The 56999-nt window shown below is 54.9% G+C and carries 53 protein-coding genes and 1 other RNA gene (3 of these 54 running past the window's edge); 44 read left to right on the top strand and 10 right to left on the bottom strand.

Features of this window, described 5'->3' with window-relative positions:
• The 18 genes from rsmI to lpxC all read left to right on the top strand — a co-directional run.
• A protein-coding gene (gene rsmI, locus AC2IBB_RS29050) for a 16S rRNA (cytidine(1402)-2'-O)-methyltransferase (protein WP_486330160.1) crosses the window boundary here: on the top strand, positions 1–742 show its 3' portion. 107 nt of this gene lie to the left of the window's left edge; 742 of the gene's 849 nt are visible here — the last part of the coding sequence; its start codon lies off the left edge, out of view; it ends in the stop codon at positions 740–742.
• Between the two features lie 72 nt (positions 743–814).
• Positions 815–1180: RNase P RNA component class A (gene rnpB, locus AC2IBB_RS29045), an RNA gene on the top strand.
• A 435-nt stretch (positions 1181–1615) separates the two neighbouring features.
• Positions 1616–2020: a division/cell wall cluster transcriptional repressor MraZ gene (mraZ, locus tag AC2IBB_RS29040; RefSeq protein ID WP_486330159.1), complete on the top strand. Its 405-nt coding sequence runs from the start codon at positions 1616–1618 to the stop codon at positions 2018–2020.
• A gap of 4 nt (positions 2021–2024) precedes the next feature.
• Positions 2025–2954 (top strand): 16S rRNA (cytosine(1402)-N(4))-methyltransferase RsmH, encoded by a 930-nt coding sequence (rsmH, locus tag AC2IBB_RS29035; protein ID WP_486330158.1) that lies wholly within the window; start codon positions 2025–2027, stop codon positions 2952–2954.
• Entirely contained in the window at positions 2954–3349 is a 396-nt protein-coding gene (ftsL, locus tag AC2IBB_RS29030; protein ID WP_216736735.1) for a cell division protein FtsL, read from the top strand. The genes rsmH and ftsL overlap by 1 nt, the downstream gene beginning before the upstream one ends.
• A complete protein-coding gene (locus AC2IBB_RS29025) occupies positions 3346–5118 on the top strand; it encodes a peptidoglycan D,D-transpeptidase FtsI family protein (RefSeq protein WP_486330157.1) in 1773 nt (590 codons plus the stop codon). The genes ftsL and AC2IBB_RS29025 overlap by 4 nt, the downstream gene beginning before the upstream one ends.
• A gap of 1 nt (position 5119) precedes the next feature.
• On the top strand, positions 5120–6646 hold the full coding sequence (locus AC2IBB_RS29020) for a UDP-N-acetylmuramoyl-L-alanyl-D-glutamate--2,6-diaminopimelate ligase (protein ID WP_486330156.1): 1527 nt from the start codon (positions 5120–5122) through the stop codon (positions 6644–6646).
• A gap of 16 nt (positions 6647–6662) precedes the next feature.
• Entirely contained in the window at positions 6663–8009 is a 1347-nt protein-coding gene (locus tag AC2IBB_RS29015; protein ID WP_486330155.1) for a UDP-N-acetylmuramoyl-tripeptide--D-alanyl-D-alanine ligase, read from the top strand.
• 47 nt (positions 8010–8056) lie between these two features.
• Positions 8057–9139, top strand: coding sequence for a phospho-N-acetylmuramoyl-pentapeptide-transferase (mraY, locus tag AC2IBB_RS29010; RefSeq protein ID WP_486330154.1), 1083 nt, complete (start codon positions 8057–8059; stop codon positions 9137–9139).
• Positions 9140–9146: 7 nt separating this feature from the next.
• Positions 9147–10487 (top strand): UDP-N-acetylmuramoyl-L-alanine--D-glutamate ligase, encoded by a 1341-nt coding sequence (gene murD, locus AC2IBB_RS29005; RefSeq protein ID WP_486330153.1) that lies wholly within the window; start codon positions 9147–9149, stop codon positions 10485–10487.
• A complete protein-coding gene (gene ftsW, locus AC2IBB_RS29000; protein ID WP_486330152.1) occupies positions 10484–11677 on the top strand; it encodes a putative lipid II flippase FtsW in 1194 nt (397 codons plus the stop codon). Before murD ends, ftsW begins: the two co-directional genes overlap by 4 nt.
• Positions 11674–12756 (top strand): undecaprenyldiphospho-muramoylpentapeptide beta-N-acetylglucosaminyltransferase, encoded by a 1083-nt coding sequence (murG, locus tag AC2IBB_RS28995; RefSeq protein ID WP_486330151.1) that lies wholly within the window; start codon positions 11674–11676, stop codon positions 12754–12756. Before ftsW ends, murG begins: the two co-directional genes overlap by 4 nt.
• A complete protein-coding gene (gene murC / locus AC2IBB_RS28990) occupies positions 12749–14182 on the top strand; it encodes a UDP-N-acetylmuramate--L-alanine ligase (RefSeq protein WP_486330150.1) in 1434 nt (477 codons plus the stop codon). The genes murG and murC overlap by 8 nt, the downstream gene beginning before the upstream one ends.
• 85 nt (positions 14183–14267) lie before the next feature.
• A complete protein-coding gene (locus AC2IBB_RS28985; protein ID WP_486330149.1) occupies positions 14268–15215 on the top strand; it encodes a D-alanine--D-alanine ligase in 948 nt (315 codons plus the stop codon).
• A 121-nt stretch (positions 15216–15336) separates the two neighbouring features.
• Positions 15337–16167, top strand: coding sequence for a cell division protein FtsQ/DivIB (locus tag AC2IBB_RS28980; protein ID WP_486330148.1), 831 nt, complete (start codon positions 15337–15339; stop codon positions 16165–16167).
• A 29-nt stretch (positions 16168–16196) separates the two neighbouring features.
• The gene (gene ftsA / locus AC2IBB_RS28975) at positions 16197–17429 is read left to right on the top strand and encodes a cell division protein FtsA (protein WP_486330147.1); all 1233 of its coding nucleotides are present in this window, start codon (positions 16197–16199) and stop codon (positions 17427–17429) included.
• Positions 17430–17520: 91 nt separating this feature from the next.
• Positions 17521–18684 carry a cell division protein FtsZ gene (gene ftsZ, locus AC2IBB_RS28970; RefSeq protein WP_127968639.1) on the top strand — a complete coding sequence of 388 codons (1164 nt, stop codon included), beginning with the start codon at positions 17521–17523 and terminating at the stop codon, positions 18682–18684.
• A gap of 92 nt (positions 18685–18776) precedes the next feature.
• The gene (gene lpxC, locus AC2IBB_RS28965) at positions 18777–19685 is read left to right on the top strand and encodes a UDP-3-O-acyl-N-acetylglucosamine deacetylase (RefSeq protein WP_127968640.1); all 909 of its coding nucleotides are present in this window, start codon (positions 18777–18779) and stop codon (positions 19683–19685) included.
• A 3-nt stretch (positions 19686–19688) separates the two neighbouring features.
• Here the strand turns inward: lpxC and AC2IBB_RS28960 are convergent, their stop codons facing one another.
• Entirely contained in the window at positions 19689–20132 is a 444-nt protein-coding gene (locus AC2IBB_RS28960) for a DciA family protein (protein WP_486330146.1), read from the bottom strand.
• 139 nt (positions 20133–20271) lie between these two features.
• On the opposite strand from AC2IBB_RS28960, the gene AC2IBB_RS28955 reads away from it, so the two are divergent.
• From AC2IBB_RS28955 to ribA, 8 genes are all read left to right on the top strand, one after another.
• Complete coding sequence (locus tag AC2IBB_RS28955; RefSeq protein ID WP_486330145.1) at positions 20272–21207, top strand: M23 family metallopeptidase; 936 nt, start codon at positions 20272–20274, stop codon at positions 21205–21207.
• A 319-nt stretch (positions 21208–21526) separates the two neighbouring features.
• Positions 21527–24256 carry a preprotein translocase subunit SecA gene (secA, locus tag AC2IBB_RS28950; protein ID WP_486330144.1) on the top strand — a complete coding sequence of 910 codons (2730 nt, stop codon included), beginning with the start codon at positions 21527–21529 and terminating at the stop codon, positions 24254–24256.
• Positions 24257–24261: 5 nt separating this feature from the next.
• Positions 24262–25482 carry a bifunctional glutamate N-acetyltransferase/amino-acid acetyltransferase ArgJ gene (argJ, locus tag AC2IBB_RS28945; protein ID WP_486330143.1) on the top strand — a complete coding sequence of 407 codons (1221 nt, stop codon included), beginning with the start codon at positions 24262–24264 and terminating at the stop codon, positions 25480–25482.
• A gap of 30 nt (positions 25483–25512) precedes the next feature.
• On the top strand, positions 25513–25917 hold the full coding sequence (mutT, locus tag AC2IBB_RS28940) for an 8-oxo-dGTP diphosphatase MutT (protein WP_486330142.1): 405 nt from the start codon (positions 25513–25515) through the stop codon (positions 25915–25917).
• Positions 25918–25941: 24 nt separating this feature from the next.
• Complete coding sequence (gene moaC / locus AC2IBB_RS28935) at positions 25942–26421, top strand: cyclic pyranopterin monophosphate synthase MoaC (RefSeq protein ID WP_486330141.1); 480 nt, start codon at positions 25942–25944, stop codon at positions 26419–26421.
• Positions 26422–26424: 3 nt separating this feature from the next.
• Complete coding sequence (gene moaD / locus AC2IBB_RS28930) at positions 26425–26676, top strand: molybdopterin converting factor subunit 1 (RefSeq protein WP_486330140.1); 252 nt, start codon at positions 26425–26427, stop codon at positions 26674–26676.
• A gap of 106 nt (positions 26677–26782) precedes the next feature.
• Positions 26783–27769 carry a GTP 3',8-cyclase MoaA gene (gene moaA / locus AC2IBB_RS28925; protein ID WP_486330139.1) on the top strand — a complete coding sequence of 329 codons (987 nt, stop codon included), beginning with the start codon at positions 26783–26785 and terminating at the stop codon, positions 27767–27769.
• A 132-nt stretch (positions 27770–27901) separates the two neighbouring features.
• Entirely contained in the window at positions 27902–28525 is a 624-nt protein-coding gene (gene ribA / locus AC2IBB_RS28920; RefSeq protein ID WP_486330138.1) for a GTP cyclohydrolase II, read from the top strand.
• An 84-nt stretch (positions 28526–28609) separates the two neighbouring features.
• Here ribA and dxs read toward each other — a convergent pair whose 3' ends face one another.
• The 3 genes from dxs to AC2IBB_RS28905 all read right to left on the bottom strand — a co-directional run bounded on the left by dxs (position 28610) and on the right by AC2IBB_RS28905 (position 31834).
• Complete coding sequence (dxs, locus tag AC2IBB_RS28915) at positions 28610–30541, bottom strand: 1-deoxy-D-xylulose-5-phosphate synthase (protein WP_486330137.1); 1932 nt, start codon at positions 30539–30541, stop codon at positions 28610–28612.
• A 131-nt stretch (positions 30542–30672) separates the two neighbouring features.
• Positions 30673–31572 carry a polyprenyl synthetase family protein gene (locus AC2IBB_RS28910; protein WP_486330136.1) on the bottom strand — a complete coding sequence of 300 codons (900 nt, stop codon included), beginning with the start codon at positions 31570–31572 and terminating at the stop codon, positions 30673–30675.
• Complete coding sequence (locus AC2IBB_RS28905) at positions 31556–31834, bottom strand: exodeoxyribonuclease VII small subunit (protein WP_486330135.1); 279 nt, start codon at positions 31832–31834, stop codon at positions 31556–31558. The genes AC2IBB_RS28910 and AC2IBB_RS28905 overlap by 17 nt, the downstream gene beginning before the upstream one ends.
• A 243-nt stretch (positions 31835–32077) precedes the next feature.
• On the opposite strand from AC2IBB_RS28905, the gene pomA reads away from it, so the two are divergent.
• The 3 genes from pomA (at position 32078) to AC2IBB_RS28890 (ending at position 34526) form a co-directional block, all read left to right on the top strand.
• The gene (gene pomA / locus AC2IBB_RS28900) at positions 32078–32836 is read left to right on the top strand and encodes a flagellar motor protein PomA (RefSeq protein WP_486330134.1); all 759 of its coding nucleotides are present in this window, start codon (positions 32078–32080) and stop codon (positions 32834–32836) included.
• A gap of 14 nt (positions 32837–32850) precedes the next feature.
• Positions 32851–33831, top strand: a complete 981-nt coding sequence (locus AC2IBB_RS28895; protein WP_486330133.1) for a flagellar motor protein MotB — start codon at positions 32851–32853, stop codon at positions 33829–33831.
• A 107-nt stretch (positions 33832–33938) separates the two neighbouring features.
• Positions 33939–34526 carry a PilZ domain-containing protein gene (locus AC2IBB_RS28890; protein ID WP_486330132.1) on the top strand — a complete coding sequence of 196 codons (588 nt, stop codon included), beginning with the start codon at positions 33939–33941 and terminating at the stop codon, positions 34524–34526.
• Here AC2IBB_RS28890 and AC2IBB_RS28885 read toward each other — a convergent pair.
• Positions 34468–35256, bottom strand: coding sequence for an NRDE family protein (locus tag AC2IBB_RS28885; protein WP_486330131.1), 789 nt, complete (start codon positions 35254–35256; stop codon positions 34468–34470). The genes AC2IBB_RS28890 and AC2IBB_RS28885 overlap by 59 nt on opposite strands.
• Positions 35257–35374: 118 nt before the next feature.
• On the opposite strand from AC2IBB_RS28885, the gene AC2IBB_RS28880 reads away from it, so the two are divergent.
• Genes AC2IBB_RS28880 through hrpB form a run of 5 tightly spaced genes read left to right on the top strand, consistent with a single transcriptional unit; the run spans position 35375 to position 40784 of the window.
• The gene (locus AC2IBB_RS28880) at positions 35375–36175 is read left to right on the top strand and encodes a sulfite exporter TauE/SafE family protein (RefSeq protein ID WP_486334006.1); all 801 of its coding nucleotides are present in this window, start codon (positions 35375–35377) and stop codon (positions 36173–36175) included.
• Positions 36172–36993 carry a prolipoprotein diacylglyceryl transferase gene (gene lgt / locus AC2IBB_RS28875; RefSeq protein ID WP_486330130.1) on the top strand — a complete coding sequence of 274 codons (822 nt, stop codon included), beginning with the start codon at positions 36172–36174 and terminating at the stop codon, positions 36991–36993. The genes AC2IBB_RS28880 and lgt overlap by 4 nt, the downstream gene beginning before the upstream one ends.
• A 10-nt stretch (positions 36994–37003) precedes the next feature.
• Entirely contained in the window at positions 37004–37798 is a 795-nt protein-coding gene (thyA, locus tag AC2IBB_RS28870) for a thymidylate synthase (protein WP_486330129.1), read from the top strand.
• A gap of 11 nt (positions 37799–37809) precedes the next feature.
• Positions 37810–38307 (top strand): dihydrofolate reductase, encoded by a 498-nt coding sequence (locus AC2IBB_RS28865; protein ID WP_486330128.1) that lies wholly within the window; start codon positions 37810–37812, stop codon positions 38305–38307.
• Positions 38308–38318: 11 nt separating this feature from the next.
• Complete coding sequence (hrpB, locus tag AC2IBB_RS28860) at positions 38319–40784, top strand: ATP-dependent helicase HrpB (protein WP_486330127.1); 2466 nt, start codon at positions 38319–38321, stop codon at positions 40782–40784.
• Positions 40785–40888: 104 nt separating this feature from the next.
• Here hrpB and ilvD read toward each other — a convergent pair whose 3' ends face one another.
• On the bottom strand, positions 40889–42733 hold the full coding sequence (gene ilvD / locus AC2IBB_RS28855; RefSeq protein ID WP_486330126.1) for a dihydroxy-acid dehydratase: 1845 nt from the start codon (positions 42731–42733) through the stop codon (positions 40889–40891).
• 166 nt (positions 42734–42899) lie between these two features.
• Between ilvD and AC2IBB_RS28850 the strand changes: the two genes are divergently transcribed.
• Positions 42900–44165 carry an HDOD domain-containing protein gene (locus AC2IBB_RS28850; protein WP_486330125.1) on the top strand — a complete coding sequence of 422 codons (1266 nt, stop codon included), beginning with the start codon at positions 42900–42902 and terminating at the stop codon, positions 44163–44165.
• Here the strand turns inward: AC2IBB_RS28850 and AC2IBB_RS28845 are convergent.
• Positions 44162–45019, bottom strand: coding sequence for a potassium channel family protein (locus AC2IBB_RS28845; protein ID WP_486330124.1), 858 nt, complete (start codon positions 45017–45019; stop codon positions 44162–44164). The genes AC2IBB_RS28850 and AC2IBB_RS28845 overlap by 4 nt on opposite strands.
• A gap of 218 nt (positions 45020–45237) precedes the next feature.
• On the opposite strand from AC2IBB_RS28845, the gene AC2IBB_RS28840 reads away from it, so the two are divergent.
• Complete coding sequence (locus tag AC2IBB_RS28840; protein ID WP_486330123.1) at positions 45238–45819, top strand: LON peptidase substrate-binding domain-containing protein; 582 nt, start codon at positions 45238–45240, stop codon at positions 45817–45819.
• A 7-nt stretch (positions 45820–45826) separates the two neighbouring features.
• Here AC2IBB_RS28840 and AC2IBB_RS28835 read toward each other — a convergent pair whose 3' ends face one another.
• The 3 genes from AC2IBB_RS28835 to AC2IBB_RS28825 all read right to left on the bottom strand — a co-directional run bounded on the left by AC2IBB_RS28835 (position 45827) and on the right by AC2IBB_RS28825 (position 49453).
• The gene (locus tag AC2IBB_RS28835; protein ID WP_486330122.1) at positions 45827–47269 is read right to left on the bottom strand and encodes a bifunctional DedA family/phosphatase PAP2 family protein; all 1443 of its coding nucleotides are present in this window, start codon (positions 47267–47269) and stop codon (positions 45827–45829) included.
• Positions 47270–47472: 203 nt separating this feature from the next.
• Entirely contained in the window at positions 47473–48459 is a 987-nt protein-coding gene (locus AC2IBB_RS28830; RefSeq protein ID WP_486330121.1) for a GGDEF domain-containing protein, read from the bottom strand.
• Positions 48449–49453, bottom strand: coding sequence for a GGDEF domain-containing protein (locus tag AC2IBB_RS28825; RefSeq protein ID WP_486330120.1), 1005 nt, complete (start codon positions 49451–49453; stop codon positions 48449–48451). Before AC2IBB_RS28825 ends, AC2IBB_RS28830 begins: the two co-directional genes overlap by 11 nt.
• Positions 49454–49575: 122 nt before the next feature.
• Between AC2IBB_RS28825 and AC2IBB_RS28820 the strand changes: the two genes are divergently transcribed.
• Entirely contained in the window at positions 49576–50832 is a 1257-nt protein-coding gene (locus AC2IBB_RS28820) for a glutamate-5-semialdehyde dehydrogenase (protein WP_486330119.1), read from the top strand.
• 38 nt (positions 50833–50870) lie between these two features.
• Positions 50871–51530: a nicotinate-nucleotide adenylyltransferase gene (gene nadD / locus AC2IBB_RS28815; protein WP_486330118.1), complete on the top strand. Its 660-nt coding sequence runs from the start codon at positions 50871–50873 to the stop codon at positions 51528–51530.
• 107 nt (positions 51531–51637) lie between these two features.
• The gene (rsfS, locus tag AC2IBB_RS28810) at positions 51638–51991 is read left to right on the top strand and encodes a ribosome silencing factor (RefSeq protein ID WP_486330117.1); all 354 of its coding nucleotides are present in this window, start codon (positions 51638–51640) and stop codon (positions 51989–51991) included.
• A 39-nt stretch (positions 51992–52030) separates the two neighbouring features.
• Entirely contained in the window at positions 52031–52501 is a 471-nt protein-coding gene (rlmH, locus tag AC2IBB_RS28805) for a 23S rRNA (pseudouridine(1915)-N(3))-methyltransferase RlmH (protein WP_486330116.1), read from the top strand.
• A 294-nt stretch (positions 52502–52795) separates the two neighbouring features.
• A complete protein-coding gene (gene mrdA, locus AC2IBB_RS28800; protein ID WP_486330115.1) occupies positions 52796–54661 on the top strand; it encodes a penicillin-binding protein 2 in 1866 nt (621 codons plus the stop codon).
• A 123-nt stretch (positions 54662–54784) separates the two neighbouring features.
• Positions 54785–55936, top strand: a complete 1152-nt coding sequence (gene rodA, locus AC2IBB_RS28795) for a rod shape-determining protein RodA (RefSeq protein WP_486334005.1) — start codon at positions 54785–54787, stop codon at positions 55934–55936.
• Positions 55937–55985: 49 nt separating this feature from the next.
• Positions 55986–56999, top strand: the 5' portion of a protein-coding gene (gene mltB, locus AC2IBB_RS28790; RefSeq protein ID WP_486330114.1) for a lytic murein transglycosylase B. It continues 45 nt past the right edge of the window; 1014 of the gene's 1059 nt are visible here — the first part of the coding sequence; it begins with the start codon at positions 55986–55988; its stop codon lies beyond the right edge, outside the window.
• Positions 56998–56999: a 2-nt sliver of a septal ring lytic transglycosylase RlpA family protein gene (locus AC2IBB_RS28785; protein WP_486330113.1), read on the top strand. 895 nt of this gene lie beyond the right edge of the window; just 2 of its 897 coding nucleotides fall inside the window; only part of the start codon is in view: it crosses the right edge, with 2 bases visible at positions 56998–56999; its stop codon lies beyond the right edge, outside the window. The genes mltB and AC2IBB_RS28785 overlap by 47 nt, the downstream gene beginning before the upstream one ends.

Raw genomic sequence — 56999 nt, 5'->3', positions numbered from 1 at the left:
GGCGGAAGATACCCGGCATAGCGGTAAGTTACTGAGCCATTTTGGCGTTGATGCGTCGATGACCTCTTTGCATCAGTTCAATGAAGAGGCCAAAACCGAGCGCTTATTGTCGGAATTGGCGGCCGGGAAATCTATTGCCTTGATATCAGACGCTGGCACCCCGCTCATATCGGACCCTGGTTTTCCTCTGGTGAGGGCGACCAGAGAGGCTGGCTTTGTGGTTACTCCCGTTCCGGGCCCGTGTGCATTGGTGGCGGCTTTGTCTGCGTCCGGCATGCCGAGTGAGAGGTTTGTTTTCGAGGGCTTCTTGCCTGCTAAAGGCTCTGGTCGGCGCAGTCGGTTGCAAGAACTCTCAGATGAGACGCGTACGATGGTGTTTTATGAGTCGCCTCATCGGATCATGGCGATGATGGAGGACCTGGACGCTGTAATGGGAGGTGATCGGGAGGTGGTGATCGCCAGAGAGCTGACCAAAACCTTTGAGACAATAAAGGCGGGTAGCGTTCATGAGGTTCAAACCTGGATGCAGGCGGATGGGAATCAGCAGCGCGGTGAGTTTGTCGTGGTGGTGAAAGGTGGGCGCAAAGAGCAGGGCGATTCTGTGGAAGTCAAAGTGTCGCAACTGCTGCAGGCGTTGCTCAAAGAGTTGCCTGTTAAAAAGGCGGCGGCGCTGGCGTCTTCATTGACGGGAGTGGGTAAGAACGAGCTTTATCAGCAGGCGCTGGCTTTAAAAGACGATTAAGTTCGCGACTTCTTTGGAAGCATCTCGGCGCAAAGCTTGTGTCGGAAGAGGGAAATCGCTAATCTTGCCGCCAGAGCTTGTTAGGCAGTCGCTGTTTCGCATCTATTATTAGGTGCGGGATGGAGGAAAGTCCGGGCTCCACAGGGCGAAGTGCCAGGTAACGCCTGGGCGGCGCGAGCCGACGGAAAGTGCAACAGAAAGTATACCGCCTAAGTTTGCTTCGGCAGAACGGTAAGGTTGAAATGGTGCGGTAAGAGCGCACCGCATGGCTGGCAACAGTCCATGGCGATGGAAAACCCCACTCGGAGCAAGACCAAATAGGGATCCAATGGCGTGGCCCACGCTGGATCCGGGTAGGTCGCTAGAGGTGCATGGCGACATGCATCCCAGATGAATGACTGTCCACGACAGAACCCGGCTTACAGACAAGCTCTTCTTTTCTCTTTTTAACCCTGAACTCTTATATTTAAGTGTTTCAGGGTTAACTCCTCTTAACAGTAAAGCTGTGCGGCCATTAATTGGGCGTGTACATGCCTCGTTTTATTTATCGCGACTCTCTTTATAGCTAAATATTCTTAGATGCGAGCTTGTATCTAAAGAAATTCTTCTAGCGCTTTGATTGCAAAGCTATTTTTGTCTGAAATCTGTCTATTTTTTCCCCTTTTTTTCTGTAACTACTTGTCTTTTAAGAGGAATTTATTGGCCTATCCGTAACTTAATCATCTTGAAATGTTGCCTTCCGCTTTCTATAGTGTGTAAAAGTGGGTAAAAGTGGATGATTGTGGTTTTTTGTGGCGAAAACCTTCTGAGATGGGCGAATAAGTGTTTAGAGGGGTCAATGCGATCAACATGGATTCAAAGGGGCGCTTTGCTATGCCTACGCGCTACCGGGATCGTATTGCCGAAATAAGCAACAACCAAATGATCGCCACCATTGACACACAAGAGCGCTGCCTACTGATTTATCCGCTGCCGGAGTGGGAGCAGATTGAAAGCCAAATTGCAGCGCTTCCAGCATATAACCCGGCGACCCGGCGCATTCAGCGACTTTTGCTGGGCCACGCCACTGAACTGGAAATTGATGGTGCGGGACGCGTTTTGTTGTCCCAGCCGCTACGTGATTACGCATATCTGGATAAGAAATTGATTCTATTGGGGCAGGGTAAGAAGTTTGAGTTGTGGGACGAAGATTACTGGACGAAGCGGCGTGATGAATATCTGGATGAGGATGCGCTTGGCCAGGATGTTCCCGAAGAATTGATGAACATCGCGTTATAACACTATGGAAAGTAATCAATACGGACACGTAACGGTTTTGTTGGCCGAGGCTGTTGAGGCGTTAGGCGTCAAAGCGGATGGGTTGTATATAGACGGCACCTTTGGACGGGGTGGTCATAGTGCGGAGGTTCTGAAGGCGCTGGGGCCACAGGGACGGTTGTTGGGTATCGACAAAGATCCACGTGCGAGGCGGACGGCGATGGAAAGGTTTTCTGGCGACGACAGATTTCTATTCCGGCAAGGCTCTTTTGCTGACATGGCTGCGTTTGTTTCTGAATTGCAGTGGCCAGGTGTTGACGGCGTATTGCTGGACTTGGGCGTTTCTTCCCCGCAGCTTGATGAAGCCGAAAGGGGCTTCAGCTTTATGCAGGACGGGCCATTGGATATGCGCATGGACCCGGACAGCGGTCAGTCTGCTTCAGAATGGGTGAATACCGCAAAAGAAGAGGAAATCAGCAAGGTGCTCTGGGACTTGGGCGAAGAGCGTTTTGCGCGTCGGATGGCGAAGGCTATTGTGGCTGCGCGTCAGACACAGCCTATTACCCGGACTTTGCAGCTGGCGGAAATTGTCGCGGCGGCCAATCCCCGTTGGGAGAAAGGCAAGAATCCGGCGACGCGCGCGTTCCAGGCAATCAGGATATACATCAACAGGGAATTGGACGATTTGGCCCTGGGGTTGGAGCAGGCCTTCGCTGCGTTAAAGCCGGGCGGACGCATGGCCGTTATCAGCTTCCACTCTCTCGAAGATCGCATGGTTAAACAATACATGCGGGACATTGTGCGAGGGCCCAAAACGCCGAAGTGGTTGCCTGTTGTGGATGAGCAGCCGCAGAAGGCCAAATTGGTAGGTAAGAAAATCCGCGCAGGCGAGTCTGAGGTCGCGACCAATGTACGGGCGCGCAGCGCCGTAATGCGTGTATTGGAGAAATGTTGATGATTTTGATTCGTTCTACAGGCCAGGCTACTCCGCTGGCGACAAGGCGTAGCAAAACGGTTCGTGAGCCGATTTTGCCTGTCGTATTGGAGTGGTGGGGAGAGACGTGTCGCCTTGCCGCAAGCATGATCAAGGGGCGGGCGCTGATTACTTTGTCATTGCTGGCGGCGCTGGTGGTGTCCGGCGTCGCTACGGTCTATGCCGTGCATTTGAACAGGCAGCAGTTTATCGAGTTGCAGACGCTACAGCGGGATAAAGACCGCTACGAGCGCGAGTGGACTCAGCTATTGCTGGAAGAAAGCGCTTGGAGCGCCCATAGCCGGGTAGAGCAGATTGCAGATCAGCGCTTTGGCATGCATGTCCCTGACGCTACCAAAATTGAGATTGTGAGATGAAGGCCAACGACCGGCGGACAACTCTGCGCGGCGCCATGGAGCAGGCGGAGGGTGGGCAGGCTGCCCCAACCATGCTTTGGCGTTATTACGCTGTGGCTGTCATGTTGGTCGCGTGTTTTATCGTGCTGGTCTGGCGAGTGATTGATCTGCAAGTGATTAATCATGAATTCCTGCGCTCGCAAGGCGATATGCGTACGGTTCGGGTTGAACCCATTCAGGCGACTCGCGGCAAAATACTGGATCGCAATGGTGAGCCGTTGGCGGTCAGCGCGCCTGTTGTGACCTTGTGGGCGAATCCGCAGGAAGCGCATGAGAGTGATGAAGGCTGGCGTAAGCTGGCGAAATTGCTTGGTATGCAGTCCGACGAGATGGTGAAGCGGCTGCGTCGCCATAAGGGTAAAGAGTTTATTTACGTACAGCGCCAGCTATCACCGGAAATCGGGCGGTTGGCGATGGATTTGAAGCTACAGGGCTTATACGCAAAACGGGAATTCAAGCGCTATTACCCTGCCGGGGAAGTCGCGGCGCATATCGTCGGCATCACGGACATCGACGAAAAAGGCCAGGAAGGCGTTGAGCTGACTTTTGACGAATATCTGCGCGGCGTTAACGGCAGAAAAAAAGTGCTGAAGGATCGTCGCGGTTACGTGATCAAGGATTTGAGTCTTCTGCAGGACGCCCAGTCGGGAACAGACCTGCAATTAAGCATTGATTTGCGCTTGCAGTACATGGCGTACAGGGAGCTGAAGGCGGCGGTTGAGGCGCATCACGCCAAGTCCGGGTCCTTAGTGATATTGGATGTGAGGACCGGGGAGGTGTTGGCGATGGTGAATCAGCCTTCGTTTAACCCCAACAACAGGGACAGTGTGAACCCCTCGGGGTTGCGAAACCGGGCGGTGACGGATTTGTTCGAGCCCGGGTCTACCGTCAAACCCTTGTCGATAGCCGCAGCGCTGAAGACAGGGAGTTTTACAACGGAAACCCGGATCAACACTAGTCCGGGTTTCCTGCGTTTGAACGGGCAGACAATTCGCGACGCTCGTGATTATGGCACGCTGGATTTGGTTTCGATCATAACCAAGAGCAGTAATGTCGGCACCAGCAAGGTGGCCCTGAAAATCGGGGGTGAGGCGGTTTTTGAAACCTTCTATGAGGCGGGTTTTGGGCAGTCGTCCGGCATTGAGTTTCCGGGAGAAGCGGTAGGGGTGCTGCCAAATTTCACCAAGTGGCAGCCCATTCGTCTGGCGACGCTGTCATATGGCTATGGATTGTCAGTGACCGCGTTGCAGTTGGCGCAGTCATACATGGCGATCGCCGCGGACGGCGTCCGCAGACCTGTTAGTTTGATCAAGGGGGGGCAGCAGGACGTCTCTCCGCAGCAGGTTATGTCACCGGATATTTCCAAACAGATCAGGGAAATGCTGGAGACAGTGGTGCTGAAGGGCGGCACGGGAACCCGGGCGCATGTGGCTGAGTATCGCGTGGCGGGCAAAACAGGCACCACACATAAAGTCGGCGAGCATGGGTATGCAGATGACGCTTATAACGCTGTGTTTGCGGGCCTGGCTCCGGTAGAAAGGCCCAGGCTGGCGATGGCTATTGTGATGAATGAGCCGCAGGGATCGGAATATTACGGCGGAGAAGTCTCCGCGCCGGTTTTCGCCAGAGTGGTGGCCAATGCGTTGCGCCTGCTGAATGTGGCGCCTGATCGGGCCATACCTATGGTCGCAGGAGCAAGCGGCTCCGACAGTAAAAGGAATGGAGGCTGATATGCCAGGTGTCGCGCAACAACGACTGGCGGAACTGTTGAAGGGAATTGCTGAGGTTCCGGCTGCTTTAGACTGCTGGCTATCGGATATCCAGCAGGACAGCAGGAAAGTCACCAGCGGCGCTTTGTTTGTCGCAGCTGAGGGCGTTAGCTCAAATGGCGCTCAGTATGTAGAGGATGCGCTGGCCAGGGGCGCCCGCGCGGTGCTGCTGCCGGGAACGCGTCCGCATGTATATGAAAAAGGCGAGGTGGTCTTCATTGAGCTGGCTAATGTGCGGCCGGTGGTTGGAATCGTCGCGCACCGTTTTTTCGGTCAGGCGACGCACCGAATGAAAGTAGTGGGCGTCACCGGCACTAATGGTAAGTCCTCGGTTACCCATTACGTCGCGCAACTGGCGGAAGGGCTGGGAATGTCGGCGGCGGTCGTGGGCACGCTTGGTTATGGTCGTCTGGGCGGCCTGAAAGCGACGATGCATACCACGCCGGATGCGGTGTCTCTGCATAGGGTGCTGGCGGAGCTGCGCGATGAAGGTATTGAGCTGGTGGCGATGGAAGTATCTTCCCACGCCCTGGATCAAGACAGGGCGGCGGGCGTCAAATTTGATGTGGCGATACTGACCAACATTACCCGTGATCATTTGGACTATCACGGTACGCTTGAGGCATACGCTGAGGCCAAAAAACGGCTGTTCTTATCGGATTCAGTGCGTTGGCGGATTTTTAATCAGGATGATCCTTTCGGCGCGCGTTGGGCGCAAGAGCTTCAAGGTCCTAGAACTTTGACGTTCAGCCTGGGAGGCTGTGATCAGACAGCTGCGGGGATCTGTGCGGACGACGTCCATTTTGACGCGGACGGAATGAGCTTTGAGCTTGATCTGGGCGCGACGCGTGAGCCTGCGAGGCTGGCGCTGGTAGGCGAATTTAATTTATCCAACGCTTTGGCCGCCTGTGCGGCCATGTCGGCGTTGAAGGCGGAGCCGCAGGCCGTACGCCAGCAGATTGCGGGGTTGAAACCGGTGACTGGGCGTATGCAACCGCTGCACGAAGACCAGACGCCGACAGTTGTGGTGGACTACGCGCACACGCCGGATGCGCTGGAGGTTGCGCTGAAGGCTGCGCGCAGACATTGCCCCGGACGCCTATGGTGTGTGTTTGGCTGTGGCGGTGACCGTGACCCGGGCAAGCGCCCTTTGATGGGGGCTGTCGCCGCGCAATATGCGGACGAGGTGGTGCTGACTGATGATAATCCTCGCGGGGAAGATCCGGAAAGTATTGTCGCGCAGATAGTGAAAGGCGCGGAACAAGGCGCGCACTTTCAAGTGGTGCGCCCTCGAAATGACGCCATCCGCTTCGCGGTGGAGCATGCCGCTCAGGAGGATGTGATTTTACTGGCCGGCAAAGGGCACGAAGATTACCAGGAGATTCAAGGGCGGCGCATGCCGTTCTCGGACATTGAGATAGCTCGCAGTTGTTTGGTTGCTGTCGCTGGCGCGCGGGGCGCAGCAAGTTCCGCCAGCCGCGAAATTTGAAGAAGAGATAGAGACGATGATCGGAGACTGGTTCACAGGCGACGTAGCAAAAGCAGTTGGCGGAGTGGCTGAGGGCGACAATGTCGCTTTTGCCCGCGTGACGACTGACTCCCGGGCGGACTGCTCCGGCGCGCTGTTTGTTGCGCTGAAAGGCGACCGCTTCGATGGCCATGAATATATTGACGCTGCTGTCGCTCAGGGTGCTGTCGCTGTGCTGACGCAAAGCAAAGTGGCGGTGGAAGTGGCTCAGATTACCGTGGCGGACAGTCTTGTCGGTCTGGGTCGATTAGGGGCGCAGAATCGGAGCCGATTTAACGGACCGGTGGCGGCCGTCACCGGGAGCGCAGGTAAGACCACAGTGAAAGAGCTGCTGGCTTCTATATTGTCCCAGCACGGTGACGTATGTAAGACCCAGGGCAACTTTAACAATCACATTGGCGTGCCTTTGAGTCTGTTGCAATTGAATGACGGACACAAAAGCGCGGTGTTTGAGCTGGGCGCCAGTGCGGTTGGAGAGATCGCTTACACCGTTGCGCTCACCCGCCCCCATGTGGCGATTCTGAATAACGCTGCGGCGGTGCATGTTGAAGGTTTTGGCGACTTGGCGAGCATTGTTAAAGCCAAGGGGGAAATTGTTTGCGGTTTGCCTGATGACGGTGTGGCGGTGCTGAATAAAGACGACGCCAATTTCTCCATATGGGTGGAAATGGCGGGCGCGCGCAAAGTTATCAGTTTTGGTATGGATGAGTCTGCGACGGTAAGGGCGCAAGACGTAAACCTGGAGCTGAACGGCTCCCGGTTTCGGCTGTGCTCGCCAGAAGGAAACATTGACGCGACTTTGCCATTGCCGGGCGCGCACAACGTTCGCAACGCTTTGGCCGCCGCCGCCGCCGCACTGGCGTTGGGGTGGACGCTGGAAGAGGTGCGCGACGGGCTTGCCTCTGCGGCTCCTGTCAAAGGGCGTATGAACAAGTTACTGGGAATTAACGGGAGTGTCATTCTGGATGACACATACAATGCCAGCCCGACTTCTATGAAGGCGGCGATTGACGTCCTGGCCCGCTATCCAGGGCGTCGTATCGCTGCTCTTGGCCACATGGGGGAATTAGGCTCCGTTGCGGAAGAAGCGCATAGGGAGGTTGCTCAATACGCCAGGGACAACGGCGTAGACATGTTATTAGGAATAGGCCGCTGGGCGGCGGAATATCGGGAAGGTTTCGGGGATGCGTCCCCGGTTGTTACTACTCATGACGACATCGCCGCATGGTTGCGGGAGCGCTTGGACTCTAACACTACGGTATTAGTGAAAGGCTCACGGAGCGCGGCGATGGAAAACGTTGTGAAGCAGATTGTGGAGAAATGAAATCGTATGAACGTCCGTTCATCAAACGCGATGGGAGACGGGGCTAAATGCTAGTCTGGGTAGCTGATTTTCTAGCGCAGTATTTCAGCATTTTCAGTGTGTTCCAGTACCTCACGCTGCGTGCGATCCTGGGTGTCTTAACGGCACTGCTGATCTCGCTGTTGGTGGGACCGGTGATGATTCGCAAGCTCAGCTATTACCAGATCGGGCAAGCGGTCAGAGACGATGGTCCTGAGAGTCATTTCAGTAAAGCCGGCACCCCTACTATGGGCGGCGCGCTGATTTTGGTGGCGATTGCAGTGAGTACTTTGCTGTGGGCGGACCTGACCAATCGCTACGTACTGATCACCTTGGGCGTGACCCTTTTGTTCGGCGCTATCGGCTGGGTGGATGACTGGCGCAAAGTCGTTGAGAGAAACCCTAAAGGCTTGCCGGCGCGCTGGAAGTATTTCTGGCAGTCCGTGTTCGGCTTCGGCGCAGCGGTCCTGTTATTCAAGACTGCGCAATTACCACAGGAAACCACGTTGATCGTCCCTTTCTTCAAAGACGTCACGTTGGCGCTTGGCGTGGGATTTGTGCTGTTGACTTATTTTGTCATCGTAGGCGGCAGTAATGCGGTGAACCTGACCGACGGCCTGGACGGACTGGCGATTATGCCAACTGTCATGGTAGGCGGCGCGTTGGCCGTGTTCGCTTACCTGTCCGGTCACGTGAAGTTTGCGGAGTATCTGCATATTCCTTATTTGCCGGGAACCGGCGAACTGGTGATATTCCTGGGTGCGCTGGTTGGCGCAGGGCTGGGCTTTCTCTGGTTCAACACCTATCCGGCGCAGGTATTCATGGGCGATGTGGGCGCGTTGGCCCTTGGCGCCGCCCTAGGCGTGGTGGCGGTTATTGTCCGTCAGGAACTGGTGTTTTTTGTAATGGGCGGCGTGTTCGTAATGGAGACGGTGTCCGTGATTCTACAGGTGGCGTCATACAAGCTGACCGGAAGGCGAATCTTCCGCATGGCTCCGTTGCATCACCACTTTGAGCTCAAAGGCTGGCCGGAGCCGAGAGTCATCGTGCGGTTTTGGGTAATAACCGTAGTGCTGGTGCTGGTTGGTTTGGCGACGTTGAAGATCAGGTAATTCATTCATGTCGATTCTGGCGCGCGACCGTAATATCGCTGTTATCGGGTTAGGTAAGACCGGGCTGTCCTGCGCGGCTTACCTGACACGGCGCGGATATGGTTTTTGCGTGATGGACACGCGGGAAAATCCTCCAGGGCTGGCGGAGCTTAATGCGATCAATCCGGATGTACAGGTGGTGACCGGCGGGTTGGATCAGGATATGTTGGCGCGCGCCGACGAAATCTGGTTGAGCCCTGGCGTGCCATTGAGTCATCCAGATCTGCAGGCTGTGAAAGGGCGCGTCAAGATTTGTGGCGATGTAGACGTATTCAGTCGCGAAGCCAATGCGCCCATTCTGGCCATTACCGGCTCCAACGGTAAAAGCACTGTGACCACACTGGTCGGTGAAATGGCGAAAGCTTGTGGCGTGAATGTCGCTGTGGGCGGCAACCTGGGTACGCCGGTGCTGGATCTGCTGGCGGACGGGGTGGATTTATATGTGGTGGAGTTGTCCAGCTTCCAGTTGGAGACGACTGAACATTTGGGCGCACTGGCGGCGACGGTACTGAATCTGTCGGAAGACCACATGGACCGCTATGCGGACATGATGGCTTACCACCTCGCCAAGTTGAGAGTTTTCTACGGCTGCCGCCGGCAAGTGTTGAATCGCGATGACGCGTTGGCGCAACCGCCTCTGAGCCGGGAAGCGGAGGTCACCTGGTTTACCCTGAAAAAGCCAGAGCCAGGACAGTATGGCGTACTAGAGGACGGTGGCGACGCATGGCTGGCGTATGGCGCTGAGAAGCTATTGGCTGTGGAGCAAATGCGTATCCGCGGTAAGCACAACTGGAGCAACGCCCTGGCTGCGCTGGCGCTGACGGACGCAGCAGGTTTGGAGCGCGAACCTTGCCTGAAGGCATTGAGAGAGTTTGCTGGGCTGACTCACCGTTGCGAGTGGGTAGCCGACAAAGACGGAGTTGCTTATATCAATGATTCCAAGGCCACCAATGTGGGGGCGACGCAAGCTGCATTGGCCGGATTGGGACCTGTAACCAGCGGCGGAATCGTATTGATCTGCGGCGGGCAAGGGAAAGGGCAAGACTTTGCTCCGTTGGCTCCGGCGGTGAAGGAATGGGTGTCCACGTTGATTATCGTGGGGGAGGATGGCCCTAAATTAAAAGAAGCCTTCGCTGATGGGGCGTCTGCGCTGTCAGCGGCCTCTATGGAAGAGGCGGTTAAGCTGGCGGCGGAAAAATCCTCGCCCGGTGATCTGGTGTTGCTGTCTCCAGCCTGCGCCAGTTTTGACATGTTTAAAAGCTATGAAGACCGTGGTGATCAGTTCAAGCAATGGGTGAGGGCGTTATGAGCGCATTAACGCTTACCGCTTCCAAAAACACCCAGACAATGGCGCTGGATATGCCGCTGCTGGCCTCAGCGCTGGCGCTGGCGGCCATCGGTTTGATTATGGTGACCTCCGCGTCGGTTGATTTCGCTGACGACGCCAATGGGCAAGCGTTGTATTACATGTGGCGGCACCTGACCTATTTGCTGGCAGGCCTTGCTGTCGGTTTTGTGATTTTGCGGTTGCCTCTGGAATGGTGGCACAAGCAAAGCTGGATACTGCTGGTGGTGGCGCTGGGCTTTTTGGTGGCGGTGTTGATCCCTGGCATAGGGCGCACAGTCAACGGCAGTACTCGCTGGATCAGTCTGGGTGTGATCAATATCCAGGCGTCGGAAATCGCTAAGGTCTGTCTGGTGATATATACCGCCAGCTATCTGGTGCGTCGTCTGGACGAAGTTCGCGGCAGCTGGTGGGGCTTCGCCAAGCCGTTGCTCGTGTTGACGCTGGTGGCGTTGCTGCTGTTGATGGAGCCGGACTTTGGCGCCTTGGTTGTCACCATGTGCGCAGTTGTCGGGATGATTTTTTTAAGCGGCGTAGCGTTAAGTCGATTCGCCGCATTGTTGATGTTCTGCGTGGGCAGTGTGGCGTTGCTGGCGGTATCGCAGCCATACCGGTTGAAGCGATTGACGGCGTATACCGATCCCTGGGCCGATCAGTTTGACAGTGGCTATCAGCTAACCCAGGCGTTAATCGCTTTCGGGCGTGGTGAGTGGAGCGGCGTAGGCCTGGGCAACAGTGTGCAAAAGCTTTTTTATCTGCCTGAAGCGCATACCGACTTTGTGTTCGCGATTATTGCGGAAGAGTTGGGCCTGCTGGGCAGTGTGTTGATTATCGCGCTGTTCGGCGTGCTGTTGTGGCGCGGCATGTATGTATCGCGGATGGCGGAGCGGACAGGACAATTGTTTAACGCCTATACCGGTTATGGCGTCACCCTGCTGCTTGGCGGTCAGGCGCTGATTAACCTGGGAGTGAACACAGGTCTGTTGCCCACTAAAGGGTTGACGTTGCCGCTGATCAGTTACGGTGGCAGTAGTTTGATTATCAGTTGTTTGTGCGTGGCGATTCTGTTGCGTATTGGCTCTGAGGCAGTGGGCGGAGAGAAGAGTGAAGAAGAGTCGCCAAAAGTGAAAAACCGGGGAGGCGCGCAGCGATGAGCGGCAAAACGTTCCTGGTTATGGCGGGCGGCACCGGCGGGCATGTTTATCCAGCGCTGGCTTCCGCGCTTGCGTTGCGCGAGCAGGGGGCGAATGTAGTGTGGCTGGGCGCGCGCGGGGGGATGGAAGAACGCATTATCAGTCGCACGGACATCCCCATGCGGCTGATCAGTATTGGTGGTCTGCGAGGCAAAGGCGCTGCGGCGTTGTTAATGGCGCCGGTCAATCTGATGCGTGCCTTGTGGCAGGCGTTTAGCGTGTTTCGCAAGGAAAAGCCCGACTGCGTGCTGGGCATGGGCGGCTTCGCGTCAGGACCTGGCGGCATCGTGGCCTGTTTGACCGGCACGCCGCTGGTGATTCACGAACAGAATGCGATTGCGGGAATGACCAATCGTTGGTTGGCGCGCGGCGCGCGATATGTGCTGGAAGCATTTCCGCAAACCTTTGCTCAGGCGCAATCGGTGGTGACCGTGGGCAACCCGGTTCGAGACGAGTTAGCGGATTTGCCCTCGCCCCAGGAAAGAGGCGTCGGCTCTAGAAAGCCAACATTGTTGATTCTTGGCGGCAGCCGTGGCGCCCTGGCGCTGAACGAGGCGGCTCCAAAAGCGATCGCCGCCTTGCCTGAGTCATTGCGTCCGCGAGTTGTGCATCAAGCGGGTGAAGGCAAGGACCAAGCTTGTCGAGAGCTCTACGCGAGCCTGGGGGTGGAGGCGGAAGTCCACGACTTTTTACAAGACATGGCTGGTGTTTACGCAAATGCTGACTTGGCCTTATGTCGGGCGGGGGCGTTGACCCTCGCCGAGCTTTGCACCGTAGGACTGGGCGCGCTGCTGGCGCCGTACCCTCATGCGGTGGACGATCACCAGACCGCGAACGCCCGTCATCTGGAACAGGCGGGAGCGGCGATGATATTTCAACAGGACAAATTAACGGTGGAAAGATTGGCTGAGACTTTGACTTCCCTGCTTGGGCAGCCGCAAAAACTGCTGGATATGGCGAACGCCGCAAGGACGTTAGCCAAGCCCGAAGCGACCAGAGAAGTGGTCAAGTATTGTTGGGAGGCGTGCGCCAATGACTGAGACAACTATGAAAAACACGGTCTGGGGACCGCCTGAAATGCGCCGTATCAGACGCATACATTTTGTCGGAATTGGCGGTTCCGGTATGTGCGGCATCGCTGAAGTGCTTTTGAACCAGGGTTATGAAATCAGCGGTTCTGACTTGAAAGAATCCGCAACAACCAGACGTTTGAGCGACATGGGCGCCAGTATCACATTTGGTCATACCGCGCAGAATATCGCCGGCGCCAATGTAGTGGTGACATCCAGCGCTGTCGCCAAAGACAACCCTGAAGTGACGGCGGCCAATGAGCAGCGTATTCCAGTTATCGCCCGTGCGGAAATGCTGGCGGAGCTGATGCGTTATCGACATGGCGTCGCGATTGCGGGCACCCACGGGAAAACAACGACAACGAGCTTGATGGCGTCGGTGTTGGGGGAGGCGGGCTTGGACCCGACTTTTGTTATCGGCGGCCGCCTGAACAGCGCAGGAACTAACGCTAAACTGGGCGCTTCCAGATATCTGGTGGCTGAAGCGGACGAAAGCGATGCGTCCTTTTTACACCTGACGCCAATGGTGTCTGTGGTGACAAACATAGACGCGGACCACATGCACACGTATGGCGGCGACTTTGAAAAACTGAAGCAGACGTTCGTCGATTTTCTGCACAACCTGCCTTTCTACGGTGTGGCGGTGATGTGTTACGACGACCCAGTGGTGCGTGAAATTATCCCACGTGTGGGGCGTTCCGTTATCACCTATGGCTTTGACGAGAAAGCGGACGTGCGCGCCGTGGACATTGAGCAGCATGGCATGCAGACCTCTTTCACTGCGAAACGTCCCGGTGGTCAGCCGGATTTACGCATCAGCCTGAACATGCCCGGCAAACACAATGTTCTCAATGCGCTAGCAGTTATCGCGGTGGCGACGGATGAAGGAATTGCGGACAAGGCGATTGTTTCTGCACTGAATAAATTCCAGGGCGTAGGGCGTCGCTTTCAGGTTTACGGAAATTATCCAGTGGCGGCAGGCTCCGTCATGCTGGTTGACGACTATGGTCATCACCCCAGGGAAGTCGACGCGACGATCAAGGCTATTCGCGACGGCTGGCCTGGCAAGCGTCTGGTTGCAGTGTTCCAGCCCCATCGTTACACACGCACCCGCGACTTATACGAAGACTTTGTGCAGGTGCTGTCCAAAGTGGATGTTTTGGTGCTGATGGATGTCTATCCCGCTGGTGAAAAAGAGATTCCTGGCGCGGACGGACGCAGCCTGTGCCGCAGTATCCGGCAGCGAGGACAGCTTGATCCAATATTTATCGAACGTGGCCAGGACGTAAAAGCTGTGCTGAGCGGCGTTCTTCAGGATGGCGACCTTCTGCTGACGCAAGGAGCGGGAGACATTGGCGCGCTCGCTGGCGTGTTGGCTGAAGGCGGACTGCAATAACAGTCTGAGCTGACTAAGAGTAAGTATGAATGATTACGCCCGTAACGGTCCGGCGTAACAAGGCAACAAGGTAAGTGAAGCATATATGACGGTTGTCAGTTGGGAAAAAGTTAAAGACCTGCCGCCTGCCGATTTCGGCAAAGTGGCGGTGCTGTTCGGGGGGGCGTCTGCTGAACGGGATGTATCCCTGAAAAGCGGTGGGCAAGTGTTCGCAGCCTTACGTAACGCCGGTGTGGACTGCTTCCATATCGATCCTCGCGATGGCCTGCAACCTTTGCTGGATGGCCACTTTGACCGGGCTTTTATTGTACTGCACGGCCGTGGCGGAGAAGACGGAACCATGCAGGGGCTGTTAACCCTGCTGAACAAACCCTATACCGGTAGCGATGTTCTGGCTTCCGCACTGGCGATGGATAAACTGCGTACAAAACAGCTATGGGAAACCATGGCGATTCCTACGCCAAAGTACGCAGTGCTGGATGCTGACTGCGATTGGGAAACCATCGTTGCGGAAGTGGGCGCTGGGCAGCCGTTGATGGTCAAACCGGTCCATGAAGGCTCCAGTATTGGCATGCGCAGAGTAGTCTCAGCGGCGGAGTTGGAGGCGGCGTATCTGGAAGCGGCGAAATTTGATTCGGTCGTCATCGCAGAGCAATGGATAACCGGCGCCGAGTACACGGTATCAATTCTGGGAGAGGACGCATTGCCAGCTATTAAGCTGGAAACGGATCGCCAGTTCTACGACTACGAAGCCAAGTATGTCGTGAACGACACGCGCTACATTTTGCCCTGCGGTTTGCCGAAAGATAAAGAAGATGAGCTCAAAGCGCTGGCTTTGCGCGCCTACCGGGCGATTGGGTGTTCTGGCTGGGGCCGGGTGGACATTATGTGCGACGCCAGCGGAGAACCCTGGTTGCTGGAAGCGAATACTGTTCCCGGGATGACGGATCATAGCCTGGTTCCCATGGCGGCGAGAGCCTCGGGATTGAGTTTTGAACAGTTGGTTTTAAGCATACTTGGAACGACGCTGTAACCAGGACGACTACCGGCTTGAGCGCAGTCACGGACGACTGAACAAATAGAAGTGGACGGACGTGCGTAATGAGAGTTACGCCATAGCAAGTAACTGAGAGTCGCTAAAGCGAATGACGCCAATGAAGAAGCAGCTCGACAAACCGCTTGGCTCCCGACGCGGCGCAACTGCGACCCGCGCCGCGGCGCGCGCCGAAAAACGGAAATCCGGACCGGCTGCGATCGTACGACTGCTGGCCGTTATTCCGTGGAGTCGGGTACTGCTGCACGTCTCGATCTTCTGTTTTTGGCTGTTGGTGTTGAGTGCGTTGATCGCTGGCGTCAAATGGCTGGACCGTCCAGTGGCTACCGTTCAGGTGGTTGGAGAATTGAACTATGTGAGCAGGGAGGAAGTGAAAGAGCTGTTGTCGCCGCTATTAAACGCCAGCTTTTTCACATCTGACCTGGAAGGCGTGAGAAAAAATATGGAGGCCCACCCCTGGGTTAAACGCGCCTCCATCTCCAGGTTGTGGCCAGACGCAGTGCAGGTGGACCTTGAAGAGGAAGAGCCTTTCGTCAAATGGCGCAATCAGGGCTATATCAACGAAGCTGGTCGTTTGTTTGTCAAAGAGACAGGTGTGGCGGTGAATGGTTTGCCCGCGCTGATTGGTCCTCCGAACACCGAACGGCTGGTGTTTGACAACTTCCAGAAATGGAAGGCGGAACTGACCAGGGTCGGACTAGACGTGAACGGCGTGATCATGGAATCCCGGGGGGCGTGGATCATCAGCTTCACTGATGGATGGGAGCTTAACCTGGGGAAGCAGGATGTCGAGGGGAGGCTGCACCGGTTTACCGTGCTGTTTGAGAAAAAACTGCACCAGGAGCGAGAAAAAATAGCGAGTGTCGACGCGCGATACACCCGGGGGGTGGCGGTGAAATGGAAAGCAGACGTTACTCCGGAACAAGGTTGAATGTGAACTTTAAGACAGAGTCGAAATATATGGCGAGTTCGAGTGGGAATATGATTGTGGGGCTGGACATTGGCACATCCAAAGTGGTGGCCATTGTCGGGCAGAGAAATCAGGAAGGAGCGATTGAAGTCGTTGGCATCGGTTCCCATCCGTCACGCGGACTCAAACGGGGCGTTGTCGTCAATATCGAAACAACGGTCCAGGCCATACAGCGCGCAGTGGAAGAGGCGGAGTTGATGGCTGGCTGCCGAATTCACTCCGTCTATGCAGGTATTGCCGGTAGCCACATCCGCAGTATGAACTCCCATGGCATTGTCGCCGTTCGCGACCGTGAAGTGGTGCAGGCGGATTTGGACCGGGTGTTGGACGCCGCGCAAGCGGTGGCGATTCCAGCCGATCAGCGCGTGCTGCACGTGGTGCCGCAGGAGTATGTTATCGACAACCAGGAAGGCGTGAAAGAACCTGTAGGGATGTCTGGCGTCCGCTTAGAGGCCAAAGTGCATCTGGTCACCTGCGCGGTCAATGCCTATCAGAATATTGAAAAGTGCGTGAAGCGTTGCGGTCTGGAAGTGGATGAAATAATCCTCGAACAACTTGCTTCCAGCTACGCGGTGCTGACGGACGATGAGAAAGAATTGGGCGTGTGCGTGGTCGACATTGGCGGCGGCACGACTGATATCGCGATATTCACCGGCGGCTCTATTCGTCATACGGCGGTTATTCCTATCGCTGGCGATCAGGTCACGAACGATATAGCGATGGCGTTACGAACGCCGACGCAGAATGCGGAAGAAATCAAAATCAAATACGCCTGTGCGCTGACCCAGTTGGCAGGCGCGGATGAGACGATCAAGGTGCCGGGTGTTGGAGATCGCCCGTCGCGGGACTTAAGCCGGCAGTCGTTGGCGGAGGTTGTGGAGCCGCGTTATGAGGAGCTGTTCACCTTGATCCAATCAGAGTTACGACGCAGCGGTTATGAGGATCTCATCGCTGCAGGCGTCGTGCTCACTGGAGGAACCTCCAGTATGGAGGGGGTCGTGGAGTTGGCGGAGGAGATTTTCCACATGCCGGTAAGGCTGGCGGTGCCGCAATGGGTCACCGGCCTGAGTGATGTGGTTAGCAATCCTATGTACTCCACCGCAGTCGGATTACTGCTCTATGGATTTAAGCAGCAAGATCTCGGCCGGGGCGCCCAGCACCGGGGAGAACCTGCAGAAAACCTGTTCCAACGGCTGAAGAACTGGTTTATGGGGAATTTTTAATCAGCCCAAATAGAGTCAACTCAAAGGTCTATACCAACCTGCGGAAATTAGTTTCAGGTCGCAGGTACTATAACGAAGAAGGAGAAGGGGAATGTTTGAGCTCGTAGATAACGTACCACAAAATGCAGTCATTAAAGTTGTTGGCGTTGGCGGCGGCGGCGGCAACGCAGTTCGTCATATGCTCGCCTCTTCGGTGGAAGGCGTGGAGTTTATCTGCGCGAACACCGACGCTCAGGCGTTGCGTGACGTTGACGCCAAGCACGTGATTCAACTCGGCGGCAGCGTCACCAAGGGGCTGGGCGCCGGGGCCAATCCAGAAGTAGGGCGTCAGGCTGCGATGGAGGACAGAGAGCGCATCGCGGAAACGTTGAGAGGCGCCGATATGGTCTTCATCACCGCAGGAATGGGCGGCGGCACCGGCACAGGCGGAGCGCCGGTCGTAGCGGAAATAGCTCGCGAAATGGGCATCCTGACGGTTGCGGTTGTGACGCGTCCGTTTCCATTTGAGGGCGGCAAACGTATGAAAGTTGCTGAGGCTGGCCTGCGTGAGCTGGGACAACACGTCGATTCTTTGATCACAATTCCCAATGAGAAACTGTTGAGCGTCATGGGCAAAAACACCAGTCTGCTGGATGCTTTCGCCGCCGCTAACGATGTGCTTTTGGGAGCTGTACAGGGAATTGCGGATTTGATTATCCGTCCAGGAATGATAAACGTAGACTTTGCGGACGTTCGCACCGTTATGTCGGAAATGGGCATGGCGATGATGGGCACCGGTGTTTCCAGCGGCGACAATCGCGCTCGCGAAGCGGCGGAAAGAGCCGTACGCAGCCCGCTGCTTGAAGATATCAATCTGCAGGGCGCGCGTGGGATTCTGGTTAACATTACCGCGGGCATGGATCTGTCTTTGGGCGAGTTCTCTGAAGTGGGCGCCACCATCGAAGAGTTCGCTTCCGACGCTGCGACTGTAGTGGTTGGTACGGTAATCGATCCGGAAATGAAGGATGAGTTGCGGGTGACAGTGGTCGCTACGGGCTTGGGTGGTGTGCATGACCGACCAACCAAGGTAGTGGACAACTCTTCCCGGACTATGAACGGCACCACTGATTACCATCAGCTGGAGCGCCCGACTGTGATGCGCAAACGCGCAACGTCAGTTGTGGGCAATGCGGCGGTGGATCGTCGGGCCGTAGGGGATGAGCAAAACGTGGACTATTTGGATATACCTGCGTTTTTGCGTCGTCAGGCGGATTAATGAGAATGAGTTCGGTCTTTTAGGTTGGTGCACCTAATACCTTTCTGGTATTATTTGGCCGAATTTTATCCAGATCTTGGTAAATCATTGAAATGATAAAACAGCGCACACTTAAAAACATCATTCGAGCCACCGGCGTTGGCCTGCATTCAGGGGAAAAGGTATACCTGACCCTGAAACCGGCCCCGGTGGATACGGGTGTTGTATTCTGCCGTACAGATCTCGATCCTATCGTAGAAATTCCGGCGCGTGCTGAGAACGTAGGCGAAACCCTTCTCTCTACGACTCTCGTGAAAAACGGAGTGAAGATAGCAACTGTTGAGCACTTGCTGTCAGCTCTGGCCGGATTAGGAATCGATAACTGCTACGTTGAGTTGAGCGCAGCCGAAGTGCCTATTATGGATGGCAGCGCCGGTCCGTTTGTATTTTTGATTCAATCGGCGGGCATTGCTGAGCAGGACGCGCCCAAGAAATTCATCCGTATCAAGCGCGAAGTTACGGTTACTGATGAGGATAAGCGGGCTACCTTTGTGCCGTTCGACGGTTTCAAAGTGACCTTCAGCATAGACTTTGATCACCCTGTGATCAAAGGCCGCTCACAGGAGACAGTAATCGACTTTTCCAGCACTTCTTTCGTTAAGGAAGTAAGTCGTGCGCGGACATTCGGGTTTATGCGCGACATTGAGAAATTGCGCGCGATGAATTTAGCCTTGGGCGGCAGCATGGATAACGTTATTGTTGTCGATGACTTTAAGATTCTCAATGAAGACGGCCTGCGTTACGAAGATGAATTCGTCAAGCACAAGGTGCTGGACGCCATCGGGGATCTATACCTGTTGGGCAACAGTCTGATCGGTGAGTTTAAAGGGCACAAGTCGGGTCACGGTTTAAATAATAAGCTCCTCCGTGAACTCATTTCCCAAAAGGATGCTTGGGAGGTTGTGACTTTTGAAGACGCCAGCGAAGCACCGATTTCCTACCTGAAACCCGTGCTGGCCTGATACTTAGTCCGCGGTATGAGTTGAGAGAGCCTCCAGGGCTTTCTTGAGTTCCGGATCGTCACAGTGCCGAGCTTCTTGCTTAAGGAGCTCGGCGTTCTTTTGCGAAATTGGTTTCGCTCTTCTTTTCGCCTTCGTTTTTACTTCCTCCGGCTCTACGCGAATCTTGAACTGATAAGCGAAGTCAAACTCTTTATGTTGGCGTAGCTCTGGCAAAGATGTGTGCTGACTCATGCGTAATTGCGTCGCGGCCATAGCATCAGGGACCCGTACGCGAATAACGCCGTCTTTCACTGATGTTAACGTTACTTTGTCGCGTAAGTGTGTGGGGAGGCATTGGGCGAAGATTTGCTGCAACTTATCCAGTTGCAAGGCATGTTGAAAAAGAGACTCCAGCGTGGGGGAAGATGAGGACAGGATATCTCCCAGCTTTCTATCTCTATCAGCCATTTCGGTTAACCAAATATTAAAGGTTTGTTACATTTGCAGACATCAACTATCACAACATCTGTTACAATTTACAAGTATAGTATTTTTAGATAACCTCCGTCGTTTATATAATTCAGGCAACTCAAAACCCTGGAAAAGCATGAATATTATCTTCCTGAGAGATGGACATGGTCAGTCGCGCGCTCGTTCTATGGGCGCGCGCGCAGTTGTGCTGACGACGGTTTTTGCGTTGTTTCTGGTGGGCGCGCTGCTCGCTGCGGCATTTTGGTTGGGGCGGCAATCCACCGCATCAGATGCTTCTATTACGCCTGAGTTGGTAAGAACCTGGCATGAAAACCTGAAGCAACAAAAAGAAGAAATCAGAACTTATAAACTGCTTGCCCAACAAAATATAGATGCGTTGACGTTGCGTATGGGCGAGTTGCAGGCGCGGCTTTTACGCCTTGATGCTTTAGGGCAGCGTCTTACGGATGTGGCCGGATTGGATGAGGGGGAGTTTGATTTCGAATCGTCTCCTGCATTGGGTGGGCCAGAAGAGCCTACTTTGGAGCAGTCTTTCTCGGTGCCGATGTTAACTCAGGTGCTTGAATCAATAGAGCAGCAGGCAGAGTCTCGCGAGCAACAACTACGGGTGATGGACGAACTTTTTGTTAATCAGCGCTTTCAGCGAGAGCAATTTGTCGCTGGTCGCCCTATTAAGAAAGGTTGGCTTTCTTCACATTACGGCTTCCGCTCTGACCCTTTCACTGGCAAGCGCGCATGGCATTCCGGCGTAGACTTCGCAGGCAAAGAAGGCAGCGATATCGTTGCTGTCGCTGGCGGTGTTGTGACTCACTCGGAAGAGCGCTTCGGATATGGCAATCTGGTTGAGGTGAACCATGGCGGTGGTCTGGTTACCCGCTATGCGCATTGCGCCAAGCTTTTGGTTAAAATCGGCGATATCGTCCAGAAAGGCCAGGTATTGGCTAAAATGGGCAGCACAGGTCGTTCAACTGGACCTCATGTTCATTTCGAAGTGCTTCAGGACGGACGCTCCGCAAATCCCACGAAATTTATCCACCGCGCAAGCCGGTAACACTTGTGTAAGGCCTCTTTGCAACTCGCGCTGAGGCCTTGTCCCCCATGGCTTTACCTTCCTTGTGGCGCCTCTCTTGAAAGGCATATTCTCTACACCCCCGCACGTATTGCCTGTTACTGGGGGTAACAAGTGTGCACTAATCCCTTTATTGCTGTAACAAATTGAGGTTAGAATGCGGAGCTTGGAATTACGCTCCCGCTGAATTTTTATCTCCTTCGGCAAGGTGGCTCACAAATCCATAAAGTAACGAGCAAGCGATTCCGCCACGAGCGGAGCCTCCATAAACGCTTCAAAGAGACAGGTAATTTCGTTAGTTATGTTTTCATCTATCGCCAGGAAAATTTTCGGCAGCAAAAATGCCCGCGAAATTAAGCGCATGGGCAAAGTTGTCAAACGCATCAACGAACTGGAAGAGTCAATCAGCGCATTAGACGAAGCTGCTCTTAAAGCAAAAACGCAGGAGTTCCGTTCTCGAGTCGAAAAGGGAGAGACGCTTGATCATTTACTGCCGGAAGCCTTTGCGGTAGCTCGGGAAGCTGGCAAGCGCGTGATGGGGATGCGCCATTTCGACGTGCAGCTGATCGGTGGAATGGTGTTGCATGAAGGCAAGATCGCGGAGATGCGGACAGGGGAAGGTAAAACTCTGGTAGCAACACTTCCCGTTTATCTTAATGCCCTGTCTGGAAAGGGCGTGCACGTGGTTACCGTAAATGACTATCTGGCGCGTCGTGATGCGGACTGGATGAGGCCTCTTTACGAATATTTAGGGCTAAGCGTTGGCGTAGTGGTAAGCGGACAAGATGGCGAAACCAAACGCGCCGCCTATGCGTCGGACATTACTTACGGGACCAACAACGAATTCGGGTTCGACTACCTGCGCGACAACATGGCTTTCAGCCTGACGGATAAAGCGCAACGCGGCCAACACTTTGCGATTGTCGACGAGGTCGACTCCATCCTTATAGATGAAGCGCGGACACCATTAATAATCAGTGGCCCCGCTGAAGACAGCTCCGAGCTATATAGAAAAATCAACGAGCTGGTTCCCATGCTTAAGAAAGGCGAGCCGCCAGAAGAAGGACAACCTGTAGACGGTCACTTTACGGTCGATGAAAAAAGCCGTTCAGTGGAGCTTTCTGAGTCAGGGCATACCTATGTAGAGGATCTATTAACCAAGAATGGTTTGCTTGAAGAAGGCGACAGCCTTTACGCTGCGACAAACCTGGGCCTCCTGCATCATATTAGCTCCGCTCTGCGCGCCCACCACTTATATAACAAAGACGTCGACTACATTGTTCAAAATGGTCAAGTCGTGATCGTCGACGAGCACACTGGTAGAACTATGCCTGGGCGTCGCTGGGGGGAAGGTCTGCATCAGGCGATTGAAGCAAAAGAACACATTAAGATTCAGGCGGAAAGTCAGACGCTAGCCTCCACTACCTTCCAGAATTACTTCCGTTTATATGAAAAACTCGCCGGTATGACCGGTACTGCTGACACAGAGGCCTTTGAGTTCCGTCAGATCTACGGTCTGGACGTAATTGTCATTCCAACTAACAAACCGATTAAGCGTATTGATTACAATGACTTGGTTTACTTGTCCGTTGACGAGAAATTCCAGGCGGTTATAGACGACATCAAAGATACTGTGACGCAAAACCGCCCAGTGCTGGTTGGTACTGCCTCTATTGAGGCGTCTGAATACTTGGCGGCCATGCTGAAAAAAGAAGGCATCGCTCACAACGTCTTGAACGCGAAGCAGCATGAAAGGGAAGCGCATGTGATCGCACAAGCGGGACGCCCTGGCGCTGTCACTATCGCCACCAATATGGCGGGGCGCGGTACTGACATCGTATTGGGAGGGAATTGGGAGGCGGAAGTCGCTGAACTTAAAGACCCAACTCAGGAACAGATTGCCAAAATTAAAGCCGACTGGCAGAAGCGCCATGATCAGGTAATTGCGGCAGGCGGCCTGCACGTTGTTGGTTCTGAACGACATGAGTCCCGACGTATTGATAACCAGCTACGGGGGCGTTCGGGTCGCCAGGGCGACCCCGGCTCGACTCGTTTCTACTTATCTTTGGAAGATAACCTGATGCGTATTTTCGCCTCTGACCGGGTGAAAAATATTATGCAGGCATTAGGTATGCAGAAGGGCGAAGCGATTGAGCACCGTATGGTGAGCAACGCGATTGAAAAGGCCCAGCGTAAAGTGGAAGGCCGCAACTTTGATATCCGTAAATCTCTGCTTGAATATGACGATGTGGCGAATGATCAGCGCCACGTGGTTTATGAGCAGCGTAATGAGATCATGGCGACCGACGATATCTCGGAAATGATCGACGCCATTCGTGGCGATGTGGTCTCCGCTACAGTCAGCCAGTTCATTCCGCCACAAAGTTTGGCTGAGCAATGGAATGTTCCGGGACTGGAGAAACAGCTGGATTCAGATTTTGGCGTTGAGCTTCCCGTGCAGAAATGGCTTGATGAAGATAAGCGTCTACATGAAGAGACCCTGCGTGAAAAAATTCTGCAGGCTGTAGTCGAGGCTTATCGCGAGAAAGAAGAAGTGGTTGGCGCTTCGGTCATGCGCAATTTTGAGAAGCAAGTATTTCTGCAAGTACTGGATACCTTATGGAAAGAGCACCTTTCCAATATGGATTTACTGCGTATGGGAATTCACTTGCGTGGTTATGCGCAGAAAAATCCCAAGCAAGAATACAAGCGCGAAGCGTTTGAACTGTTCCAGAACATGCTGGACACGATCAAGCATGATGTCGTTCGGGTTATCTGCCATGTAAGAGTTCAGAAACAGGAAGAAATGGAAGAGCTTGAGCGTCGTCGTCGTGAAGCATTAGCGCAGCAAATGCAGCGCGCTCAAGCGACGCATCCTGAAGCGTCAGAAGAAAGCTCCGATGCAGAAGAGCAAGAGGCGCAGGGCCCGGATGCTCCTTATGTGCGCGATCACAAGAAAGTGGGACGTAATGAGGCGTGTCCTTGTGGTTCCGGCAAAAAGTATAAACAGTGTCATGGTCGCATGGAGTAATTGAGATGGCAGTGGGGCATGCGCCTTTACCAGTCTTCCACCCTGTCGCGGGCGTTCGCATTGGAGTCGGGTCCGCCGGAATTAAAAAGCCGGGACGTAAAGACCTGGTAGTGTTTGAGCTGTGTGAAGGGGCGCAAACCGCTGCTGTTTTTACTAGCAACGCTTTTTGTGCGGCTCCCGTGACGCTGGCTAAGCATCACTTGGCTGATGGCGCGCCTCGCTATTTGCTAATCAACACTGGTAACGCCAACGCGGGCACTGGACGGCCAGGCCTGGATAACGCCATGCGATGCTGTGAGGCGTTAGCGCAACTTGGCGAAGTGGCTTCCAGGCAAGTGTTGCCTTTTTCCACGGGAGTCATTGGCGAGCCTTTACCTGTGGATAAAGTCGTAGCGGGCTTGCCCAGCGCTTTGGGTAATCTGAGCGACAACGCTTGGGTGGAAGCCGCGCAAGGCATTATGACGACGGATACCCGACCTAAAGGCGCGACAGTGCGCCTGGATATCGGTGGTGTTGCGATTCACATCAGCGGCGTCAGTAAAGGCGCAGGAATGATCAAACCGAATATGGCCACCATGCTCGGTTTTGTCGCGACAGATGCGGATATCGAGCCGGAGTTGCTGCAACGTATGTTGACTGCGGCGGCGAATAAGTCTTTCAATCGCATCACCGTAGATGGAGACACTTCCACTAATGACGCCTGTGTACTGGTGGCGACAGGCCAGTCCGGCGCTCCCAGATTTACCCAGGAAAATGCTGAGCTGTGGCGGCCGTTTCAGGAAGCGCTTGATGACCTGATGCAGCGACTTGCTCATGCCATTGTCAGAGACGCGGAAGGCGCCACTAAATTTGTGGCGGTCAACGTTCAGGGCGCAGAGGGGCTCAGCGAAGCGCTTGATGTTGCTTACACCATTGCTCACTCCCCCTTGGTCAAGACTGCTTTATTTGCGAGCGATCCTAACTGGGGACGTATCTTGGCGGCGGTTGGCCGTGCTGGATTGCAGGATCTGGAGGTTGAGCGCATTAATATCTATCTCAATGAGGTATGTATTGTTGAAGGTGGAGCCAGGGCCACGTCATATACGGAAGAGGCTGGACAGGCCGTAATGGATCTTGAGGACATCACGATTCGGGTCGATCTGGGCCGTGGAGAAATAGAAGATACGGTTTGGACCTGCGATTTCTCTCATGAGTACGTCACCATCAATGCTGAATATCGAACCTGAACGCCCTGTTGAATTTTGCGGAGTCTGAGAATGAAAGCGGTTCATGTCGCCGTTGCGGTTATTCTTGATCAACAGAATAAGGTGTTGGTGGCGCGCAGGCCTGATCATCTGCATCAAGGAGGCCTTCTAGAGTTCCCTGGAGGCAAGGTGGAGCCCGGTGAAACGGTTCTGTCCGCATTGCAGCGTGAACTTTTTGAAGAAGTTGGCGTCCAAGTGGATATATCAGAGGACGCGACTCACCCACTGATCAAAATAGAGCACCACTATCCTGATAAACATGTGCTGTTGGATGTGTGGCGCGTATCCCGGTTTTCTGGCGAGGCTCTAGGTCGGGAAGGGCAGTATGTCGCTTGGCTGGACTTGAACGAGCTTGACCCCGAGGCGTTTCCCGCCGCCAATCGTGAGATCATTGAGGCGTTGCGGCAAGCCAATTAATGACTTGAGTGAGGAGTAGTGCGGATGGCTGAACTCACCCATCTTGATGACAAGGGCGCGGCGCATATGGTGGACGTTTCCGACAAGGAGACGACAACCCGGGTCGCACGAGCGGAGGCATTGATTCGAATGCAGCCGGAAACCCTGGCCATGATTACTGAAGGCCGCCATAAAAAAGGCGATGTCTTCGCCGTCGCTCGAATTGCGGGCATTCAGGCGGCGAAAAAAACCTCTGATCTGATTCCCCTGTGCCACAGCCTTAACTTGACGTCAGTGAAAGTAAACCTGGAGGCGGATGCAAGCGCTTCTGTCGTACGTATTGAGGCAATATGTAAGCTGGATGCAAAAACAGGTGTGGAGATGGAGGCGTTGACGGCGGCCAGTATTGCTGCGCTGACCCTTTATGATATGTGTAAAGCTGTAGATAAAGGGATGGTGATCGAGTCTGTGCGTTTGCTGGAGAAGCAAGGCGGACGTAGCGGGTGCTGGCGGGCTCAGGAGTAAGTCATGATTAAAGTATTGTTTTTCGCCAAACTACGGGAGCAGGTTGGCTGTTCTGAGATGGAGTTTCCCGCCTTGGATTCAGGGAGCAATATTGCGGCGCTTTTGGACGCCGTGGTGGCGCAGCTTCCAGAAGCGGAGCCTGCATTAAGGCAAGGGAATATTCTGGCGGCGATTAACCAGGAAATGGCGCCGCTCACTGCGGCTGTTGCTGATGGGGATGAAGTTGCATTCTTTCCGCCTGTAACTGGCGGTTGAAATCCTGTCGTGAGTAGTTCGCCGCCAGTCATGGCCGGGTTTGTTTCGGTCATGAAGGTGGCGTATAAATGGAGTTTGTAGTTATCAAGGGGGAGTGCGTTTCGCTATGTCTTCAGCCCGCCTGATTGACCGATTTGGCCGTGAAGTAAATTACGTACGGCTGTCTGTAACCGACCGATGCGACTTCCGTTGTGTGTATTGCATGGCGGAGGATATGACCTTCCTTCCCCGCGAACAGATTCTATCCTTGGAAGAGCTTTATGAGGTCGGCAAAGCCTTTGTTGAGCTGGGCGTCCGTAAGCTGCGTTTAACTGGGGGAGAACCTCTTGTTCGTCGCAACATTCTTGAGTTGGTGGATAAACTTGGTCGTTTGCAGGGGCTGCATGAGTTAACGCTGACCACCAATGGCTCACAGCTTGTCAAAATGGCGCAGGATCTCGGTAAAGCGGGCGTCAAGCGCATTAATGTCAGTCTTGACAGTTTAAATACGGCTCGCTTCAAAGAGTTGACTCGTACTGGCGACTTACAGCAGGTTCTGGCGGGAATCGAAGCCGCTAAAACCGCTGGCATTGAGCGTATCAAGCTCAATGCTGTGATCCTTCGCGGACGCAATGAAGATGAGCTGATGGACTTGGTGCGATATGCGCGGGCGCAAAAGCTGGATATCTCTTTCATTGAAGAAATGCCGCTGGGCGCAATCACCGAACATAATCGTCAACTTTCGTTTGTCTCCAGTGCAGAATTACGTGAGCGCATCAGTCAGGATTATGAACTGTTTCCCTGTAGTGAGAATACAGGGGGGCCCTCCCGTTATTACCGAATGTCCGATAGTGGTTCCAGAATTGGTTTCATTTCTCCTCATAGCCACAACTTCTGTCACTTGTGTAACCGTGTTCGGGTGACGGTGGAGGGACGCTTACTGCTGTGTCTGGGTAATGAACACTCCGTCGATTTGCGTGAAGTATTGCGCGGCAGGCCAGAGCAGCTTCACCAGACGATTGTCGACGCGATGGCGATTAAGCCTGAACGGCACTATTTTAATCTTGAGGAAGAGCCTCAGATTGTCCGCTTTATGAACATGACCGGCGGTTGACGCCAGTCTTGTGGGGTGGCTCATTGGCGTAACTTATTAACGCCATAGGCTGCGCCCATGAGTCTAAGTGTTGGGGTGGGGCGGCGCATCTGATAGAATTTCCGCCCCGCCAAGTTTTAGAGAGAGTATCGAGTGTCTGTCACCTATGTCGCCAGTTGCAAGCTGCCAACTCCCTTTGGTGTATTCGATATGCACGGATTCCAAGAAGTCGGAACGCAAAAGGAACATATTGCCCTGACCTTGGGAGATATTGGCGACGGAGCGCCTGTGTTGGCCCGCACTCATTCAGAGTGCCTGACCGGGGATGCTTTATTCAGTATGCGCTGCGATTGTGGTTATCAGCTGGATGAGGCCTTGCGCAGCATCGCCGCAGAGGGACGCGGGATATTGTTATATTTGCGTCAGGAAGGCCGTGGTATTGGCTTATTGAATAAGATACGCGCCTACAATCTTCAGGATCAGGGCGCTGACACAGTGGAAGCCAATGAGCAGCTGGGGTTCGCTGCAGACTTGCGTGATTACAGTATGTGCAAGCCGATGCTTTACCACTTGGGTATAAGCCGAATCCGTCTGATGACTAATAATCCTCGTAAAGTTGATTCGTTAACGAAGCTCGGGATTGAAGTGGTTGAGAGAGTGCCATTGGAAGTGGGAAGAAATCCGCATAATCGGAATTATCTGGCGACTAAAGCCGGTAAACTGGGGCACTTGCTGACTACCCATCAGGACGACGATTATGTTGTCGTCGCTAAATAACAACGACTAGATTTGGTTCTATCGGACGCAGGTATTTCGAAGAGAAAAGATAAACGGGGCGCTTTAAGCGCCCCGTTTGCGTTATTAGTCGCCGGTTCCCGTTTTGGGTGAAGTCAGACTCAGGCTCTGCAGGCGCTTTTGGATGGCTGCGGCGATGCCTTGTTTGTCCAGACCCGCCTCCTTATGAAGCTCGGAAGGTTTGCCATGCTCGATAAATACGTCAGGCAAGCCTAATTGCAATACGGGCATTGAGATGCCTTGAGACGCAAGATATTCGATAACGCCGCTACCCGCGCCGCCAAGTACGCAGTTTTCTTCCAGAGTCACCAACAAGTCATGGGTATTCGCCATCTCCAGGATCATGTTTTGATCAAGGGGTTTGATGAAGCGCATATCCACGACAGTAAAGTTATGTTCTTCCGCCACTTCCAGTGCTGCGGGCAGCAGTGCGCCAAAGTTGAGGATCACTGTCTGTGCGCCGCGGCGGCGCAAGTTGGCTTTTCCAATCTCCAGAGTCTCCAGACCAGGGCTGATTTCTGCGCCAGGCCCATTGCCCCTGGGGTAGCGGACGGCGGCGGGACCGGTGAACTTATAGCCGGTGGTCAGCATTTTTCGGGTTTCGTCCTCATCCGACGGCGCCATGATCACCATGTTGGGGATACAACGCAGGTAGGTCAGGTCAAAACTCCCTGCGTGTGTAGGGCCGTCTTCACCGACCAATCCGGCCCGGTCGATGGCGAATAGCACGTCCAGATTCTGAATGGCGACATCGTGAATGAGCTGGTCATACGCCCGTTGCAGAAAAGTGGAGTAAATGGCCACTACCGGTTTGGCTCCGTCGCACGCGAGGCCGGCAGCTAAAGTCACTGCATGTTGCTCGGCGATGGCGACATCGTAATAACGCTCAGGAAAGCGTTTGGAGAACTCAATAAGGTCAGAGCCTTCGCACATGGCGGGAGTTATGCCCACCAAGCTGGCGTCTTGTTCGGCCATGTCACACAGCCACTGCCCAAAGATATTCGAGTATCGTGGTTTTTTCGGCGCTTTGGCGGTGTCCTGAACCTTCGGTTTGGGTTCGATTTTATTAATGGCGTGATAGCCAATAGGGTCGCTTTCCGCATGAGCGAACCCTTTGCCTTTTTTGGTGACGACGTGCAGGAACTGAGGGCCGTTCAACTCCTTGATGTTGTTCAGAGTCTCTATCAGGCGAGGCAGGTCGTGCCCGTCAATGGGGCCGATGTAGTTAAAGCCCAGCTCCTCGAACAGGGTGCCGGGGGCGACCATGCCTTTGAAGTGTTCTTCCGTCTTGCGAGCCAGCTCCATCAGGCCCGGCGCGCCCTGAAGCACGCGTTTACCGCTGTCGCGCATCTGATTGTAGGTTTTGCTGGCCAGCAGGCGGGCGAAATAATTGGACAGACCACCAACATTGCGAGAAATCGACATGTCATTGTCGTTCAGAATCACCAGCAGGTCCGCCTTGGTGTCGGCGGCGTGGTTCAAAGCTTCGAACGCCATCCCCGCCGTCATGGCTCCATCGCCGATGACGGCGATGGCTTTCCGCGGCTGGTTCTGCATGCGTGCGGCGATAGCCATCCCCAGTGCGGCGCTGATGGATGTACTGGAATGCCCGACGCCAAAGGTGTCGTAGGGGCTTTCCTCGCGGCGCGGGAACGCGGCGAGGCCATCCTTTTGCCGGATAGTGAGCATTTGCTCACGGCGGCCTGTAAGGATTTTATGAGGGTAAGCCTGGTGACCTACGTCCCAAACCAGGCGGTCTTCCGGTGTATTGAAGGCGTAGTGCAAGGCTACTGTTAACTCCACTACACCCAGGCCTGCGCCAAAGTGGCCGCCGGATTGGCCTACGCTGTACAGCAAAAATGCACGTAGTTCGTGCGCCAACTGCAGGAGCTCTGCTTCATTCAGCAGACGCAGCTGGGCCGGAGAGTCGATTTTGTCGAGCAACGGCGTATTGGGCCGGTGCACTGGAATTTCTTGAAATACGTATGGTTTTTGCATTCTTGCAGTAGTTGTCGCTCGGTTCTAAGGGGTTAGCCGCCGGATCATAGCCTCGGACGCAAAAAGATTGCCTATAAAAGCAATCGGCTATTATAAGCGATGTTGTTGTGGAGAACACGGCCAATTGGCGATCAATGCGTGCGCTCGATCATGAAGCTGGCAAGATCCTGCAGTCGAGAGTTCTGCAATCCCAGCGCGTGCAGTTGCGCAAGGCCCTCTTCATACAGTTGGCGCGCTTTCTGTTTCGCTTGATCAAGGCCCAGCAGGGAGGTGTATGTGGGCTTGTTGCGCTCGGCGTCTTTCCCGGCGGTTTTGCCCAGTACGCTGGTGTCGCTTTCCACGTCTATGATGTCGTCGCGGACCTGGAACGCTAAACCAATAGCGCGAGCGAAACGTCGTAACCCCTCTATGCATTCAGCGTTAGCCCTTCCACTGGATAAGGCGCCCAGTACGATACTGGCTTCAATCAGCGCGCCCGTCTTTTCCAGATGCATACGCTCCAGCTCTTCGAGCTTGAGCGTATGGCCTTCGGAGTAGATATCGATAGCTTGTCCGCCCACCATGCCTTGATATCCGCTGGCGCGGGCGAGTTCTCGCACCATCTGCAGCAGACTCTCCGCTGAGACGCCAGAGGACTCGGTTAACACACTGAACGCTAGTGTCTGCAGGCCATCCCCGACCAAGATGGCGGTGGCTTCATCGTAAGCGATATGACAAGTGGGCTTGCCACGGCGCAGAGAGTCGTCGTCCATCGCCGGCAGATCGTCATGCACCAGTGAATAAGCGTGAATCAGCTCCACGGCGCAACAGGCGGAAAGCGCCTGTTGCGGATCGCCGCCCAGGGCTTCTGCCGTGGCGAGTAGTAATAAAGGCCGCACTCGCTTACCGCCGTTAAGCACACAGTAACGCATGGCCTCATTCAGCCTGGCCTTGGGGCCATCCGGTTCAGGAAGCAGGTTGGCGAGGGCTTGGTCGATCAGGGTGCGATTACGCTGGAAAAAGTCGTCGAGAGAATCAGTCTTCGGCGTCATTCTGGTCAAAAGGCTTGGTTAGCGGAGTTCCGCGCTCTTCAATCAACTGCTGAACCTTTTGTTCCGCAGTCTGCAGGGCGGTTTGACAGTGGCGAGTGAGTTGGACGCCCTCTTCAAAAGCGACCAGTGCTTCTTCCAGTTTAAGATCGCCTTGCTCCAGCTTTCTCACCAGGATTTCCAGACGCTGTAAAGCATCTTCAAAATCGGGCGTAGAGCCGCTGGCGGGTTGGCTGACATCAGAGTTGGCGTTTTTTTCAGTCATCGTATTCTTAGCCGGTTTTTGCGCAGAGCCACCCTACCTGAGAGCTGCGTCGTGGTCAATCGGTCGCCGTTAAAATTCAGCCGCGCTCCGCTTGCTGGAGCCTTTCCTTCAACAAAGTAACACCCGGATAAGTCAGCAGTTTTTAAATTCCTGTCTATACTTTGTGGAAGCCCGACGCGGTCTGTTTCAGTGTCGGCGTCCTCTGGGTTTATTCTGTACTGTCCACCCGTAAAGGAGCGTTTTGTGGATTTAGCTACGCTTTTGGGCCTCATCGGCGGTTTCGCGATCGTGGCGATGGCCATGATGTTAGGCGGCTCAATTGGAATGTTTATGGACGTGCCGTCGCTGCTCATTGTATTTGGCGGCACACTCTTGGTTGTTTTGATGAAGTTTTCGCTCGGTCAATTTTTGAGCGCGGGCAAGGTGGCGGCGAAGGCTTTTATGTTTAAGCTCGATAAGCCCGAAGATCTGATTGAACAAGTCGTTGAACTGGCGGATGCGGCCAGAAAGGGAGGGCTGCTTTCTCTGGAGGGTAAAGAAATTCCCAATGCGTTTTTATCTAAGGGCATACAACTCCTTATAGATGGCCATGACGGCGACGTCGTCAAAGCGCTGCTGACCAAAGACCGAAATCTCACTGTAGACAGGCACAAACAAGGATCGTCCGTATTCGGCGCGATGGGGGACGTCGCTCCCGCTATGGGCATGATCGGTACGCTGATTGGTCTGGTGGCGATGCTGTCGAATATGGATGATCCCAAATCTATTGGACCCGCGATGGCCGTTGCGCTGCTGACGACTTTATACGGCGCCATGCTGGCGAACATGGTGGCGATTCCGGTTGCGGATAAATTGAAGCTTAGAATGGGAGAGGAAGAGCAGATCAAGTCCATGATTATCGACGCTCTGCTGGCGATTCAGGCGGGACAAAATCCTCGCGTGATTGAGACCATGCTGCGCACCTATTTGCCGGAAGGTAAACGTCAGACTGAAGAAGCCTGACGGGAGTTGCGCCAATGAGTGACGAAGAAGAGCAAAAATGCGAATGCCCTCCCGGGCTGCCTGCCTGGATGGCGACTTTCGCCGACTTGATGTCTCTGTTGATGTGTTTCTTTGTACTGCTGTTGTCGTTCTCCGAGATGGATGCGCTCAAGTTCAAACGTCTGGCGGGATCTATGCGGGAGGCCTTCGGCGTACAGGCTATCGTTAATGTGGACAGTATCCCCAAGGGGACCAGCATCATCGCCCAGGAGTTCAGTCCTGGTAAGCCAGACCCGACTCCTTTACAGACCATCATGCAGCAAACCGAGATGGACCTGCCTAATCTCCAGCAGCTCTGTGAGCAGGAGGTGGCGGACGCGTTGAAGGAGGAGTGTCCCAAGGTCCAAGGGGAAGAACTCAGCGATATCGTGCTGGAAAAAATTAAGATGCTGGTGGAGGAAACTGAGAACGACGCCATCACTCTTGCGTCTGCTTTGGAGTCGGAGGTTCGCAACAATCAAGTGGAAGTGGAGACCCGGGGGCGCAAGATCGTCATTCGGGTGCAGGAAAAGGGATCGTTCAGCAGCGGCTCCGCTGATTTGAACCCGGAGTTTTATCCGGTCATAGATAAACTGGTGGAACTGCTGAAGTCGATGGAGGGGAGTATCGCTGTGGAAGGGCACTCGGACAGTATTCCCATTCGCACGGCCAGATTCCGCTCCAACTGGGACTTATCCGCCGCCCGGGCGTTGGAGGTGGCGCATGCGCTATTCGAATCAGGAGAGTTGAACCCTTCCCGTTTCAGTATCGCAGGTTATGCGGATACTAAACCGCTGGCGCCAAACGACTCCGCAGAAAATCGCGCTCGCAACCGGCGCGTAGAAATTATTCTACAGCAGCCCCTGGATGACGAAACCAAGAAGGAAATCAAACAGGCTAGAGACATCGCTCCAGGTATTCTGCCCAGTGACGAATCGGAAGAGTGGCAGGGCCTGTCTCCAGACGAAATATTCTGAGCGATTCGCTTTAATCTGGGGGAGAGCGTATAAATGGAAGTGACAAGGTGGGAGCTTAAGGCAGGAGGCGCATGAAGGTATTGATGTATGAGCGCGGGTGAGAATCTATGTCTGAGATAGCTGAAAGACGCCGCTTCTTTCGAATTAGCGATACCGTGGGTTTGGCGTATCGGTTGCTGCAACGGGGTGAGGCGACGGAGAAGGAGTCATCGGAATCCCATGTCAGCTCAGCCTCCTTGTTGAGCCTGGAAAACGACATATCCAAAGCGCTTGAGAGTATGCGCGCGGCGAATGCAGGGCTGGCTCACATGCTGGAGCTGTTCAATCGCAAGATCAACCTGGCGCTGACATTGGAAAACCGCAATGGCGACGCATGGTCGGAACCCAGGCGCGCCAGGCAGGTCAACCTCAGCGCCTGCGGGATTGCTTTTCCTGTGGAGGAGCGTTTGGATATTGGCTCGCTGCTACAGCTGCACATGATCTTATATCCCAGCAATATTTCCATGTCCCTGCGTGCGCTCGTTATCGCCTGTGACAAGCCCAGGGCGGATGACGAAGACAAAGACGGTTTTGTCCTGCGGGCGGATTTCACTGACATAGAAGAACAAAATCAGGAAATCCTGATCCAACATGTTCTCAAGTGTCAGACCCGTCATCTGCGGGAACGAAGAGAGGAGAAGGAAAGGAAAGGCTGATTTCGCTTTGGTATTCGCCTTTCTCGAAGGTTTTCTCCCACATCTGCGTGACGCCATCGGAATCGTGCAGCAACAGTGTACTGCTGCGGGTGCCATAGTCCTTCGACTTGATAAAAGCGGAGGATAGCAACCTTTCTACGTCAACTCCCACGCCGGTATCGGGCAACAGGTAGTCCGGCGCAATAGCGTCATCCGCCAGTAACGCCCAGAGCTCATCCTGATCAGGCCCTGCAATCGCCGCGGAGAATCGACGCTTGCCCGCAGTCAGTTTCGGCCAGGGCGTATTCAGAAATCCATTGCTTAAACCGTATATGCCCGGCGTTAAACGCTGATATTGCGGTTCTTTGCGGTTACTGAAATAAGCCAGGGTGGAGTCGGCAAGCATCATCAGATTAAAACCGCCATAAGATTGACTGGTCGGCGTCAGAGCGGCGGCGAAATCATCCACGGATAATTCAGACTCCAGAAAGTTCCTGACCAAGGCTCCTCGCGACAGTTGCGCCGCTTCCCGGGGGCCGGAGCGGTGATTGGTGATGGCGGCGAAACGGCCGTTGGTCGTCGCGCCCATCCAGGTTCCGCCTTCCTGTAGATCGCGTCCAGCGTAGATGCGGGGACGCTCCGGCCATTGCGACAGAGGCTGGGTGGGACGGGCGTAGAACTCGTCGCGATTGGCGGCGACAACCAGCGGAAACCGAGGGTTCGCTTGGTAAGCGACAAATAGTAGGCACATAGGCTTGCTCCCAGACGTGCGTGGAATTCGAAAAGCACAGAGTCCTTAATTTATGTATCATACCACCTTCTTTATACGGGGCTCCGGCCGGAGTGGCCTGATCTTATTTGGGGGCGAAATGGTATTCCTGGCGTATTTGGCATTGGGCGCGCTAGCGGGAGTGTTGGCCGGATTATTCGGCATCGGCGGCGGACTGATCATTGTCCCTGCTTTGATTTTCAGCTTCGAACTGCAAGGCGTGGCCCCAAGCGTCGCCACTCACTTGGCTGTCGGCACATCTCTGGCGACAATCATCTTCACCTCTATTAATTCGATTCGCACGCATCACCAGAAGCAAGGGGTGAATTGGAGCGTATTTCGTCCCATGGCGATTGGACTGATGGTCGGCGCCGTGCTGGGAGCCCAGACTGCTTCGTTGATGCCTGCGGCGCAGTTGAAACTGGTTATCGGGATTTTCGCCATCGTTATTGGCGTGCAGATGGCGCTGGCGTTGAAGCCGAAGCCGCATCGAAGTCTGCCTGGGAATGGCGTCCTGGTCGGCGTGGGCGGCGGCATCGGTTGGGCGTCCGCCATATTCGGCATTGGCGGCGGCTCTCTGTCGGTGCCTTATCTGACATGGTGCAATGTGCGCATGCAGCAGGCGGTGGGCACCTCCGCCGCATGTGGCCTGCCTATCGCACTCATGGGCGCCGCCACTAATATTTGGGAAGGGTGGGGCGAAGCCGCGTTGCCGGAACTGAGTCTGGGGTTTGTTTACTTGCCAGCCTTGGTTGGCATTGCGATAACCAGCATGCCATTCGCGATTTTGGGCGCCAAGTTGGCTCATCGCCTGCCCGGGGATGTGCTTAAACGAATTTTCTCAGTGCTGCTGTTTGTTGTGGGCGGCCGATTTCTATATCAAGCGTGGGGACAATTGTGACAGAGCGTTGGTTTGACTATCCGAATATCGATCCAGTGGCCTTTTCCGTCGGGCCGCTGAGCGTGCACTGGTATGGTTTGATGTATCTGCTGGGCTTCGCCGCAGCCTGGATGCTGGGTAAACATCGTTCGCATCAGCCGCATGCGCCCATGAAGGAGCATCAGGTTGCTGACCTGATATTCTGGTGCGCGCTTGGCGTTGTGCTGGGCGGACGCGTTGGCTACGTCATTTTCTATAATTTCGAGCAATTTCTGGATGATCCAATCTGGTTGTTTGAAGTCTGGACGGGGGGGATGTCTTTTCATGGCGGACTGATCGGCGTGATTGTCGCTATGTGGGCTTATGGCCGTTCATTAGGACTTTCCTTCTTCCAGGTGGCGGATTTTGTGGCTCCGCTGGTGCCAATCGGTCTGGGCGCAGGACGCATGGGTAACTTTATCGGCGGGGAGCTATGGGGCAGGGCGTCTGATGTCCCTTGGGCCATGGTGTTCCCGCGCGACCCATCGCACTTGGCGCGTCATCCTTCCCAGCTTTATCAGTTCGCCCTGGAAGGCGTCGCTCTGTTTTTGATCCTGTGGTTCTATTCCGCCAAACCCCGCCCGCGCATGACTGTCTCCGGCCTTTTCCTGTTGTGCTACGGCTGCTTCCGCTTCCTGGTGGAATTTGTGCGCGAACCCGATGCGCAGTTAGGTTATCTGGCGTGGGACTGGCTGACCATGGGACAGGTTTTATCAACCCCGATGATTGTGATTGGGGTGGCTTTCATTATTTATGGCCGCACCGTGTATGGGGCGGAAGCAAAAGCGGCGCGGAGTTAGTAGACGTCATATGAAACAGTATCTCGACATGATGCGCCATGTGCGCGAGCAAGGGGCCGTAAAAACGGACCGCACTGGCACCGGCACCCGTAGCGTATTCGGTTATCAGATGCGCTTCGATTTGCAGCAGGGGTTTCCCCTGGTGACCACCAAGAAGCTGCACTTGCGTTCGATCATTTATGAATTGCTGTGGTTTCTGAACGGCGACACCAATATCAAGTACCTGAAGGACAATGGCGTCAGTATCTGGGACGAGTGGGCGGATGAAAGCGGCGACTTAGGGCCTGTTTATGGCTATCAGTGGCGTAGCTGGCCGGCGCCGAACGGCGAGCATATCGATCAGATTTCCAATGTGCTGGCGCAGATCAAACGCAATCCGGACTCCCGCCGTCATATGGTGGTGGCGTATAATCCCGCGTTTGTAGATCAGATGGCGCTGCCTCCCTGTCACGCGATGTTCCAGTTCTATGTGGCGGAAGGACGCTTGTCCTGCCAGCTGTATCAGCGCAGCGCCGATATTTTCCTGGGAGTGCCTTTTAATATCGCCAGCTATGCACTGTTGACGCATATGTTTGCGCAGCAGTGCGATCTGGAGGTGGGAGATTTCATCTGGACCGGTGGCGATGTGCACCTGTACAACAATCATCTGGATCAGGCGGATGAGCAACTAAACCGCGAACCACGTCCGCTGCCGCAATTGCAGATTCGTCGCAAGCCTGCGTCGCTGTTTGAATATGAGTTTGAAGACTTTGAGATCACGGGATACGACCCGCACCCTCATATTAAAGCGCCGGTAGCAGTGTAAGGAGCGAAGATATGAGCGCAGTTTTATCAATCGTTGTCGCCCGTGCTGAGAATGGCGCTATCGGCGTTGAAAATACCTTGCCCTGGCGTTTATCCAATGACCTGCAGTATTTCAAGCGAGTCACGATGGGTAAGCCGATTATTATGGGGCGCAAGACCTTCGATTCGATCGGACGTCCGTTGCCAGGCAGAACCAACATCGTGGTGACCCGCAATAAAGACTGGCGTCATGAAGGCGTCAGCGTGGCGCATTCTCTGGAAGAGGCGGTATCTCTGGCGGGGCGGGAGCCGGTGGAAGAAGTCATGCTGATTGGCGGCGCCGAATTGTACAGGCAGGGGCTGGCGGCGGCGCAGCGTATTTATCTGACGGAGGTGAAGACGTCCGTGCAGGGCGATGCGTTCTTCCCGGTGCTGGACTCCGCTGACTGGCGTGAAACCTCTCGTGAGGCGCATCCAGCGGATGATAAAAACCAGTATCCTCATGATTTTGTTATATTTGAACGGGCATAACGCTTTAGCCCATGCTCCCCATCGATCACATTATTCCTGAGCTTCTAACCACCCTGGAAGCTCACTCCACGGTACTGTTGCAGGCCCCGCCAGGGGCCGGTAAGACTACACGGGTTCCGCTGGCGCTGCTGGATTCATCCTGGCGCACTGACCGCAAAATTCTGATGCTTGAGCCGCGTCGGCTGGCGGCGCGCTCCGCCGCCCGTTTTATGGCGAAACAACTGGGAGAGCCAGTTGGACGGCGGGTCGGCTATCGCACACGCCAGGATACTAAAGTCTCCGCCGATACCCGTATAGAAGTGGTGACGGAAGGCATTTTAACCCGCCTGATTCAATCTGATCCCGCCCTGGAAGACTATGCAGCAGTGCTGTTCGACGAATTTCACGAGCGCTCTCTGCAGGCTGACCTGGGCTTGGCCTTGGTGCGTGAGAGCCAGCAGGCGCTGCGGGAAGATTTGCGAGTGCTGGTCATGTCCGCGACCTTGGATACCGCGCCCTTGGCCAAGCTGCTGGAAAACGCGCCAGTACTGACCAGCGAAGGGCGCGCCTATCCCGTGGAGGTGCGTTATCGTCCTTTGCAGCGTGAACAGCGACCAGTGGAAAAAACCGTTGCGGTAGTGCTAGAGGCGCTGGCGGAAGAAGGCGGCTCGCTGCTGGTGTTTTTACCCGGAGTGGGCGAGATTCGACGGGTCCATGACGCCTTGGCGGAGCATTTGCCAGGCGGGGTGCGTTTAGCGCCGTTGTACGGCAACCTCAAAGGGGAAGAGCAGGATCAGGCGATTTTGCCTTGCGGGGAGGGCGAACGAAAGGTGGTTCTCGCTACGGCCATTGCGGAAACCAGCTTGACTATTGAAGGCGTGCGTGTGGTGGTTGACGCGGGCCTGCAGCGGCGTGCGGTCTTTGACGCCAATAGCGGAATGACCCGTCTCACGACGGGCAGAGTGTCGAAGGCGTCGGCGGAACAACGCAAAGGTCGCGCCGGAAGACTGGAGCCCGGTGTCTGTTATCGCCTCTGGTCAGAGACGGAACAGCAGGGGTTGGCGCCTTTTACCCCGGCGGAAATGCTGGAAGCGGATCTGGCGCCGTTGGTGTTGGAACTGGCCCAGTGGGGCGCGCGCCACCCGCAGGATTTGGTCTGGTTGGATCAACCTCCAGCGGCGCACTGGCGTCAAGCCGTCAGCACCCTGCGGTGGCTGGATGCGCTGGACGAAGATGGGGCGATCACTCCTCACGGGGAAAGCCTGCGTGAATTCGGCATACATCCCCGTCTGGCGCATATGGTTGTAATGGGGAAGGCAATAGGCGGACCCGTCCTGGCGGCTGAAATCGCTGCGCTCTTGGGAGAGCGGGATCTGTTAGGGCGTGATGCCGGCGCGGATCTGCAACAGCGAGTGCGGGCCTTGCGCGGTGAGTTCAGAGGCGCGGGGCTGGATCGTCGTCGTTTGGAGAGCGTACGTCAAGACGCACGCAGACTGACCAATGGCAATGCCAGGGATGAACTCGGGCTTGACGCGGTCGGTCGTTTACTGGCGCTCGCATACCCAGACCGCATCGCCCGGCGGCGCCCTGGTTCAAGTCCCCGTTATCAGCTCAGCAACGGGCGTGGGGCGGCGTTGGCGGAAGAAGACCCGCTGGGGCGGGAAACTTGGCTGGTGGCGGCCGATCTTGATGGTCAGGCGCGAGAGTCCCGAATATATCTGGCGGCTGCTCTGAGTCCTGGCGATTTTGAGCTGGATCTGAGCGCCCATATCGTCACGGAAGATCAGGCGGACTGGGATGATCAGCGAGGAACGGTGGTAGCGCGTCGAGTTAAACGACTAGGCGCGTTGATTCTGGAAGAGCGACCCGTTGCGGTGAGTCGAGAGCTGATCCGGGAGGCGTTGTTGACCGCCGTGCGCCGCAAAGGCCTGGATAGTCTGCCATGGAGCGATGCTGCGCGGCAGTGGCGTGCGCGCGTCAGCCTGATGCGTAAACAGCAGCCTGATACATGGCCAGACCTTAGCGATGATGCTCTGTTGGCGGAGCTGGAAAACTGGCTTGGCCCTTTCCTCAATGGCGTCTCAAACTGGGCGGGACTACAAAAACTGGACTTGCTGTCCGCCCTGAAAACATTGATGGAGTACGCCGCGCAACAAGCTCTCGACGCTCTGGCGCCGGTTGCGTTGACGATTCCAACCGGGCAAAAAGTGACGCTGGATTATCTGACGGAGAATGGTCCGGTGCTGGCGGCCAAACTGCAGGCGCTGTTCGGTTGGACAGAAACGCCACGAGTGGCCAGTGGGCGAGTACCTGTGGTGATTCACTTGTTGTCGCCTTCACAAAGACCGCTGGCGGTGACCAGTGACTTAGCCAGTTTCTGGCGCAACAGCTACCCGGATGTGCGTAAAGACATGCGCGGCCGCTATCCCAAACATCCCTGGCCGGAAGACCCCCTGACGGCGGAAGCCAAGCAAGGAACGAAGAAACAGCAGTTCTGATACGCTCATCAAGGCGAGTATGCGTTAAACGGAATGAATGAACTCTTCAAGGAGGGTAAAGCCAGCGCGGACACTTAGACCCGCACTGGCGAAGGCGACTTAACTTATTTCAATAAGTCTTTATCGCGTACTGCGCCTTTATCGGCGGAGGTCGCCAGTAACGCGTAGGCTTTCAAGGCGGTTGTCACTTTGCGTGGACGCGGTTGCGCAGGCTTCCAGGCGTCGACGCCTTTGGCTTCCATCGCCTGACGACGCTCGTTGAGCTGCTCTGGCGTCAGGCTGACATTGATGCCGCGGTTGGGAATATCGATGATGATTTCATCGCCTTCCTCAATCAGTCCGATAGCGCCGCCTGCCGCCGCTTCCGGAGAGCAGTGGCCGATGGAAAGGCCGGAGGTGCCGCCGGAGAAACGGCCATCAGTGAGCAGCGCGCATGCCTTGCCCAGCCCCTTGGATTTCAAGTAGCTGGTCGGATATAGCATTTCCTGCATACCCGGACCGCCTTTAGGACCTTCGTAGCGAATAATCACCACATCGCCTTCTTTTACCTGGTCGTTCAGAATGCTTTTTACGGCGTCATCCTGGCTCTCGAAGATTCTGGCTTTGCCTTTGAACAGCAGAATGCTCTCATCGACGCCCGCGGTTTTTACGATACAGCCGTCTTCGGCAATGTTGCCGTACAGCACCGCCAAGCCGCCTTGTTGGCTGAACGCATGCTCTGCGCTGCGGATACAGCCGTTCTCACGATCCAGATCCAGCGATGACCAGCGCGTGGACTGGCTAAAGGCCTGCTGGGTCGGGATGCCCGCCGGACCGGCTTTAAAGAACTTATGCAGTGCAGGATCGTTGTTGCGCATGACATCCCATGCATCCAAAGCGTCTTTCATGGTGTCGCTGTGTACGGTGGGCACGTCGGTATGCAGCAGTCCAGCGCGATCCAGCTCACCCAGAATCGCCATGATGCCGCCGGCGCGATGCACGTCTTCGATGTGGTACTTGGGCGTGTTGGGGGCGACTTTACAGAACTGGCCCACCTTGCGTGAAAGCTGGTCGATGTGGGTCATGCTGAAATCCACCTCTGCTTCCTGAGCCGCCGCCAGCAGATGCAGAATGGTATTGGTGGAGCCGCCCATGGCGATGTCCAGGGTCATGGCGTTTTCAAAAGCCTTGAAGCTGGCGATGGAGCGCGGCAATACGGAAGTGTCTTCGTCTTGATAGTAACGCTTGGTCAAGTCGACGATGCGGCGCGCTGCGGTCAGGAACAGCTGCTCACGATCAGAGTGAGTCGCCAGCGTGGTGCCGTTGCCAGGCAGAGACAGGCCGATGGCTTCAGTCAGACAGTTCATGGAGTTCGCTGTGAACATCCCGGAACAGGAGCCGCAAGTCGGACAGGCGGAGCGTTCGTATTCTTCCGTCAACTCATCGGATGCGCTGGAGTCCGCGGCAATGACCATGGCGTCCACTAAGTCCAGTTTGTGCTCGGACAACTTGGTTTTACCGGCTTCCATCGGGCCGCCGGAGACGAAAATAGCTGGAATATTCAGGCGTAGCGCCGCCATCAGCATTCCGGGAGTGATCTTGTCGCAGTTGGAGATACACACTAAGGCGTCGGCGCAATGGGCATTAGCCATATATTCCACGGAGTCGGCGATAATTTCCCGGGAGGGCAGGCTGTACAGCATGCCGTCATGGCCCATGGCGATGCCGTCGTCCACCGCGATGGTGTTGAACTCTTTCGCAACGCCGCCGGCGGCTTCAATCTCCCGACACACCAATTGTCCCAGGTCTTTCAAATGAACATGCCCAGGGACGAACTGAGTGAAAGAGTTCACTACGGCGATAATGGGTTTGGAAAAATCTTCGGTCTTCATACCAGTGGCGCGCCAAAGAGCGCGAGCCCCAGCCATATTACGGCCTTTGGTAGTGGTACTGGAGCGGTATTCGGGCATGGTTGTACTCCGTGGTTGTTAAAACAGCTAACGAAAAGCTCTCATCGGCTACAGGATAGCAAACTTGCCTGACCCCATAAATTCTTTTGCCGATCCGGGTCGCCGCATTCTGGATATAGGTCTAGACTTGCTACTGTAGAGTGTGAGCCAACCGGAATGCCCTCCCATGTCATCAGAATCCCTTGATCAGGCAAGCTCTGACTTGTCGCGACTGAAGCACTTTTCTCTGCTGGCCAAGCTATCCGATCCGCAGTTGGTGGTCTTGTCCTCTCGTGCGGACTATCGGCGCTTCTCCAAGGGGGCCAAGATTCTTGATCTGGGAAGTCAGGACAGCTACGACTACTTTTTGTTAGAGGGCGAGGTTGCGCTGACGGCCCAGGATGGCCGCACGGCGCTGATTGCGGCGGAATCGCAGGCGGCGCGTCAGCCCGTCGCGCATTTACAGCCGCGCCGCTATGAGGTGAAGGCGAAAACGCCTTGCTTGATGCTGGTCGTGGACCAGCCGACCCTGACCCGAATGCTGAAGGACGCCCCGCTGGATTATCAGATTGGCGAAGGCGTGTCGCAAGTTGACCGTACTGAGCATCCGGCGTACTCGTTGGTCACTTCGTTCTATCAGGACCTGAATTCGCACCGTCTGACGCTGCCCAGCCTGCCTGACATGGCGATGCGCATTCGTCATGTCACCGAACAGCCTAACTTTCACCTCAATGATATCTCCAAGGTGATCGTACGCGATCCTGTGCTCACGGCGAAATTGATACGCTCCGCCAATAGCCCGCTGTACAGAGGCTTTAAAGAAATCGAGTGTTGTGAGGATGCGGTAGTGCGACTCGGTCTGGACACCACACGACAGTTGATTACGATCTTTACGCTGCGGGAGATTTTCCGCAGCAAGAATTCCATGTTGCAAAAACGCATGACCAAACTGTGGCGACATTCCTCTGATGTCGGCGCAATCTCTTTTGTGCTGGCTCGTATGACTCCAGGCATCAAGCCGGAGCAGGCGTTGTTGGCGGGCATTCTTCATGATATTGGCGTGGTGCCTGTGATCATGTATGCGGAAGAGCATCCGGCGCTGCGCACTCATGAGGACATGCTGGAAAGTCTGATAATGGAGCTGCGTCAGGAAATCGGCTGCGCTTTACTGGAAAGCTGGGAGTTTCCTGACGCCTTCGTGGCGGCGGCGCGTCACGCGGAAGATTATATGTACGACTCTGGTCAGGAAACGCCCACATATGCAGACCTGGTGATCGTGGCGCAGATTCACTCCTATATCGGTAAGCCGGAACACGGATCAACGCCGCCGCTGGACCAGGTTCCCGCCTTCCATAAACTGGCCTTGGGCGAGCTGTCTCCGCAACGGAGCCTGCAAGTACTGCAAATGGCGGAAGAGGAGATTAACAGCGTGAGGCGTCTATTGACGGATTAAACATCCGGCGTCTCTTCCTGATCTGAATTTTTCGTCGTGCTTGCGCGACCGTTGTTTTTAGCGTTGGCCTCTTGCGCCAAGACGGTGATATGGCGCTCCAGCCGCTCCATCTTCATTTCCAGGTCGTTCAGCTTATTCAGAATTTCTAGATCGCGACGCACTTGATCCTTTTCGTCTTGAGAGACAAAAAATGCCGAGAATCCCGCGGTGAGCAGCGAGAACAGGGCCATCCCCAACAGAATCAAAAACGAGGCGAACAGTCTGCCGATGGTGCTGGTCGGCACAATATCGCCGTAGCCGACGGTCGTCACCGTTACCCAGGCCCACCAGACCCCATCCCAGGGCGTGTCGATAGCCGGGTCCAGGCCTGCGATGATAAAGCCGGCCATGACTATCACGATAAAACCAATAAACAGAGTATTGCCCAGGTTATGACGGGACAGCAGGCGTCGCGCGGTCCCGGAAATCTGCAGCAGCAGGCTGAACATCACCAACAGGCGCAGAGTCCTTAACGCTCCGGCTAAGGGTGAAAACCACCAGATCAGGGGGCAGCCGAACAGAATGATGATCAGATTGACCCAGTTATTGCGCAGGTAGTAGGTTTTTTTGTCCACCAGTGCGGTGAGCAGAAGCGTTTCCACAATAAAGAACAGCCAGATCAGCCAGTCGGTGATGAGCAGGGCGCCGCCGGATAACTCGTCATTCGCCTGTAAATACCACTCGATAATAATCCAGATCGCCAGCAGCATCATTGGCCACTCTAAAACCTGGCCCCAGAATCGGGCGCGTGGATTCTCTGTGGCGGAGACTCCAGCGAGGCCGGTGACGATAGGTAAGTGATCGGATAAAGACATGTTGGGCTTGGATTAATTCCGCTTGGTGTATTGTGTTTGGGACTATGAAACAACTATAGCCAGCGTGGCGACGCAAGTCAGGGCCTTTTGTTTCAGTAACTTGCCATTTCACATAGGCGGTCTAATATCTCTGATTAGGCTGCTTTGGCGCGCAAGGCGCGACGCAAGGCGAACAGACGGGCGCTGCTCCCCGGCTTAACGGGGTGGATGCTGCAATAATGACGAAAGAGTTCCCTATATTTCCGCTGAATTCCGTGTTGTGCCCTAAGGGACGGCTGCCGTTGCAGATTTTTGAGCAACGTTACCTGACCATGATCAGCCGTTGCCTGAAGTCTCATGAAGGGTTTGTGATTGTGCTTATCAAGAATGGCAAGGAGGCGGGAGGCGACTGCACTTTTTTTGATGTCGGGTCCTATGCGAGAGTTGTCGATTTCCAACAGCTGCCGAACGGCTTCTTGGGAATTACCGCCGAAGGCGAGTGTAAGGTGAGTATTTCCCGCGCCCACCGGCAGAGCGACGGATTATATGTCGCGGAAGTCGAGGCGTTAGGGTTAGAGACCCCCACTGAGACGCCTGAGCAATACTCCGAACTGGCGGATCTGTTGGGGGACTTATTGCGCCATCCTGTCATCCAGGCGCTGGGCATGAGCGTGGATTTCCATGACGCTCGCGATGTGGGCTGGCGCCTGGTGGAGCTATTGCCGCTGGCGATGGAGGATAAACAGTATTTGCTGACCCTGGAAGATCCGATCTATCGACTTGAGCAAATCCGTTACCTTATCCACGCCTTGGCGGAATGAGCGCTCGTTACCCTTTTGCATCCGCCATTTGAATGCTTATGGCTTCCGGCATGGTCCACGCCAGGTATACGCAAGCCGCTGCAATAAAACCAAACAATAGCGTGTAACGCCATCCCCCCCGCCACATTGGCGACCTGTCAAAATGGCTTTGCGTCAATCGGGCGAATCCACAAATCGCCAAACCCAGTAATGCGCCGCCGACGATATCCGAAAACCAGTGCACGCCAAGATACAGGCGACTGAACGCCACCAGCAACGCGGCTAGTGCGCCGGAAATGTAGATTGGCCAGCGCTGCGGGGGGCTGAATTCACGGGCGAGCATGGAGGTCGCCAGCCCATAAGCCATTACCGCGCCGCTGGTATGGCCGCTGGGGTAAGCGAAGGACTCGGGAGCCAGCAGGGCTTCTGGTCGGGCCACGCCCAGCCAGTGCTTTAATCCAGCCGTGGCGGCGTGAGTGACCAGGCCAGCGCCGACGCAGATCAACATCAAACGCAGCTTTTTCTGCAACAGCAGCAAAACGCAGAAGAAGCCGAAAGCGATATACAGAAATGCCGGATCTCCCAGCAGCGTCATACCCACAAACAGGTAATCCAGGAGGGGGGTCTGCAGGCGCTGTATATTATCAGAGACCCAGGCGTTCAGGTGTCCAATGGCGTCTGTGTTCATCACCAACAAGGTCCACAGTATGAACAACAGAAGCGCGCAGGAGCCGAGTAGAAAGGAGCTGATGGGATATTCTCTGACGCCGCTGCGAAGGCTGTAGCTGTTTGACCATAACCGTTTTATGCCCGGACGTTTGGCGCCTATGCGCAGCAGGCTGCGATACAGTTTGCCGCTGGGGCGCAACTGATAATGAAACTGAGTGAACAGGCTGGCGAGACTGACCAGAACGAGAACGGCGACAGTTAATACTGGGTAAAAGTGTGGAGGTAAGGGGGCGTCTGTATCGATAGCGGAGCCGACCAGAAAGCCGGGCACAACGTAACAGGGCGCCCAGGCCAGGGCGGACAGCAGGTTAAAGGTAAAGAAACGGCGCGCGCTCATATTCAGCATGCCCGCCACCAGAGGTATGACCGGGCGGACCGGCCCTATAAAACGTCCGATAATGACGCTTTTACCGCCGTGGCGTTGGAAAAAAATTTCCCCTTGCGTCAGCAAGTGGGGGTATTTCGACAATGGCCAGAGTCCGCGAACGCGCACATCCAGGTATTTTCCCAGGTAAAAACTCAAACCATCGCCGCAAACAGCGCCCAGAAAGGCGGCCGTAATCGTCCATTGCAGATCTAGCGCGCCGCCGCCGCAGATGACAGCCAAACCGAATAAAAGCACTACGCCGGGAATGATAATGCCAGCGATAGCCAGTGATTCTAAAAATGCGACCAGAAAGACGGCAATGGCCAGCCAGTCTGGATGTTGTTGAACCCAAATAAGTAGAGAGTTCGGAGACACAGAATATCCTTTCAACTGAATCAAGGGGCGTATTGTCAGGAGCAGGTCGTCGGACAACAGCCTTTCGGCGGGGTATTTTAAGCCTCAAGCTGAGAATTTTCTAATTGCAGTTATGTTATTAACATGGCGGTGAATTGGCATGTTGATAATCTGGCGCATGGATGCGCCTGCGCGACGCGCTGGCCGCGGGAGACAGTGGTTCGTTATTTAGACTTGCTTAACACCACCCGGTTATGACCGGACTGCTGCGCTTGTTTCAGAGAAGTCAGGGCGCGCTCGGTAAGAGCCTGATCATCCGTTTCCCCCGATTTGCGCGTCAGGCAGCCCACACTGACGGTAAGGCTGTCGATAATTGGCCAGGTGCGCTCTTCCACGCTACGGCGTAAACGTTCAGCGATCACCAGCAGGCCCTCTTCCGGCGTCATTGGCAACATAATGAAAAAGCGGCCATTGTCGACGTAATAGATGCTGTCGCCGGCGCGAGTCATCTGCAGGAGCTGGGCGCCGAACAGAGACAGTAACTCATTGATGAAGTTCTGCCCTTGCACTTCCCGTTGCTGGTCGAAAAAATCGATTTCCAGAACCACCAGGGACAGGGGGTGAGACGTGGCTTCGGAACGTGAGATCTCCTGTTTGAGTGAAAACTCCAGGTGCTTTTGGTTGTAGGCGCCCGTAAGTGGATCTTTGATGGAAGCATGCACCAGAAAGCGTGACTTATGGTGATATAAGTAAGCGTAAACCCCCGCCAGCCCAACCAGTAACGCGTAACTGGTCGCGAAGCGCAGCGTGCTGTAAAAGGTTTCGCTGTACGATAAAGCCACACTGCTGACTAGCAGGGTAATGATATTAAAGGTGAAGGCCGGTCGCAGAGGCAGAAGTAGAAAGCTGAACAGCCCGATGCCATACAGCCAATGCACAATCGCCTTTTGCCCTCCACCCAACTGCAAAGAGACCACCGTCAGCATGACGGTCAATACGGCAAGGTGCCCTCCATAGGCGTTCAGGTCGCTACGCCGGGCCCAGGCGTAAATGGCGCCAAACAGCATGGCCGGCGCAAGAAGTATGCTCATATAAAACAGCTCATACAGGCCGTAGCGGACATTTTGTACGGACATGAACAGCAGCAGGAACAGGGTCGCCAGATACAGGGCGATGCGGGTTCGGGTGCGTAGATAGGACTCAGCCAGCAAGTGTCGCTCCTCCCTCGGATTCCACTTCCAGGAAATCCGTCTGTTGATTCGCGCCCTTGTTGCGGGCGAATGTGAGCGCGCGGCGGGCGTTGGCGATCAGAGTTTCCGGCGTATCGCCCACATTCAACGTCGCCATCCCCAGGCTGACAGTGACCGTGATCTCGCGCGTGCTCAGCGCCTGCTTGGCTTTCACTCTGAGCTGAGAGGCCTTTTTCGCCGCTTCTCTGGAGTTGCAGTGGGGCAACAGGATAATGAAGTCCACATTTTCATAGCGATAGTAGCTGTCGAACAGGCGCAGGTTCTCGTGCAGCATACGTCCCAGCCTGTGCAGGATATGATCTTTATCGTCTGTTGAAGCATGCTCCAGGGAATTGCTGTCGATGCTCAGCGCCAGAATGGATAAGTCGGTGCCTTCCCGTTCGCTGCGTTGAATCTCCTTGTCGAGGTCCTGAGTCAAATATTCGCGGGTAGAGGCCAGGGTAAGGTTGTCGGTGCGGCGCAATGGTTTGAGCTGTTGTTCTTTGATTTCTCGCAGGTACACAAAAGCCAGAGACATCGCCAGACTCAATAGATAGATGAAGAAGATCTGCACTTTTTCCGGCCCTTGGTAGTAGCCGATTAACGCCAGCGCCAGGGCGATGGAGTAAGCGGAAGTGACGATAGTCGCCACCTGAATCCGATAAATCAAAAAGGCGATCAACGGCATAATGTAACACCATTGTTCGGCGGTGCCGGGATAGCGCACCATGGCCGCCAGGGTGGTAATCACCAGAAACACCACAATGACATGAGACAGCCATAACGGAGCTGGCTGTTCTCCGTGGCGCTGATTGAGCTTGCCGTTAGCCAGTAGCAAACCGGCGAACACGCCTGCGACGCTCGCCATCAGCCATTCTGTGAATAATGCAGCTCCCAGCGCCAGAAGAGCGGCGACTACCGCCGCGAGAGAATAAGCTTTACTGCGCAGCTGGTTGTTTAGCTCAACGGGCGTCATGTTGTTTTATGTTATGCATCGGGGATTTGAGTATAAGTTGTCAGTATTATTCAGCATTTGCTGATGTATAATAGCCAGTTTACATCATGTTTCGGAAATACCAAGCAGAGGTCTTAGACTGCATGGACATAAATGCCTACATGCACGAAGTGGGGAGTGAAGCCCGTTCGGCGTCCCGTTTGATCGCTAAAGCAGATACTGGCGTTAAGAACAAAGCGCTGATCGCCACTGCGGAAGCCATTAACGCCGCTCGGGAAGAACTGATGACAGCGAATGACAAGGATCTGGAAGCCGGTCGCGCTAATGGCCTGGAAGCTGCGTTGCTGGATCGTCTGGAGCTGACCCCGGCCCGCATCGACGCTATGATCGAGGGGTTGCATCAGGTCGCTGCGCAGCCGGACCCGGTAGGTGAAATCACGGGACTTAATTATCGTCCCAGCGGCATTCAAGTCGGCAAAATGCGCGTGCCTTTGGGCGTAGTGGGCATTATCTATGAGTCTCGTCCCAATGTGACCGTTGAAGCGGCCAGTCTGTGTTTGAAATCCGGCAACGCCACTATTCTGCGCGGGGGCTCCGAAGCCATTCATTCCAATCAGGCGATCGCCGCTTGTATCGAGAAAGGCTTGAAAGCAGCCGGTTTGCCTGCATCAGTGGTGCAGGTGGTCAAGACAACGGACAGGGCCGCTGTAGGCGAACTTATCACTATGCCTGAGTTCGTCGACGTAATCGTTCCACGCGGAGGCAAGGGACTGATCGAACGCATTAGTCGCGAAGCCCGAGTGCCGGTCATCAAACACCTGGACGGCGTTTGCCATGTTTTTATCGACCGCGATGCGGACCTGAATAAAGCCCTGACTATTGCGGTTAACTCGAAAACCCAACGTTATGGCACCTGTAATACTATGGAGACGCTATTGGTGGACGCGCCTGTCGCCGCCAGCATCTTGCCGCAGTTAGCGCAGGCGTATGCCGAGAAAGGCGTTGAGTTGCGTGGCTGCGAGAGGACCCGGGAAATCCTGCCGCAGGCGTTGAGCGCTTTAGAGGCGGACTGGTCTGAAGAATATCTGGCGCCGATTCTGGCGATCAAAGTGGTTGAGGATATGGACGACGCAATTGCTCATATCAACCATTACGGCTCTCAGCATACTGACGCTATTGTGACGGAAAGCTACAGCAAAGGCCGTCGTTTCCTGACAGAGGTGGACTCCAGCTCGGTAATGATCAATGCATCGACTCGGTTCGCCGACGGCTTTGAATATGGCTTGGGCGCGGAGATCGGCATTTCCACCGACAAGATTCACGCCCGCGGCCCTGTAGGTCTGGAGGGATTGACTTCTCAGAAATACGTGGTGCTCGGAGATGGCCATATTCGGCAGTAACAGACGCTCCAGAAACGAGGATAGATCATCTCCCTGACATGCAGGAACATTCTCCCATAGTGCTGCTCGGCGGCACTTTCGACCCTATTCACTTCGGTCACTTGCGTACGGCGCTGGAATTGCAGCAGCACTTCGGTGAGACGGCGGAAGTGCGTCTGATCCCCTGTGGAGATCCTCGACATCGCTCGGCTCCGGGGGCTTCTGGCGAACATCGCTTAGCGATGCTACGGCTGGCGCTGGAAGGAGAACCTGGTTTGCGTATTGATGAGGTGGAGGTTCGCAGAATCGGCGCCAGCTATACGGTGGATACGTTGCTGGAGTTGCGTCAGGAGGTGGGGAATCTGCGCCCATTGATCTTCGTCATGGGCACAGATGCATTCGAGTCGCTGCCAAAATGGCGAAGATGGCTGGAAATTATTCAATTAGCCCATATAATGGTGGTTAACAGACCGGGTTGGTCATTTTGTGAGCAAGGTGAGTTGGGAGATTTTTTGCGTCAGCACTCCGCAGAGAGCAATAACGACCTGATACGCCAGCCTGCCGGAAAGGTTGGGTTCATTACGCTTACCCAAATGGGAATTTCCAGTTCCAAAGTGCGTGAGCTGATCGGCTTGCGTCTGTCCCCCCGTTTCTTACTACCGGATTCGGTGTGGCGATATATTCGTCAGCATCGTCTGTATGGCGCTGTGAATGCTTAGGGCGCTTTCCTGTAATCATTGCAATGCGAAAGTTATTGGAAACCGCTTGCGGGCGGTCGGCGCCGTATTATTTAAATATTCTTTAACCCCCCCCTCTATGAGGCGTTATGGAGACTGAAAATCTGAAAGAGTTAGTCATTAAGGCATTGGAAGATATCAAAGCAAAAGATATTTCCGTGCTGGATGTAAAAGACCGCACTAGCGTAACGGACTACATGGTTATCGCCAGCGGAACCTCGAATCGTCACGTTAAGTCCATCGCGGACAATGTCATTGCTGAAGTCAAAGCCAACGGCGGTCGTCCGCTGGGTTCTGAAGGCGGCGCGGCGTCCGACTGGATTCTGGTGGACCTGGGCGATATCGTCGTTCATGTCATGCTGCCGTCGACCCGGGAGTTTTATGATCTGGAGCGCTTCTGGCGTGACTCGCCAGTGGCCGAATCCATGTCGCATCACATGTAATTCCGGCAATAGACTGTTATTGACGATTAAAGAATTACAGTGCGGATAAAGCTAATCGCAGTGGGCGGTAAAATGCCTGGCTGGGTTGAGCAGGGTTATAACGAGTACGTTAAGCGCATGCCTCGTGACATGCCTTTGCAGCTCGTTGAGATTCCCATGCCCAGGCGTCAAAAGAACGCAGACCCGCAAAAGCTCAAGATCCAGGAAGGGGAGAGTATTTTGCAATCGCTGGGTTCCGGCGATCATGTCGTCGCATTGGAAGTGGAAGGCAAGCCGTGGTCTACCCCTCAATTGTCGCAACAAATGGAGCGCTGGCGTATGTCCGGGCAGGACGTCGCACTGTTGGTGGGGGGGCCGGACGGACTAAGCGATGCATGTCGGGCGCGAGCGAATCAACAGTGGTCGCTGTCGCCGTTGACGCTGCCGCATCCACTGGTTCGCGTGCTGCTTGCCGAGCAACTTTACCGGGGCTGGACTATCTTGCAAGGGCATCCTTACCACCGGGAGTGAGCGCCTCTCCGCCGACGAGCCAGATCAAGGCGAGCTAACCAAGCGGGCGGGCCGTACTGACGGCCCTGACCCTGATTGCCGGCAACTCTATTTAAACAGGGATAAGTCCGTGTGCGCCTGGAAGAATGGAAAGCGTCCGGAAATATGGAAAGCGTCCGGAAATATGGAAAGATAGTAAGTACCGTCCTTGAATAGATAAGACTAAGATAATAGCGCCTGCGTCCGCGATCAGAATAATATCTACCGGCGGAGCCTGACATAACCAGCAACTGACGGTATTGACCACATAAAGCCATGGCTTCCAGAGAGCTGAAAGACCATTTCCGCGAGCAACGCATTTTTTTCCATCGGGCCATATGGGCCGCTCTGGGAGTGATCGCGCTGAGCATTGCGCTGTTCGCCCGCTACTACTACCTGCAAATCAGCCAGCACGAAGTCTACAGAACTCTTTCTGATCGCAACCGGATGCAGTTGCAATCGATCACGCCCACACGAGGCCTGATCTATGACCGCAATGGCGTATTACTGGCGGACAACCAGCCCACTTTTTCTCTTACTCTGGTAAAAGAGCGGGCGCAAGATCTCGACGCCACCATTGGAGAGTTACGCGATATTCTCGAAATCACTGACGATGATGTTGAGTCTTTTCAAAAACGAATGGGGCAACGCAGGCGTCCGTATGAGTCAGTGACGTTGAAATCAAGGCTGACGGAGGAAGAGATAGCCCGCATCGCCGTCAATCGACATCGGCTTGCTGGCGTTGAAGTTGAGGCGGAGCTTATTCGTTACTATCCATTGGGCGAGACCCTGGCTCACGTACTGGGGTATGTGGGGCGCATCAGTGAACGCGAGCTGAAGCAGGTGGACCCTTCCAACTACAGCGGCACCCAGTACTATGGCAAGCTTGGAGTGGAGCGCCATTATGAAACTCTGCTACATGGCTCTGTCGGATACCAGACGGTTGAAACAGACGCTCGCGGCCGCGTTCTACGGGTTCTGGATCGAGTGGCTCCTAAGCCGGGTGCGGATATTTCTCTCTACCTGGATGTAAACCTGCAGCGCGCGGCGATAGAAGCCCTGAATGGGCGGCGCGGCGCGGTAGTGGCGATTGAGCCCTCAACAGGAGGAATTCTCGCGCTGGTCAGTACGCCCAGCTTTGACCCCAACTTGTTTGTCACGGGCATTGACTCCGTATCCTATAAAGCGCTGCAGGATTCGCCGGACATTCCTCTTTTTAACCGCGCATTGCGTGGGCAGTACCCGCCTGGCTCCACCGTCAAGCCATTTCTTGGTCTGGCGGGACTGGACACGGATACGATCAACGTCAAGACCCGGATATGGGACCCAGGCTGGTATCAACTTAAGAACGACGATCGCAAATACCGTGACTGGAAACGTTCCGGGCATGGCTGGGTGGATCTCAACTCCTCCATTGAGCAGTCTTGCGATGTTTTCTTTTATGACATGGCCTTCCGCATGGGGGTCGACAATATGTACGCCTACATGGCCAAGTTTGGCTTCGGCGAACAGCTGGTTTATGACATCGATGAAGCCCAAGACGGCATACTGCCCTCGCGGGAATGGAAGCGGGCGGCGCGGAGGCTTCCCTGGTTCCCTGGCGACTCTCTGAATATGGGGATTGGTCAGGGCTTTATGCTCTCCACTCCTATGCAGCTGGCCACAGCAACAGCGGTTCTGGCTAACCGAGGTAAGTGGGTGCGCCCTCGTTTGATCAAAACGATGAATGAAAGTGAGGTGACGGACATCGAATCTCCGCCTGACGTCACCCTCAAGCAGGATTGGTACTGGAGCTATGTTATCAAGGCGATGGAGGGCGTTATGCATGGCCGTCATGGCACCGCGCGCTCCAGCGGCAAAGACGCTTCTTATAGAATGGCGGGGAAAACCGGTACGGCGCAGGTTATCGGCATCAAGCAGAATGCCGTGTACGATGCTGAAGCCATCGCCGAACGTCACCGCGATCACGCGCTATTTGTTGGCTTTGCGCCGGTGGATAACCCCAAGATCGCGGTGGCGGTATTGGTTGAAAACGGAGGCGGCGGAAGCGGCGCTGCGGCGCCGGTTGCGCGCAAGATGTTCGATGCGCATCTGGTGGCGCCTGAGCTGGAGCCGGGGCAGATGCAGGCGGCGTCTCCTTGAACTAGATTTGTATTGCGGCGCGGATGGGGGCCTGGCCATTTGATGGTAGGGGCCGTCTCCGTAGCGACGACTATAAACATCCGCCCCGGCTAGCGTCGGGTGACGCAGATTAATATTGGGCATATGAAAAGCAGCGATTTCGTAAGGCAGTTACCCGGTGGCGAGGCGCATTTCAGCCGGCCCCGCACGCTCGCCAGTATTCTTCACATTGACCTTCCGCTGTTCAGTTTGCTGTTGCTTCTGGTGTTTGGCGGGTTATTCGTGCTGTATAGCGGCAGTGAAAAAAGTATGTCCGATGTGGCCAGACAAGGCATTCACTTCGGCATCGCTTCCGCCCTGATGCTGGTGCTGGCGAGGTTTGATCCGCAGGTGTTCAGGCGTTGGGCTCCGTGGGTGTTTTTCCTTGGTTTGGCCGGCTTGGTGGCGGTGCTGGTATTCGGCAGCGACGCCAAGGGCGCTCAGCGCTGGTTGAAAATTCCAGGCGTAAACGTACGCGTGCAACCCTCGGAGTTCATGAAGCTGGCGGTGCCGATGATGGTGGCATGGTACCTGTCAGACCGTATTTTGCCGCCGTCTTTCAAGCATATCTTTGGCGCGTTGATCATTATCTTTGCGCCCGCGGCCTTGATTGCAAAACAGCCTGACTTGGGAACGGCCATCTTGATCGCTGCGTCCGGCGTTTTCGTTCTGTTGTTCGCTGGCCTGGGGTTACGCTGGATCATTGGCTGTCTGGCGGGCGTTGCGGCGCTGGCGCCGGCGATGTGGTTTTTTGTCATGCACGATTATCAGAAACAGCGGGTGCTGACATTCCTCGACCCTGAGTCGGACCCCTTACGCACCGGGTGGAACATCATTCAGTCCAAAACGGCGATAGGTTCTGGCGGTTTTGGGGGCAAAGGCTGGCTGGAAGGCACTCAATCGCACCTCGACTTCCTGCCGGAAAGCCATACCGACTTTATTATAGCGGTGCTGGCGGAAGAGTTTGGCTATATCGGCGTCGCCTGTATTCTTACGCTGTACATGATGATTATCGGTCGGGGACTGTATATCGCCGCTAACGGTCAGGATACCTTTTCCCGTCTGTTGGCGGGTTCGCTGATCATGACGTTTTTCGTATATGTTTTCGTCAACATGGGCATGGTGAGCGGTATTCTGCCTGTTGTGGGCGTGCCTTTGCCGCTGGTGAGTTATGGAGGCACCTCCGTGCTCACACTGATGGCGTCGTTCGGCATCCTGATGTCGATTCATACTCATAAGAAAATGCTGTCCAGATAAACTCAAGAGGTAAACCTGTTTATTCGGACCTCGGAGACGAAGGGGATATATGCAAGTTTGGAATGACATTCCGCAAAGAGTGAAAAAATCAGCCTTGGCGTTATTGTTATGCAGCGCACTGGGCGCCGCCGGGGCCTATGCGGCGGAGGAAAGCGCTGCTTACGACGGACACCCGGAAGCGAAAAAGTTTATCGCCAATATGGCGACCAAACACGGCTTTGATACATCGCAACTACAACAGATTTTCGCCAGCGCCGAAAAGAAGCAGGACATTATTGACGCCATGAAGCGTCCGGCGGAGAAAGTGCTGGAATGGAAGGATTACCGCCGTATATTTCTTACCGATCAGCGCATCGCAGGCGGCAAGGAATTTATGCTGGAGAACAAGGATGCGTTGACCCGGGCGGAAGCCGACTATGGCGTCCCCGCCCAGGTAATTACAGCGATTATCGGCGTGGAAACCTTGTACGGCCGCCATAAGGGGCGCTATCGTGTTATCGACGCACTATCCACGCTGGCGTTTGACTATCCGCCGCGCAGTAAGTTCTTTCGCAGCGAGCTGGAGCACTATCTGTTGCTGGGGCGGGAACAGGGCTTTGATGTCGCGTCGTTAACCGGCTCTTACGCCGGGGCAATGGGGTACGGGCAGTTTATTCCCAGCAGTTACCGCAGCTACGCCATTGATTTTAATGACGATAAGATTGCTGATATTCTGGCGGACAAAACAGACGCCATCGGCAGCGTCGCTAACTATCTGGCGAGACATGGCTGGCGTCAGGGCGAGGGCGTGGCCTTTCCTGTGGAAATGCAGAAAGCGCCAGCCGCATCTTTGTTGCCGAAAAAGCAAAAACCGGCGCATAGCGTGGGTAAGTTAAGAAAGGCGGGTGTGCCCGCGCCCGAATCACTGGATGATAAGGCTCGCGCCAGACTGATGGCGCTGGAGGCGGAGTCGGGCAAGGAATATTGGCTGGGACTACAGAATTTTTATGTCATAACCCGCTATAACCACAGCGATTTATACGCCATGGCGGTGTTCCAACTCAGTGAGGCGATACGAAACGAT

It is taken from the genome of Hahella sp. NS-SX17, from assembly GCF_057367735.1.
Note: the sequence above shows the minus strand (reverse complement) of the source record. Positions and strands in the feature narration are given on the sequence as shown.

What these genes read in the sequence shown, in the direction of transcription:
- mraZ (WP_486330159.1), top strand. Translation starts at nt 1,616, where the DNA reads ATGCCTACGCGCTACCGGGATCGTATTGCCGAAATAAGCAACAACCAA.
- rsmH (WP_486330158.1), top strand. Translation starts at nt 2,025, where the DNA reads ATGGAAAGTAATCAATACGGACACGTAACGGTTTTGTTGGCCGAGGCT.
- ftsL (WP_216736735.1), top strand. Translation starts at nt 2,954, where the DNA reads ATGATTTTGATTCGTTCTACAGGCCAGGCTACTCCGCTGGCGACAAGG.
- AC2IBB_RS29025 (WP_486330157.1), top strand. Translation starts at nt 3,346, where the DNA reads ATGAAGGCCAACGACCGGCGGACAACTCTGCGCGGCGCCATGGAGCAG.
- AC2IBB_RS29020 (WP_486330156.1), top strand. Translation starts at nt 5,120, where the DNA reads ATGCCAGGTGTCGCGCAACAACGACTGGCGGAACTGTTGAAGGGAATT.
- AC2IBB_RS29015 (WP_486330155.1), top strand. Translation starts at nt 6,663, where the DNA reads ATGATCGGAGACTGGTTCACAGGCGACGTAGCAAAAGCAGTTGGCGGA.
- mraY (WP_486330154.1), top strand. Translation starts at nt 8,057, where the DNA reads ATGCTAGTCTGGGTAGCTGATTTTCTAGCGCAGTATTTCAGCATTTTC.
- murD (WP_486330153.1), top strand. Translation starts at nt 9,147, where the DNA reads ATGTCGATTCTGGCGCGCGACCGTAATATCGCTGTTATCGGGTTAGGT.
- ftsW (WP_486330152.1), top strand. Translation starts at nt 10,484, where the DNA reads ATGAGCGCATTAACGCTTACCGCTTCCAAAAACACCCAGACAATGGCG.
- murG (WP_486330151.1), top strand. Translation starts at nt 11,674, where the DNA reads ATGAGCGGCAAAACGTTCCTGGTTATGGCGGGCGGCACCGGCGGGCAT.
- murC (WP_486330150.1), top strand. Translation starts at nt 12,749, where the DNA reads ATGACTGAGACAACTATGAAAAACACGGTCTGGGGACCGCCTGAAATG.
- AC2IBB_RS28985 (WP_486330149.1), top strand. Translation starts at nt 14,268, where the DNA reads ATGACGGTTGTCAGTTGGGAAAAAGTTAAAGACCTGCCGCCTGCCGAT.
- AC2IBB_RS28980 (WP_486330148.1), top strand. Translation starts at nt 15,337, where the DNA reads ATGAAGAAGCAGCTCGACAAACCGCTTGGCTCCCGACGCGGCGCAACT.
- ftsA (WP_486330147.1), top strand. Translation starts at nt 16,197, where the DNA reads ATGGCGAGTTCGAGTGGGAATATGATTGTGGGGCTGGACATTGGCACA.
- ftsZ (WP_127968639.1), top strand. Translation starts at nt 17,521, where the DNA reads ATGTTTGAGCTCGTAGATAACGTACCACAAAATGCAGTCATTAAAGTT.
- lpxC (WP_127968640.1), top strand. Translation starts at nt 18,777, where the DNA reads ATGATAAAACAGCGCACACTTAAAAACATCATTCGAGCCACCGGCGTT.
- AC2IBB_RS28960 (WP_486330146.1), bottom strand. Translation starts at nt 20,132, where the DNA reads ATGGCTGATAGAGATAGAAAGCTGGGAGATATCCTGTCCTCATCTTCC.
- AC2IBB_RS28955 (WP_486330145.1), top strand. Translation starts at nt 20,272, where the DNA reads ATGAATATTATCTTCCTGAGAGATGGACATGGTCAGTCGCGCGCTCGT.
- secA (WP_486330144.1), top strand. Translation starts at nt 21,527, where the DNA reads ATGTTTTCATCTATCGCCAGGAAAATTTTCGGCAGCAAAAATGCCCGC.
- argJ (WP_486330143.1), top strand. Translation starts at nt 24,262, where the DNA reads ATGGCAGTGGGGCATGCGCCTTTACCAGTCTTCCACCCTGTCGCGGGC.
- mutT (WP_486330142.1), top strand. Translation starts at nt 25,513, where the DNA reads ATGAAAGCGGTTCATGTCGCCGTTGCGGTTATTCTTGATCAACAGAAT.
- moaC (WP_486330141.1), top strand. Translation starts at nt 25,942, where the DNA reads ATGGCTGAACTCACCCATCTTGATGACAAGGGCGCGGCGCATATGGTG.
- moaD (WP_486330140.1), top strand. Translation starts at nt 26,425, where the DNA reads ATGATTAAAGTATTGTTTTTCGCCAAACTACGGGAGCAGGTTGGCTGT.
- moaA (WP_486330139.1), top strand. Translation starts at nt 26,783, where the DNA reads ATGTCTTCAGCCCGCCTGATTGACCGATTTGGCCGTGAAGTAAATTAC.
- dxs (WP_486330137.1), bottom strand. Translation starts at nt 30,541, where the DNA reads ATGCAAAAACCATACGTATTTCAAGAAATTCCAGTGCACCGGCCCAAT.
- AC2IBB_RS28910 (WP_486330136.1), bottom strand. Translation starts at nt 31,572, where the DNA reads ATGACGCCGAAGACTGATTCTCTCGACGACTTTTTCCAGCGTAATCGC.
- AC2IBB_RS28905 (WP_486330135.1), bottom strand. Translation starts at nt 31,834, where the DNA reads ATGACTGAAAAAAACGCCAACTCTGATGTCAGCCAACCCGCCAGCGGC.
- AC2IBB_RS28895 (WP_486330133.1), top strand. Translation starts at nt 32,851, where the DNA reads ATGAGTGACGAAGAAGAGCAAAAATGCGAATGCCCTCCCGGGCTGCCT.
- AC2IBB_RS28890 (WP_486330132.1), top strand. Translation starts at nt 33,939, where the DNA reads ATGTCTGAGATAGCTGAAAGACGCCGCTTCTTTCGAATTAGCGATACC.
- AC2IBB_RS28885 (WP_486330131.1), bottom strand. Translation starts at nt 35,256, where the DNA reads ATGTGCCTACTATTTGTCGCTTACCAAGCGAACCCTCGGTTTCCGCTG.
- AC2IBB_RS28880 (WP_486334006.1), top strand. Translation starts at nt 35,375, where the DNA reads ATGGTATTCCTGGCGTATTTGGCATTGGGCGCGCTAGCGGGAGTGTTG.
- thyA (WP_486330129.1), top strand. Translation starts at nt 37,004, where the DNA reads ATGAAACAGTATCTCGACATGATGCGCCATGTGCGCGAGCAAGGGGCC.
- AC2IBB_RS28865 (WP_486330128.1), top strand. Translation starts at nt 37,810, where the DNA reads ATGAGCGCAGTTTTATCAATCGTTGTCGCCCGTGCTGAGAATGGCGCT.
- hrpB (WP_486330127.1), top strand. Translation starts at nt 38,319, where the DNA reads ATGCTCCCCATCGATCACATTATTCCTGAGCTTCTAACCACCCTGGAA.
- ilvD (WP_486330126.1), bottom strand. Translation starts at nt 42,733, where the DNA reads ATGCCCGAATACCGCTCCAGTACCACTACCAAAGGCCGTAATATGGCT.
- AC2IBB_RS28850 (WP_486330125.1), top strand. Translation starts at nt 42,900, where the DNA reads ATGTCATCAGAATCCCTTGATCAGGCAAGCTCTGACTTGTCGCGACTG.
- AC2IBB_RS28845 (WP_486330124.1), bottom strand. Translation starts at nt 45,019, where the DNA reads ATGTCTTTATCCGATCACTTACCTATCGTCACCGGCCTCGCTGGAGTC.
- AC2IBB_RS28840 (WP_486330123.1), top strand. Translation starts at nt 45,238, where the DNA reads ATGACGAAAGAGTTCCCTATATTTCCGCTGAATTCCGTGTTGTGCCCT.
- AC2IBB_RS28825 (WP_486330120.1), bottom strand. Translation starts at nt 49,453, where the DNA reads ATGACGCCCGTTGAGCTAAACAACCAGCTGCGCAGTAAAGCTTATTCT.
- AC2IBB_RS28820 (WP_486330119.1), top strand. Translation starts at nt 49,576, where the DNA reads ATGGACATAAATGCCTACATGCACGAAGTGGGGAGTGAAGCCCGTTCG.
- nadD (WP_486330118.1), top strand. Translation starts at nt 50,871, where the DNA reads ATGCAGGAACATTCTCCCATAGTGCTGCTCGGCGGCACTTTCGACCCT.
- rsfS (WP_486330117.1), top strand. Translation starts at nt 51,638, where the DNA reads ATGGAGACTGAAAATCTGAAAGAGTTAGTCATTAAGGCATTGGAAGAT.
- mrdA (WP_486330115.1), top strand. Translation starts at nt 52,796, where the DNA reads ATGGCTTCCAGAGAGCTGAAAGACCATTTCCGCGAGCAACGCATTTTT.
- rodA (WP_486334005.1), top strand. Translation starts at nt 54,785, where the DNA reads ATGAAAAGCAGCGATTTCGTAAGGCAGTTACCCGGTGGCGAGGCGCAT.